Raw genomic sequence first — 57,671 nt, 5'->3', positions numbered from 1 at the left:
AGCCGCCCTCGCCGAGGACCGGCTCGATGATGATCGCGGCGACGTTCTCGGCGCCGATCTGCTTGGTGATCTGGTCGATCGCCTGGGCAGCGGCCTCGGGGCCGCAGTTCTCGGCGCCGGTGGGCCAGCGGTAGCCGTAGGCGACCGGGACGCGGTAGACCTCGGGGGCGAACGGACCGAAGCCCTGCTTGTACGGCATGTTCTTCGCGGTCAGCGCCATCGTCAGGTTCGTACGGCCGTGGTAGCCGTGGTCGAAGACGACGACGGCCTGGCGCTTGGTGTACGAACGGGCGATCTTGACGGCGTTCTCGACGGCCTCGGCGCCGGAGTTGAACAGCGCCGACTTCTTCGCGTGGTCACCCGGGGTCAGCTCGGCGAGGGCCTCGCAGACCTCCACGTAGCCCTCGTACGGGGTGACCATGAAACAGGTGTGGGTGAAGTCCGCGAGCTGCGCGGAGGCGCGGCGCACGACGGCCTCGGCGGAGGCGCCCACCGAGGTCACGGCGATGCCGGAGCCGAAGTCGATCAGGCGGTTGCCGTCGACGTCCTCGATGATGCCGCCGCCCGCGCGGGCCGTGAAGACGGGGAGCACGGAGCCCACGCCACCGGCCACCGTCTGGAGGCGGCGGGCCTGCAGCTCCTGCGACTTGGGGCCGGGGATCGCGGTGACGATGCGGCGCTCCTGCGGGACAGCGGTCATAGAGGGCTCCTGGGGGGTGTTTTCGGACGCACTTGTGTCTTTGTCCGCAGGCTAGGCCCGGGGGAGGGGCTAAGGCATGCTCCGTTCGGGAGTGGTACCCGCGTGTCCTTGTCCGCGACGGCCATAGGAAGGACCGGGCGCATGTCTTCGCGGATCACGGCCGGGTACGGGCCCAAGGCCGTGCCCGGGTACTAGATTGAGCGCCGCAGAGGCATGGCACGGGCAGGGGGCAGGGGTTTCATGGACAGCGACGGCACGCACGGCACCGATGCGAGGCGGATGCCGCGCACCGGGCACGTCCCCCGGCCCGCCGGACCGGCCGGGCCGCCGCCCGGCCCCCCGCCGAAGCCCGCCCACGCGCCCAGCGCCGGCCCCGCCCTCGCCGACTGGCTGCGCACCCCGCGCACCTCGGACGGGCCGGGGGTCTGGTCGTACGGACACGTGCCGCGCGCCGCCGAAAAGCCGGAGGCCACCCCGACCCGCCAGCTGGTCAGCGGGGCCCTCATCGCGCTGCTGGCCGGGCTGCTGCTGTGGTCCCTGCTGTGGAACGGCTACCTCGGCGGCTTCTGGCTCTGGCCGCTGTACATGTTCACCCCCGACTCCTGGGCCGGGACGCTCCCGTCCGTCGTGGCCGCGTACATCTGGTACGCCATCGTCGCCGTCACCCTGGTGATCGGCTTCGGGCGGCTCGGCCGCTGGCCCGAGCTGGCCCGCCGGGTGCTCGGCAGCCGCGCCCTGCGCGCCACGAAGGCGGCCGTCCCGGCTCCCCGGCCGCCCGAGGCGGGCGGCCCCGACGACCCGGCGGCCTGGCCCGGGGTGCGGGGTGCCGGGCTGGTGGAGGTGGCCGAGGCGCTGGCGGCCGAGGTGGGGGCCGGGCGGATGAACGACGTCGACTACGCCCGCATCCGCCGGGCCTGGGAGACCGTGCGCGTCGACCCCTCCCGGGCGCGGGCCTTCGCCGAGGCCGTGCGCGACAAGGGCGCAGGGGCGTGCGTGCACCCGTCCGGCGCCCGTGACCTGCCCGTGCGCGCCGCACGGCACGACCTGCTCGCCCGCCAGGTGCTGCTCGGCACCGTCGACGACGGGGTGCGCAACCCCTACCCCCGCCGGGGCGTGGGCCTCGCGCTCGACCCCGGGGTGCTCGGGACCTCCCTGCTCGCGGTGGGCCCCTCCGGCGCCGGCAAGACCCGCCACCTCGTGCGGCCCGTCGTGGAGTCCCTCGCCCTGCAGGCCCTGGCCGGCCAGGCCGCCGTCGTCGCCGTCGCCTCGGCCGGAGCGCAGCTCGGACCGGACACCGCCTTCGACGTCGTGGTCCGCGTCGGCGACCCCGACTCCGTCTACGACCTCGACCTCTACGGCGGCGCCACCGACCCGGACGAGGCCGCCACCCTGCTCGCCGAAGCCTTCGTCGGCGACATCCAGGGCATCGACGTACGCCGGGCCGCGACGGCCCTCGCCCAGCTCCTCGGCCCGTACCGGACGGCCCACGGCCGTTTCCCCTCCGTGCCCGAGCTGCGCGAACTGCTCGACCAGCTGCCCGGGCCCCTCGCCGCCCTGCGCGGCGCCCTCGAAGCCGCCGGAGCGCACCCGATGCTCCGCGAACTCGACGCGCGCGAGCGCCAGCACGGCGCCCACGGCGACCCCGGACCGGCGCTCGCCGGGCGGGTGGCGCTGCTGGACCGGCCCGCCTTCGCGGGCTTCTTCGACACCACCGGGCAGGGCAGGCCGTTCTCGCTGCGGGCCCTGGAACACCCGCTGCGCGTACGCGTCGACCTGCCCGAGCGCGGGCACGCCGACGCCTCCCGGATGCTCGCGCGGCTGCTGCTCGCACAGTTCAACGCCTCCGCCACCGCCCGCGCCGACCGCTCGCTCTTCGCCTTCCTCGCCTTCGACGACGCCTCGTACACCCTGACCCCCGAGACCGTGCGCGGCGTACAAAGGCTCCGCTCGGCGAACGCCGGGGTGCTGCTCACGCTGCGCACCCTGGACGACGTACCCGAGGCGCTGCGCACGCCGCTGCTCGGCGCGGTCGGCTGCCGGATGGCCTTCTCCGGGGTCACCACCTGGGACGGCAAGCGGTTCGCCGAGGCCTGGGGCACCGAATGGGTGGAGACCCGTACCGTCACCCACCGGACCGTCTTCGCCGACCAGCCGCTGACCCGGGCCATCCACGCCTTCCGCAAGCTCGTCACCGGCAATGCCGTCACCACGGACGCGGTGACCGTGCGGCAGGAGGAGCGCGAGCGCTGGTCCCCCTCCGAGCTGGCGCACGCCGTGCCGCCGGGGCACGCGGTGCTCTCGCTGACCACGGTGCGCGGGGAGCGCGCGGCTCCGCTGCTGGTCCGGCTCGCGGGAACCAGCTGAGCGGACCCGTACGAGGTGGCAGAATCGAAGGGAGCCGTTCGTACGACACGGCGAAATTCCCCCTCCTGCTAAGGCGCGTGCACCCGATGCCGCTCACCCTCGCCTCGCTCGTCCAGCACTCGGCGCTCAAACTCAGCGTCCGGGCGGGAGAGAGCCGACTCGACACCCCCGTGCGCTGGGCCCACGTCAGCGAGCTCGCCGACCCCGTCCCCTACATGGAGGGCGGGGAACTGCTCCTGATCACCGCCATGAAGCTGGACGCGGAGGATCCGCAGGAGATGCGGCGTTACGTACGCCGGCTCGCGGCGGCGGGGGTCGTCGGCATCGGCTTCGCCGTCGGCGTCAACTACGAGGCCGTGCCCGAAGCGCTGGTCGAGGCCGCGCGGGCCGAGGACCTGCCGCTGCTGGAGGTGCCCCGGCGGACCCCCTTCCTGGCGATCAGCAAGGCCGTCTCGGCGGCGCTCGCGGCCGACCAGTACCGGGCCGTGACCGCCGGCTTCGAGGCGCAGCGGGAACTGACCCGGGCCGCGCTGTCCGCCGACGGGCCCGCCGAGCTGCTCGCGAGACTGGCCGCGCACGTGCACGGCTGGGCCGCCCTGTACGACACCTCGGGCGCCGTCGTCGCGGCCGCGCCCGACTGGGCGGCCCGGCGGGCGGCCCGGCTCACGCCCGACGTGGAGCGGCTGCGGGAGCGGCCCGCGCCGGCCAGCGCGGTGGTCGGGGGCTCGGAGGACCGCGTCGAGCTCCAGTCGCTCGGCACCGGGCGGCGGGCGCGGGGCGCGCTCGCGGTGGGCACCGGGGCTCCGCTGGGCACGGCCGAGCGGTACGCCGTGCACTCCGCGGTGGCCCTGCTCACCCTGACGACGGAACGTTCCCGCTCGCTGCACGACGCGGAGTCCCGGCTGGGCGCGGCCGTGCTGCGGATCCTGCTGGCCGGGGAGGCGGAGCAGGCCCGGGCCGTCGCCGGAGACCTGTACGGGGCCCTGCTGGAGGCGCCGTTCCGGCTGGTCGTGGCAGAGCCGGCGCTGGCGGGGACCGCACAGCCGGAGGGCCTGGCGCTGCTCGCCGACGCGGTGGAGTCGGCGGCCGCCCGTACCGGCGAGACGCTGCTGGTCGTGCCCGAACCCGGACGACTGGTGGTCCTGGCGGGCGACGGCAGCTCCGCGGTGCAGGCGTGCGTCGCCCACGCGGAGGCGTCGGAAGCGCGGCGCGGGCCGGACGCGAGCGGGCCGGAGCCGGACGAACTGGTGATCGGGCTGTCGGCGCCCGCGGGGCCGTCGGGCGTGGCGGCCGCCTTCAAGCAGGCCGACCAGGCGCTCGCCGTGGCCCGGCGGCGGGGGCGGCCGATGGTCGAGCACGAGGACCTGGCGGCGGGATCGGTGCTCCCCCTGCTGGCGGACGACGCGGTACGGGCCTTCGCGGACGGCACGCTGCGGGCCCTGCGGGAGCACGACGAGAAGGGCCGCGGCGACCTGGTGGCGTCGCTCCAGGCGTGGCTCTCCCGCCACGGTCAGTGGGACGCGGCGGCGGCCGACCTGGGTGTGCACCGGCACACGCTGCGGTACCGGATGCGGCGGGTGGAGGAGATCCTCGGCCGCTCCCTGGACGACCCGGACGTCCGCATGGAACTGTGGCTCGCCCTGAAGACCACCACCACCACGCCATAGCCGCCGCCCCCGCCCCTGATTCCAGCCTCGCCGGCGTTCGAGGCGCGGGGTCCGGGGCGGAGCCCCAGGGGCCGGGGGGCGCCCCCGGAGGGGGAACGCACGGGGGTGCCGCCCGCGACAGTGACAAAGCGGCGAAGGAATCGCCACCGGCGCTCCATGCCGGACAAACGCCGAATCGCCGACGGAGTCCTACGGTGGAGGGGACAAGACCCCGCACACTCCGAAGGGCCGGGATTCGCATGACTTCCACCCACGCCTTCTGGCTCGCCGGCCGCCAGGCCACCGGCGAGGACAGCTTCGACGTCCACTCCCCGTGGGACGGCCGACTGGTCGCCGCCGTCAGCGTGCCCACCGACGCGCAGGTCGAAGAGGCCGTGGCCGCGGCGCACGCCGTGACGGCGGAGTTCTCCGCGACCCCGGCCCACGTACGTGCCGCCGCCCTGGACCACGTCTCCCGCCGCCTCGCGGAGCGCACCGAGGAGATCGCCCAGCTGATCTCCGCCGAGAACGGCAAGCCCGTCAAGTGGGCCCGCGGCGAGGTCGGCCGTGCGGTGTCCGTGTTCCGCTTCGCGGCCGAAGAGGCCCGCCGCTTCAACGGCGGAGAGGCCCAGCGCCTCGACACCGACGCCGGCGGCGTCGGCCGCCTCGCGCTGACCCGCCGCTTCGTCAAGGGCCCGGTCCTCGGCATCGCGCCGTTCAACTTCCCGCTGAACCTGTGCGCCCACAAGGTGGCCCCGGCCATCGCCGTCGGCGCGCCGATCATCCTGAAGCCGGCCCCGGCCACGCCGCTCTCCGGCCTGATCCTGGGTGAGCTGCTCGCCGAGACCGACCTGCCCGCGGGCTCCTGGTCGGTCCTGCCGGTCGCCAACGACAAGATGCCGGCCCTGGTGAAGGACGAGCGCCTGCCCGTCATCTCCTTCACCGGTTCCGACACCGTCGGTTACGCCATCCAGCAGTCCGTGCCCCACAAGCACTGCACCCTGGAGCTCGGCGGCAACGCCGCGGCCGTCGTCCTGGACGACTGGTCCTCCGAGGCCGACCTCGAGTGGGCCGCGACCCGTATCGCGACCTTCTCGAACTACCAGGCCGGCCAGTCCTGCATCTCCGTGCAGCGCGTCATCGCCGACGCCTCCGTCTACGACCGCCTCGTCGAGAAGGTCGTCGCGAAGGTCCAGGCCCAGGTCACGGGCGACCCGTCCGACTCCGCCACCGACGTCGGCCCCCTCGTCTCCGAGGCCGCCGCCAAGCGTGTCGAGTCCTGGGTGGACGAGGCGGTCTCCGCCGGAGCCAAGCTGCTCAGCGGCGGCAAGCGCGAGGGTGCCTCGTACGAGCCCACCGTCCTCGCCGAGGTCCCGGACGGCGTCAAGCTCGCCACCGAAGAGGTCTTCGGCCCGGTCCTGACGCTGAAGCGGGTCGAGAACACCGACGAGGCCTTCGCCGCCGTCAACGACTCGAAGTTCGGTCTCCAGACCGGCGTCTTCACGCGGAACATCCAGACCGCGTTCCGCGCGCACCGCGAGCTCGAGGTCGGCGGTGTGATCGTCGGCGACGCGCCGTCCTACCGCGCCGACCAGATGCCGTACGGCGGCGTCAAGCAGTCCGGCGTGGGCCGCGAGGGCGTGCGCTACGCGATGGACGACTACACGTACGAGCGGGTCCTGGTCCTCACGGGCCTCGACATCTGACCGACTCGTTCGGCCAAAAAGCCGACGGCCGGAGCCCACTGTGCGGGGGCTCCGGCCGTCCCCCTTTTCCCGGCGCCCCGAAACGGGTACGACTCACAGGTAGCACCGACCAGTAGCCCGGTACGACCGACTCCGGCCGCGAGGTGAGTCCCCGCATGTCCGCAACACAGCCCAAGGTGACCGAGCGCGAGGCACGGCAGGTCGCGGAGGCGGCCCGGGAACAGGACTGGCGCAAGCCCAGCTTCGCCAAGGAACTGTTCCTCGGACGCTTCCGGCTCGACCTGATCCACCCCCACCCGCTGCCCGCCGACGAGGACGTCCGGCGCGGCGAAGCCTTCCTGGCCCGGCTGCGGGCCTTCTGCGAGACCGAACTCGCCGAAGGGCTCCCGGCCCGCATCGAGCGCGAGGCCCGGATCCCCGACGAGACCGTGCGCGGCCTCAAGGAGCTCGGCGCGCTCGGCATGAAGATCGGCACCGAGTACGGGGGCCTCGGCCTCACCCAGGTGTACTACAACAGGGCGCTCGCCCTCGTCGGCTCGGTCAGCCCGGCCATCGGGGCCCTGCTCTCCGCCCACCAGTCGATCGGCCTGCCGCAGCCGCTGAAGATGTTCGGCACGCAGGAGCAGAAGGACGCCTACCTGCCGCGCTGCGCCACCACCGCCATCAGCGCCTTCCTCCTCACCGAGCCGGACGTGGGCTCCGACCCGGCCCGGCTGGCCACCACGGCGGTCCCGGACGGCGAGGACGGGTACGTCCTCGACGGGGTGAAGCTCTGGACCACCAACGGGGTCGTCGCCGACCTGCTCGTGGTGATGGCCCGCGTCCCCAAGAGCGAGAACCACCGGGGCGGGATCACCGCCTTCGTCGTCGAGGCCGACTCGCCCGGCATCACCGTCGAGCACCGCAACGCCTTCATGGGCCTGCGCGGCCTGGAGAACGGCGTCACCCGCTTCCACCAGGTACGGGTCCCCGCCGCCCAGCGCATCGGCGCCGAGGGCGCCGGGCTCAAGATCGCGCTGACCACCCTCAACACCGGCCGGCTGTCACTGCCCGCCATGTGCGTCGGCGCCGGCAAGTGGTGCCTGAAGATCGCCCGCGAGTGGTCCGGCGTACGGGAGCAGTGGGGCCGCCCGGTCGCCCTGCACGAGGCCGTCGGAGCGAAGATCTCCTTCATCGCGGCCACCACCTTCGCCCTCGAAGCCGTCGTGGACCTCGCCTCCCAGATGGCCGACGAGGACCGCAACGACATCCGCATCGAGGCCGCCCTCGCCAAGCTGTACGGCTCCGAGATGGCCTGCCTGATGGCCGACGAGCTGGTCCAGATCCGCGGCGGCCGCGGCTTCGAGACCGCCGAGTCGCTGGCCGCGCGCGGCGAGCGAGCCGTCCCGGCCGAGCAGATGCTGCGCGACCTGCGCATCAACCGGATCTTCGAGGGCTCCACCGAGATCATGCACCTGCTGATCGCCCGCGAGGCCGTGGACGCCCACCTGTCGGTCGCCGGCGACCTCATCGACCCCGAGAAGGACCTCGGCGACAAGGCCAAGGCGGGCGCCCGCGCGGCCGGGTTCTACGCCCGCTGGCTGCCCAAACTCGCCACCGGAGCGGGCCAGGTCCCCGGCACCTACCGCGGCTTCCACCCGGCCGGCCACCCCGACCTCGCCGCCCACCTGCGCTACGTCGAGCGCGGCTCGCGCAAACTCGCCCGCTCGACCTTCTACGCCATGTCGCGCTGGCAGGGCCGGATGGAGACCAAACAGGGCTTCCTCGGCCGCATCGTCGACATCGGCGCCGAGCTCTTCGCGATGAGCGCGGCCTGCGTCCGCGCCGAGCACCTGCGGGAGACCGGCGACCACGGCCGCGAGGCCTACCAGCTCGCCGACGCCTTCTGCCGGCAGTCCCGGCTGCGCGTCGAGGAGCTCTTCGGCCGGCTCTGGGACAACACCGACGAGCTGGACCGCAAGGTCGTCGCCGGAGTCCTGTCCGGCACCTACACCTGGCTGGAGGAGGGCGTCCTCGACCCCTCGGGCGACGGCCCGTGGATCGCCGACGCGGCCCCCGGCCCCTCCACGCACAAAAACGTGCACCGTCCCATCCGCTGACCTGCGATCATCGGCAGTCATAGGACGGATGTACGAGTACGAGTACGGAAGAAGCTGGGCGGACAGGGATGTCGACGGCCGTGGAAGATCGAAACAGCCGGCGGCTGGCCTGGTGCGTGGCGCACGTGCTGCGCCACGCACCGGACCACATCGCCGTCGGCCTGCTCGACCGGCTCGAGTGGCCGGCCCGCAAATACCTGTGCCGCGACGAATGGCTGCCGGCGTCGGCCGTCACCCTCCTGCTGCGCCACGGCGGCGAAGCCGAACGGCGCTACATCGCCCGCAACCCCCGCGTCGTCGGCCGCCCGCTGCCCGGCCTGCCCGGACCCACCCGGTACTCCCGCCGCCGGACCCCGCCCGAGCTGCTGCCCGTGCTCCGCGCGGAGCTGGGCCGCGACCCCGCCGCCGGTCCCCTCACCGGCGAGGAACTGGTCCGGCTGCTGCGCCGGCACGGCACGCACCGGCCGCGCGTCCCGCTCGACATCCTCGCCCTGCCGAACGAAGCCGAACCGGGCCTCCTGCGGTTCGAGCACGCCCTCGAACCGCTGCCGCCCGGCTCCGTCGAGGCCCTGCTGCTCCGCGGCGGCCTGCCGCTCGGCGTCTGCCGGGGACTGCTCGACCTGAGCACGGCCCGGTCGTACGGGCCCTCCTGGTACCGGCCCGCCGTCCGCGCCGTCCGGATGGGCCTGCTCACCCAGGCCGAGCTCGTCACCGACGTCCGCCCCGCCCACCTCGCGCTGTTGCTCGCCGACCTCCCCGCGGCCGACGGCCTGCGCTGGACCCTCCCCGAACTGGCCGGGATGCGCACGGCCCTGCGCCGCGCCCTGGCCCCGCTGGGGCAGGACCCGCGGGTGTGGGCCGAGCTGCTGCGCCACGCCCACACCTTCCGCGGCGGACTCACCGAGCTCGTGGCCCGGGTGGGGTACGCCTCGCTGCCCGAGCCCCCGGACGGGCCGCCCGTGCCCGGGCTGGAGCGGGCCGTCGCGCGCCTGGCCCCCACCGCCGAGGAGCCCTCCGGGGACGTGGAGCGCGAACTCGCCCTGGCCAGCCTCGCCGTACCCATGGAGACCGTCCAGGAGGACGTCCGCTGGGTGCGGGACTGCCTGGACCGCGGCCTGCTGACCGGAGCCGACGTGGTCCGCCACAAGCTGCCCGCCTGCTGGGCCCTCGACGAGGACCACTGGCTCGGTGACATCGACCACCCCGACCGCCACGACCGGCCCGCGGCCGTGCTCTCGGCGCGCGCCGAGGCGGACCGGCTGTTCGCGGTGGCCCTCGGCGACGACCCGGACGCCTGGTGGCGGGTCGCCCGGACGCTCCCGGACTTCGCCGGAACGCTCCCGCACCTGCTGCTGCGCGTCACGGACGGGGGCTCCGTGTCCGAGCGCCCCTGACGTGAGGCAACAATGGGGGCATGAGCGACCGTCCAGCCCCCCTCGCCGACCCGCACCTCCTCTTCGACCCCGCGGCCGGCCGCCGGGACATCGTCATCCTGGGCTCCACCGGATCCATCGGCACCCAGGCCATCGACCTCGCCCTGCGCAACCCGGACCGGTTCCGGGTGACCGCGCTGTCCGCCGCCGGCGGGCGCGTCGGGCTGCTGGCCGAGCAGGCCCGGCAGCTGCGCGTGAACACCGTGGCCGTGGCCCGCGAAGACGTCGTACCGGCCCTGAAAGAGGCGCTGAGCGCCCAGTACGCGGCGTCCGAGCCGCTGCCCGAGATCCTGGCCGGTCCCGACGCGGCCACCGAACTCGCCGCCTCGCAGTGCCACACCGTCCTCAACGGCATCACCGGCTCCATCGGCCTCGCGCCCACGCTCGCCGCGCTGCGGGCCGGCCGGACGCTCGCCCTCGCCAACAAGGAGTCGCTGATCGTCGGCGGCCCGCTGGTGAAGGCCCTCGCGAAGCCGGGCCAGATCATCCCCGTGGACTCCGAGCACGCGGCGCTCTTCCAGGCGCTCGCCGCCGGCAAGCGCGCCGACGTGCGCAAGCTCGTGGTCACCGCCTCCGGCGGCCCCTTCCGCGGCCGCACCCGCGCCGAGCTGGCACACGTCACCGTCAAGGACGCGCTGGCGCACCCCACCTGGGCGATGGGCCCGGTGATCACCATCAATTCGGCGACCCTGGTCAACAAGGGCCTCGAGGTCATCGAGGCGCACCTGCTCTACGACATCCCCTTCGACCGCATCGAGGTCGTGGTCCACCCGCAGTCCTACGTGCACTCGATGGTGGAGTTCACGGACGGCTCCACGCTGGCCCAGGCCACCCCGCCGGACATGCGCGGCCCGATCGCGATCGGCCTCGGCTGGCCCGAGCGGATCCCGGACGCGGCCCCGGCCTTCGACTGGACCAAGGCGTCCACCTGGGAGTTCTTCCCGCTCGACACCGAGGCCTTCCCCTCGGTGGGCCTGGCCCGGCACGTCGGTACCCTGGGCGGCACCGCGCCCGCCGTGTTCAATGCGGCGAACGAGGAGTGCGTGGAAGCTTTCCTGGCCGGTCGGCTGCCGTTCACAGCAATCATGGATACGGTCTCTGCCGTGGTCGATGAGCACGGGACGCCGGACGCGGGAACTTCCCTCACCGTTCGGGACGTCCTTGAAGCGGAGACCTGGGCCAGGGCCCGGGCACGGGAGATGGCGGCGCGAGCCGCAGTGGAGGCGAGCGCATGACGGCACTCATGACGGTGATCGGGATACTGATCTTCGTCTTCGGCCTGCTCGTCTCGATCGCCTGGCACGAGCTCGGCCACCTCTCCACGGCCAAGCTCTTCGGCATCCGCGTGCCGCAGTACATGGTCGGCTTCGGCCCGACCATCTGGTCGCGGAACAAGGGCGAGACCGAGTACGGGATCAAGGCCATCCCCATGGGCGGCTACATCCGGATGATCGGCATGTTCCCGCCCGGCGAGGACGGCAAGGTCACCGCCCGCTCGACCTCGCCCTTCCGCTCGATGATCGAGGACGCGCGCTCGGCGGCGTACGAGGAGCTCAAGCCCGGGGACGAGACGCGGCTCTTCTACACGCGCAAGCCGTGGAAGCGCGTCATCGTGATGTTCGCCGGGCCGTTCATGAACCTGGTGCTGGCGCTGGCGATCTTCTTCGGGGTCTGGATGACCTTCGGGCTGAGCCAGACCACCACCCAGGTCGCCAGCGTCTCGCCGTGCGTCATCCAGCAGAGCGAGAAGCGCGAGATCTGCAAGGACGGCGACCCGGTGGCCCCGGCCAAGGCCGCCGGCCTGCGGCCGGACGACCGGATCGTGGCGTTCAACGGCCTCAAGGTGGCCGATTGGACCGCCCTGCAGAAGCGCATCCGCGACACCGTCGGCCCCGCCACCGTCACCGTCGTGCGCGACGGGCAGCGGGTGGTCCTCCCGGTGAACCTGATCGCGAACAAGGTCGGCAAGACGGACGGCCACGGCGGGTACGTCAAGGGCGAGTACGTGACGGCCGGCTGGCTCGGCTTCAGCCCGAAGAGCGAGATCGCCCCGCTCGGTTTCGGCCAGTCCGTGGAGCACATGGGCGAGGTCGTCGACAACAGCGTGCAGGGGCTGCTCAAGCTCCCGGCCAAGATCCCCGCCCTGTGGAACGCGGCCTTCAGCGGCGCCGAGCGCGAGCAGGACTCCCCGATGGGCATCGTGGGCGCGGCCCGCATCAGCGGCGAGATCGCGACCCTGGACATCCCGGCCGAGCAGCGGCTGGTGTTCTTCCTCCAACTCGTCGGCTTCTTCAACCTCTCGCTGTTCCTCTTCAACATGCTCCCGCTGCTGCCGCTCGACGGCGGGCACATCGCGGGCGCCCTGTGGGAGTCGCTGCGGCGGGCCGTGGCGAAGGTCTTCCGGCGCCCCGACCCCGGCCCGTTCGACGTGGCGAAGCTGATGCCCGCCGCCTATGTGGTGGCCGGAGTCTTCGTCTGCTTCACGGTGCTCGTCCTCGTCGCCGACGTGGTGAACCCGATCAAGATCACCTAGTACGTCCCGTCGTTACACCACGGGTACCGGAGTCGGGCACGCATCGTGCCCGGCTCCCTACGTTCGGGTGGCCGGACCCCCTCGGATGCGCGGGGCGCGCGGGGATTGGCGTAATCTCGAAGGCTGGAGCCCGCCGATCTCGGGACCTTGATCCACACCTTGGGGTTGCACAGCAGATGACTGCCATCTCTCTCGGAATGCCGTCCGTGCCGACGAAGCTTGCCGACCGCCGGGTCAGCCGCAAGATCCAGGTCGGCTCCGTGGCCGTCGGCGGCGACGCACCGATCTCGGTGCAGTCCATGACCACCACCCGGACCTCCGACATCGGTGCCACGCTCCAGCAGATCGCCGAGCTGACCGCCTCCGGCTGCAACATCGTCCGCGTGGCCTGCCCGACGCAGGACGACGCCGACGCGCTCGCGGTCATCGCGAAGAAGTCGCAGATCCCGGTCATCGCCGACATCCACTTCCAGCCGAAGTACGTCTTCGCCGCGATCGACGCGGGCTGCGCGGCCGTCCGGGTGAACCCCGGCAACATCAAGCAGTTCGACGACAAGGTCAAGGAGATCGCGCGGGCCGCCAAGGACGCGGGCACCCCGATCCGGATCGGTGTCAACGCCGGCTCGCTCGACGCGCGCCTGCTGAAGAAGTACGGCAAGGCCACCCCCGAGGCGCTGGTCGAGTCCGCACTGTGGGAGGCCTCCCTCTTCGAGGAGCACGGCTTCAGCGACATCAAGATCTCGGTCAAGCACAACGACCCGGTCGTCATGGTCAACGCCTACCGCCAGCTGGCCGCCCAGTGCGAGTACCCGCTGCACCTCGGCGTCACCGAGGCGGGCCCGGCCTTCCAGGGCACCATCAAGTCCGCCGTCGCCTTCGGCGCGCTGCTCTCCGAGGGCATCGGCGACACCATCCGCGTTTCCCTCTCCGCCCCGCCGGTCGAGGAGATCAAGGTCGGGAACCAGATCCTGGAGTCGCTGAACCTCAAGCCGCGCCGCCTGGAGATCGTCTCCTGCCCGTCCTGCGGCCGCGCCCAGGTGGACGTCTACAAGCTGGCCGAGGAGGTCACGGCGGGCCTGGAGGGCATGGAGGTCCCGCTGCGCGTCGCGGTCATGGGCTGCGTCGTCAACGGCCCCGGGGAGGCCCGCGAGGCCGACCTCGGCGTCGCCTCCGGCAACGGCAAAGGCCAGATCTTCGTGAAGGGCGAGGTCATCAAGACCGTCCCCGAGTCGAAGATCGTCGAGACCCTCATCGAAGAGGCCATGAAGATCGCGGAGCAGATGGAGAAGGACGGCGTGATGTCCGGCGAGCCGACCGTGGCCATCGGCGTCTGATCCGGCGCATCGGCGTCCGATCCGGGAGCCGATCCGGGAGCCGATCCGGCCCGGCCTCCGGCCCCGCTTCGGCGCCAAGCCTTCGCCCCGGCCCCGTTCCCGCAGCTCGCGGGCGGGGCCGGGGTTTTGCCGTACAGGGGAGCGCGGCATCCTCAGGCGGCGCCGGGTACAGTTCGGAGATCAGCAGACTTGCATGGTGAGGCCCCAGTGTTGACGCAGACCACCACCCGGGTCCTTGAGCCCAGTGATCTCGACGCGGCGCTCCGCATCCTCGGACGCGAGCCCGTCGCGAACACCTTCGTCACCTCCCGGGTCCAGATCGCCGGACTCGACCCGTGGCGCCTGGGCGGCGAGATGTGGGGCTGGTACGCGGACGGTGAGCTCCGCTCCCTCTGCTACGCCGGCGCGAACCTGGTGCCCGTCTGCGCCGGCCCCGACGCCGTCCGCGCCTTCGCCGACCGGGCCCGCCGCACCGGCCGCCGCTGCTCCTCCATCGTCGGCCCGGCCGAGGCCACCCGGCTGCTGTGGCAGCTCCTGGAGCCCAGCTGGGGACCGGCCCGCGACGTCCGCTCCCACCAGCCGCTCATGGTCATCGAACAGCCGTCCGCCGTCGTCCGGTCCGACCCGCTGGTCCGCCGGATCCGCAAGGACGAGATGGAGCTGATCATGCCCGCTTGCGTGGCCATGTTCACCGAGGAGGTCGGCATCTCCCCGATGGCCGGCGACGGCGGACTGCTCTACCAGGCCCGCGTCGCCGAGCTCGTCGCCACCGGCCGCTCCTTCGCCCGCGTCGAGGACGGCAAGGTTCTCTTCAAGGCCGAGATCGGCGCCGCGACCTCGCGCGCCTGCCAGATCCAGGGGGTCTGGGTGGCCCCCGAGTTCCGCGGCCGAGGGCACTCCGAGACCGGGATGGCCGCCGTCGTGGAGTACGCGCTGAAGGACGTGGCGCCCGTCGTCAGCCTCTACGTCAACGACTTCAACACCGCCGCGCGGGCCTCCTACCGCCGCGTCGGCTTCCGCGAGGTCGGCGAGTTCATGAGCGTGCTGTTCTAGCTAGGGCCGTGACCGGAAAGGTTCACCGGTCGCTGCGCTCGGTACGGCCACAGCACCAGGACGCCCCCGCCCCCTCCCGGCCGGCCCGGGTGCCTCGCCGCCAGGGCATGTCGGCGGGCCGGGGCCGCCCAGTAAGGTCACCGCATGATGCCAACCCCCGGGGGCGACGACCCCGACCGGCCCGCCGGACTCCGCATCGGTCCCCTCGACCTCGCGCACCGCGTGGACGAGGCCCTGCGCGTACAGGCCGTGGCCTTCGGGCTCAGCGAGGAAGAGATCGGCATCCGGCGCTACATCGTCCAGCGCCACATGACCTGCCACGGCGCCCGCGCGCTCGGCGCCTTCACCGAGGACGAGGCACTGGCCGGATTCGTCTACGGCATGCCGAACGACCGCACCCACTGGTGGTCCACCGTCGTCGAGCCGTACCTGCGGGCCGGCGGCCACGACGGCTGGCTCGACGGCTCCTTCGTGATCACCGAACTGCACGTCCACCCCGGCTTCCAGGGCCACGGCGTCGGACGCGCGCTCATCACCCGGATCACCGACAGCTCCGCCGAACCGCGCTCGATCCTCTCCGCCATCGACACCGACAGCCCCGCCCGAGGGCTCTACCGCGCCCTCGGCTACACGGACCTCGCCCGCCAGGTGCACTTCCCGAGCGCGAGCCTCCCGTACGCCGTCATGGGCGCACCGCTGCCGCTGATCAGGCGCTGAATTCGATTTCGGGGGACCGGCAGCCCCCGGTAGCCTCCCGTCATGTCGACGCAACACGTACAGCGCATGTCCAGCCTCCTGGCCAAGACCCTCCGCGAGGACCCGGCCGACGCCGAGACCCTCAGCCACCGCCTCCTGGTCCGCGCCGGGTACGTCCGGCGCAGCTCGGCCGGGGTGTGGACCTGGCTGCCGCTCGGCAAGCGGGTCCTGGACAACGTCTCGCGCATCGTCCGCGAGGAGATGGACGCGATCGGGGCCCAGGAGGTGCTGCTCCCGGCGCTGCTGCCGAAGGAGCCGTACGAGGTCAGCGGGCGCTGGTCGGAGTACGGCGACCTGCTGTTCCGGCTCAAGGACCGCAAGGGCGCGGACTATCTGCTCGGACCCACGCACGAGGAGATCTTCACCCTGCTGGTGAAGGACCAGTGCACGTCCTACAAGGACCTGCCGGTCATGCTGTACCAGATCCAGACCAAGTACCGGGACGAGGCGCGGCCGCGGTCGGGCGTGCTGCGCGGGCGCGAGTTCCAGATGAAGGACTCGTACTCCTTCGACGTCAGCGACGAGGGCCTGGCCGAGTCCTACCGGCTCCACCGCGAGGCCTACGTACGCATCTTCGAACGGCTGGGCCTGGACCACCGGATCGTGTCGGCGGTGTCCGGCGCGATGGGCGGCTCGGCGTCGGAGGAGTTCCTCGCGCCGGCGGCGGCGGGGGAGGACACCTTCGCGGACTGCCCGTCCTGCGACTACGCGGCGAACACGGAGGCGGTGACCTTCGCGCTGACCCCGGTGGCCGCGGACCACGGACCGCTGGAGGAGATCCCCACCCCCGACACCCCGACGATCGAGACGCTGGCGGCGCACCTGGGCGTACCCGCGTCGGCCACGCTCAAGAACCTCCTGGTGAAGGTGGACGGCGAGATCGTCGCCGTCGGCGTGCCGGGGGACCGCGAGGTGGACCTCGGCAAGCTGGGCGAGCATCTCGCTCCGGCGGTGGTGGAGTTGGTGACGGCGGAGGACTTCGCCGACCGGCCGGATCTGGTACGGGGCTACGTGGGCCCGCAGGGCCTCGACAAGGTCCGCTACCTGGCCGACCCCCGTGTCGCGCCCGGCACTTCATGGGTGACGGGGGCCAACAAGGCCGACACGCACGCCCGGAACGTGGTCTGCGGGCGGGACTTCGAGGTGGACCGGTACCTGGACGTGGTGGTCGTGCAGGAGGGCGACCCGTGCCCCTCCTGCGGTACGGGCCTTCGCCTGGACCGGGCGATCGAGATCGGGCACATCTTCCAGCTGGGGCGCAAGTACGCGGACGCGTTCGGGCTCGACGTGCTGGGGCGGGAGGGCAAGCCGGTCCGCGTCACGATGGGCTCGTACGGGATCGGGGTCTCCCGGGCGGTGGCCGCGCTGGCCGAGCAGACGGCCGACGAGCGGGGGCTGTGCTGGCCGGCCGCGGTGGCCCCGGCGGACGTGCACGTGGTGGCGGCGGGCAAGGCCGTGCCGCTCGCGCTGGCGGAGCAGGCGGCGGCCGCGCTGGCCGCGGCGGGACGGCGGGTCCTGCTGGACGACCGGGCCGGGCTGTCGCCCGGCGTGAAGCTCACGGACGCGGAACTGATCGGTGTCCCGTGGATCCTGGTGGCCGGCCGCCGTTCCGCGGAATCGGTGGTCGAACTCCAGCACCGCGTCACGGGCACGCGCGAGGAACTCCCCCTGGAGGAAGCCCTCGCGCGCCTGACCTGACCGGTCAGGGGCTCGGCTCCTCCGGGTCCGGGTCCGGCAGGGCCAGGGCCGCCTCGTCCGGGGCCGGGGCGTCCGGGGCCGGGACGGCCGGGGGCGGGGCCGCCTCGTCCGGGCCGGGGGTCGCGCGTTCGAGGAAGCGGAGGAGTTCCACCGGGAAGGGGAGGACCAGGGTGGAGTTCTTCTCCGCCGCCACCGCGACCACCGTCTGGAGCAGCCGCAGCTGCAACGCCGCCGGCTGGTCCGACATCACCGCGGCGGCCTCCGCCAGCTTGTGCGAGGCCTGGAGCTCGGCGTCCGCGTTGATCACCCGCGCCCGCCGCTCCCGGTCGGCCTCCGCCTGCCGGGCCATGGACCGCTTCATCGTCTCCGGGAGCGAGACGTCCTTGATCTCGACCCGGTCGATCTGCACGCCCCACCCCACCGCCGGGCTGTCGATCATCAGCTCCAGCCCCTGGTTGAGCATCTCCCGGTTGGACAGGAGGTCGTCCAGGTCCGATTTTCCGATGATCGACCGCAGCGAGGTCTGCGCCATCTGCGACACGGCGAAGCGGTAGTCCTCCACCGCCACGATCGCGTTCGCCGGGTCGACGACCTTGAAGTACACGACCGCGTCCACCCGCACGGTCACGTTGTCCCGGGTGATGCCCTCCTGCGCCGGCACCGGCAGCGTCACGATCTGCATGTTCACTTTGCGCAGGCGGTCCACCCCGGGGACGATCAAGGTGAAACCCGGCCTCCGGATGCTCTCGCGCAGCCGACCGAAGCGGAAGACCAAGCCCCGCTCGTACTGCTTCACCACCCGGGCCGCGGCCACCACGTACACCGTGACGCCCACACCGGCGGCGATTCCCGCTGTCAGCAGTTCTTCGACCATGGTTGCCCCCTGCCGGACATACCTTCTTACCTACGGTATGCCCTACAACCAGCCCGCGAACTCCAGCAGCAGCTCCGCCTCGCGCCGCCGCCCCGCCGCCAGCGCCCGGTTCCCCGATTCGACCGCCCGGAACAGCGTCCAGCCCCGCAGCCGGTCCCGGTCCACCTCCAGGGAGTCGGCCAGTTTGTTCACCCGGCGCCGGGCCCCGGCCGCCCCCGCCGAGGAGGCGACCTGGTCCTCCAGCCGGTCCCGGACCAGCCGCGCCAGGTCGTACGCCCGCTCACCGACCAGCGGGTCCGGCCCCACCGCCAGCCACGGGGCCCGGTCGCCCGCGAGCACCTTGCCCTGCCGGAAGTTCCCGTGCAGCAGCAGTTCCTCACCGGGCACCGCCGTCAGCTCCTCGCGCAGCGCGAGGGCCGCGGCCGCCAGCTCCCCGGCCTCCGGGTCGGGCTTGCGCAGGGCCTCCGCCTGCCAGGAGGTGCGCTCCTCCACCGTTTCCCAGGCGTGGTCCGCAGGCGCGGCGACCCACAGCCTGCGCAGGGTCCCGCTGGCCTCCAGCAGGGCCTTCGCCTCGGGCAGGGACCGTAGCGAGACCTCGGGGTGCAGCCGCTCCAGGAGCAGCCCGCCGTCCTCTTCGTGGTGCCGCGAGTCGAGGACCCGTACGGCTCCGAACCCCGCCCAGTGCGCCAGCGCGGCCAGCTCCCGGTCGGGCCGGGCGGACGGCGGCGCCAGCTTCAGCGCGGCCGGGGTGCCGTCGGCGTAGCGGACGAGCAGGAGGAGGCTGCTGCGTCCGCCCGGGGCCTGCACCCGCTGGACCTGGACCTCGCGCCGGGCCAGCGCGGCCTCGGCCCGTTCGGGCAACTGCCCCAGCCAGTCGGTGTCCTGAGCCGATTCCGGCATCTCGCCGAGCGCCCGTACAAGCCGCTGCGGCGGTTCGAAAGCCATGCGTGCGTGGTCCCTTTCAGCTGTGCCGGGCTCGTTCAGCGCTTTTCCGTGAGCCCAGGGAAGGCTACGCCGACACCGCGCCAGCGCGCGGCTCGCACGGCCGCGGCGCTCAGCGCGTCGGCCGCCTCGCGCCGCAGCGGACCCTCCGCGGCACGCACCAGATCGGAGTACGCGCCCGCCACCCGGTCCTCGATCTCGGCGGCCAGCCGCTCGGCGTCGCCGGGCGCGCGCACCGCGAACGGCAGGGTGTACGCGGCCTCCGCCGGGCGGGGCGAACCACCCATCTCGCGCACCGTGCGGGCCAGCGCGTCACGGCGGGCGAGGTGCTCGCCGTACGCCTCTCGGGCCTCGCCCTGGCGGGCTGCCGCGGCCCGGGCGCCGATCACGCCGTAGCCGTACGCGGCCGCGTGCTCGGCGGCGAGCGCGGACTGCGCGGCCTCGAGGGAGCGGTTCGCGGGGGTGGGCTCGGGGCTCACGGGGTCCCTCCGGGGGTCGAGGCCAGCAGGTAGGCGTGTACGTGGCCACAGGCGGCCACCGAGGCCAGCATCCGGGCCAGCTCCCCGGGCGCGCCGGCCAGCGAGATCGTCCGCGCCTCGGCCAGGCTCCGCTCGGTGTCCGCGAGCCCGGTCAGGGCGTCGGCGGGCGTCGGCGGCACGGGCTCGCCGCTCGGCGCCACGGCCGGGGCGGCGCTGCCGGCCGGCGCCGCGGAGGCCTTCGCGGACGGACCGGCACCGGACCCGGACCCCGAACCCGCCCCCGAGCCCTCCGCGGCCAGGGCGGCGGCGTGCGCGGCGACGGCCGCGCGCAGCGGACCGAGGCGCTGAGCCAGGGCCGGATGCGCGGCGGTGGTGGCGTCGTAACGTTCCAGCAGCCGCTCGCTGTCACGGACAGCCGTCTCGCGCATCCGCCGTTCGAGTGGAATCCCGAAGTCCTCCTCGGCCGGGCTCCCGTCGGAGCAGCCGGTGAGCAGCAGAGCGCCGGCCGCGCCGGCGGCGCCGGCGAGCAGGCTCCTTCGCGAGGGCCGGGGCCGCAAAGGCGTGGTCCAGGGCACGGGGACGTCCTCGGGGTGGTGGCGGGGCAGGGTGTGATCACCGTACCCGGGGCCCTGTCCACAGGGCGGACGGCAACACCCTCCGCGACCGGATACCCTTTGACCTGACACACGATGAAAACCACAACAGCACACGCGGCCGAGGAGTCACCCGGATGAGCACCACCCAGAGCGACAGGCTGCGCGGATTGCTGGAGCCCCTCGTCGCCGCCAAGGGACTGGACCTCGAGGACATCGAGATGTCCAAGGCGGGCAAGCGCCGGATGCTGCGCGTCATCGTGGACTCCGACGAGGGCGTGGAACTGGACGCGTGTGCAGAGCTGAGTCGCGAGGTCTCCGACCGGCTCGACGAAACCGATGTGATGGGTGAGGACGAGTACGTCCTCGAAGTGAGCTCGCCGGGCGCGGACCGCCCGCTGACCGAGCGCCGTCACTACGTACGGGCGATCGGCCGTCTCGTGAAGTTCCAGCTGGAGCCGGGCGGGGAAGTGATCGCCCGCATTCTCGAAGTCGACGACGAGGGCATGGACCTCGAAGTACCGGGCGTGAAGGGCCGCAAGGCGACCGCCCGCCGCATCGCATTCACCGACATCGCCAAGGCGCGTGTCGAGATCGAGTTCAACCGCAAGGACAAGAAGGAAGAGGAGGCGTAGCCGTGGACATCGACATGAGTGCCCTGCGGGGTCTGGTCCGGGAGAAGGAGATCTCCTTCGACCTGCTCGTCGAGGCGATCGAGTCGGCCCTCCTCATCGCGTACCACCGCACCGAGGGAAGCTTCCGGCGCGCACGCGTGGAGCTGGACCGCACCAATGGCCACGTCGTCGTATGGGCGACGGAGGACCCGCGGGACCTGGAAGAGGGCCAGGAGGCCAAGGAGTTCGACGACACACCGTCGGACTTCGGCCGGATCGCCGCGACGACCGCCAAGCAGGTGATCCTGCAGCGTCTGCGCGACGCCGAGGACGACCTGACCTTCGGCGAGTTCGCCGGCCGTGAGGGCGACGTCATCACCGGCGTCGTGCAGCAGGGCAAGGACCCCAAGAACGTCCTCGTCGACATCGGCAAGCTCGAGGCCATCCTGCCGGTGCAGGAGCAGGTCCCCGGCGAGGAGTACACGCACGGCATCCGCATCAAGGCGTACGTCGTGCGGGTGGCGAAGGGTGTCCGCGGTCCGTCCGTGACCCTCTCGCGCACCCACCCCAACCTGGTGAAGAAGCTGTTCGCGCTGGAGGTCCCGGAGATCGCCGACGGCAGCGTCGAGATCTGCGCGATCGCCCGTGAGGCCGGTCACCGCAGCAAGATCGCCGTACGGTCCACCCGCTCGGGCCTCAACCCGAAGGGCGCCTGCATCGGCCCGATGGGCAGCCGCGTGCGCAACGTGATGGCCGAGCTGCATGGTGAGAAGATCGACATCGTCGACTGGTCGGACGACCCGGCGGAGATGGTCGCGAACGCGCTGTCACCCGCCCGGGTGAGCAAGGTCGACGTCGTCGACTGGGACACCCGCTCCGCCCGGGTGACCGTGCCCGACTACCAGCTGTCGCTGGCCATCGGCAAGGAGGGCCAGAACGCCCGCCTCGCCGCCCGCCTCACCGGCTGGCGCATCGACATCCGTCCCGACACCGAGACGGCGCCGGACGAGGACGAGGACGGTGACCGGGACCGGGATCGCGAGAGCGACCGGGACCGTGACCGGGACCGCGGCGGAAAATAAATCCGGTACCGCCCGGGCTGTCCGGGCGGTAGACAGGGACCACAACCGGGTCCTGGCACGGGCGCGGGCACCCGCCGCCGAGGTTTGGGCGGCAGGCCGCGACGTAAAGGATCACGACAACATCCGTTCGATTTTTCACCTGAAGGGGTGAGGTCGCTACGGGGAGGTAGACTTAGGCGTGTCTGGCCGGACGCAAGCCCGCGCATGCCCCGAACGCACCTGTGTGGGGTGTCGGGAGCGAGCGGCCAAGAGCGATCTGCTGCGCATCGTGGCGATCAGTGACGAATGCGTCGCCGATCCTCGCGGTACGCTGCCCGGCCGGGGTGCCTACGTGCACCCTGCCGTGGTCTGCCTCGACCAGGCGGTCCGCCGCCGAGCATTTCCCCGGGCCCTACGGTCCACCGGAGCGCTCGGCACGGCGGAACTGCGCAAAGTCCTGGCCGTTCAGGCCGAGGCGACACCGTAAGACGTAGAACGGCACGGATACCCCGTGCGGTCAGGTACCTCGCGAGTTGGAAGTAGGTCGAGATTGCGATGAGCACTCGATGAGTACGCGATGAGTACGCCCATGAAGTAGCAACGGTCCGGCGTAACCCGGACCTAAAAGGAGCGAAGTGGCTAAGGTCCGGGTATACGAACTCGCCAAGGAGTTCGGAGTTGAGAGCAAGGTCGTCATGGCCAAGCTCCAGGAACTCGGTGAGTTCGTCCGTTCGGCGTCCTCGACGATCGAGGCGCCGGTTGTGCGCAAGTTGACCGACGCACTGCAGGGGCCCGGCGGCAACGCCGGCAAGTCCGCTGCGAAGCCGGGCGCGCCCCGCAAGGCAGCGCCCGCCAAGCCCGGGGCCCCGACCCCGGGTGCTGTTGCACGTCCCGCTGCGCCGAAGCCCGGCGCACCGGCCCCCAAGCCGGTCGTCGCAGAGGCTCCGGCCGCCGCGGCGCCCGCCGCCCCGGTGACGCCCACGGCCGCCTCCGGCCCGCGTCCCGGTCCGAAGGCTCCGGCCGCCCCGAAGCCCGCTCCGGCGGCTCCCGTGGCGACCGAGTTCACCGCGCCTCCGGCGGCTCCGGCCGCCCCGGCGCGCACCGAGCGGCCCGCCGCCGCGGCTCCCGGCCCCCGTCCGGCGCAGCAGCGTCCGGCCCAGGGTCAGGGTGGCCAGGCCGGCGCCCGTCCCGGCGCCCCGCGCCCGGCCGGCAGCGCTCCCCAGGCGCAGCGGCCCGCCGGTGCACCCGGCTCCTCGGCCCCGCGTCCGCAGGGCGCCCGTCCGGCCGGTCCCCGTCCGGGCAACAACCCGTTCACCTCTGGTGGCTCCACCGGCATGGCGCGCCCCCAGGCGCCCCGTCCGGCCGGCGCTCCCCGTCCCGGTGCCCCCGGCGCCGGCGGCGGCCAGGGTGCTCCCCGTCCGCAGGGCGGCCCCGGCGGCGCCCCGCGTCCGCAGGGCCAGGGCGCAGGTCGTCCGACCCCGGGCGGCATGCCCCGTCCGCAGGGTGGTGCCCCGCGTCCCGGTGGTGCTCCCGGTGGTAACCGTCCCAACCCGGGCATGATGCCGCAGCGTCCCGCTGCCGGTGGTCCCGGTCCCCGTCCCGGTGGCGGCCCCGGTGGCCGTGGTCCCGGTGCGGGTGGCGCGCGTCCCGGTGGCGGCGCGGGTCGTCCCGCGGGCGGCGGCTTCGCCGGCCGTCCGGCCGGTCCGGGCTCGCGTCCCGGCGGCGGTGGCGGCTTCGGTGGCCCCCGTCCCGGTGGCGGCGGCTTCGGTGGCGGTCCGGCCGGTGCCGGTGGCGGCGGTCGTCCCGGCTTCGGCGGGCGTCCCGGTGGTCCCGGTGCCCGTGGTGGCACGCAGGGTGCCTTCGGCCGTCCCGGCGGTCCGGCCCGTCGTGGTCGCAAGTCGAAGCGTCAGAGGCGCCAGGAGTACGAGGCCATGCAGGCCCCGTCCGTCGGCGGCGTGATGCTGCCTCGCGGCCAGGGCGAGACCGTTCGCCTGTCGCGCGGTGCGTCCCTCACCGACTTCGCGGAGAAGATCAACGCCAACCCGGCGTCGCTCGTCGCCGTGATGATGAACCTCGGCGAGATGGTCACTGCCACGCAGTCCGTCTCCGACGAGACGCTCGAGATGCTGGCCGGCGAGATGAACTACGTCGTTCAGATCGTCAGCCCGGAGGAAGAGGACCGCGAGCTCCTCGAGGGCTTCGACATCGAGTTCGGCGAGGACGAGGGTGGCGAGGAGTTCCTCGTCGCGCGTCCGCCGGTCGTGACCGTCATGGGTCACGTCGACCACGGTAAGACCCGACTGCTCGACGCCATCCGCAAGACGAATGTCGTCGCGGGCGAGGCCGGTGGCATCACGCAGCACATCGGTGCGTACCAGGTCGGTACCGAGGTCAACGGTGAAGAGCGCAAGATCACCTTCATCGACACCCCGGGTCACGAGGCGTTCACCGCCATGCGTGCCCGTGGTGCGAAGTCGACCGACATCGCGATCCTCGTGGTCGCGGCCAACGACGGCGTCATGCCGCAGACGATCGAGGCGCTCAACCACGCCAAGGCCGCCGGCGTCCCGATCGTCGTCGCGGTCAACAAGATCGACGTCGAAGGTGCCGACCCGGTCAAGGTGCGCGGTCAGCTCACCGAGTTCGGTCTGGTCGCCGAGGAGTACGGCGGCGACACGATGTTCGTCGACATCTCCGCCAAGCAGGGTCTGCACATCGACTCCCTGCTCGAGGCCGTCGTCCTCACCGCCGACGCCTCGCTCGACCTGCGCGCCAACCCGGAGCAGGACGCTCAGGGTATTGCGATCGAGTCCCACCTCGACCGCGGCCGCGGTGCCGTTGCCACCGTCCTCGTCCAGCGCGGTACCCTCCGCGTCGGCGACACGATGGTCGTGGGCGACGCCTACGGCCGAGTGCGCGCCATGCTCGACGACAAGGGCAACAACGTCGAGGAAGCGGGTCCGTCGACCCCCGTCCTGGTCCTGGGTCTCACCAACGTCCCCGGCGCCGGCGACAACTTCCTCGTCGTCGACGAGGACCGTACGGCCCGTCAGATCGCCGAGAAGCGTGCTGCGCGTGAGCGCAACGCCAACTTCGCCAAGCGCGTCCGTCGCGTGTCCCTCGAGGACCTCGACTCCGTGCTCAAGGCCGGTCTGGTCCAGGAACTCAACCTCATCATCAAGGGCGACGCGTCCGGTGCGGTCGAGGCTCTCGAGTCCTCGCTGCTCCAGCTCGACGTCGGTGAAGAGGTCGACATCCGGGTCCTGCACCGCGGTGTGGGTGCGGTCACCGAGTCCGACATCTCGCTGGCGATGGGCTCCGACGCCATCGTCATCGGTTACAACGTCCGTGCGGCCGGCCGTGCCGCGCAGATGGCGGACCGCGAGGGTGTCGACGTTCGCTACTACTCGGTGATCTACCAGGCCATCGAGGAGATCGAGGCGGCCCTGAAGGGTCTCCTCAAGCCGGAGTACGAAGAGGTCGAGCTCGGCACGGCGGAGGTCCGCGAGATCTTCCGCTCGTCCAAGCTGGGCAACATCGCGGGTGTTCTCATCCGCTCCGGCGAGGTCAAGCGCAACACCAAGGCGCGCCTGCTGCGCGATGGCAAGGTCATCGCGGAGAACCTCAACATCTCCGGTCTGCGCCGCTTCAAGGACGACGTCACCGAGATCCGTGAAGGCTTCGAGGGCGGTATCAACCTCGGCAGCTACAACGACATCAAGATCGACGACGTCATCGCGACGTACGAGATGCGCGAGAAGCCCCGCGCGTAAGCGCGAGGCGGTTCGCACCGTGTCGTAACTCGTAGTACCGGGGCCGGTCGGCGGAATATCCGTCGATCGGCCCCGGCCGTTGCGTGTACGGTTCTGGTGACCCTGCCAAGCGTTGGCGTGGCAGGCCACCGAACCCGCACCGGCGGGATATCCGGAACTGCATGTACGTGGGGACTCTGTCCTTCGATCTGCTCCTCGGCGACGTTCACTCGCTGAAGGAGAAACGCTCCGTCGTCCGGCCCATCGTGGCCGAGCTCCAGCGCAAGTTCTCCGTGAGCGCGGCTGAAGTGGGCGACCAGGACCTGCACCGCAGGGCCCGTCTGGGGGTCGCTCTGGTGAGTGGGGACGCGGGGTTCCTCTCGGACGTACTGGACCGCTGCGAGCGGCTGGTCGCGGCACGTCCGGAAGTGGAGCTGCTGTCGGTACGACGGCGGCTCCATGGTGATGAAGACTGACTGCAAGACAAAGAAGGAGACGGACCAGTGGCCGACAATGCGCGGGCGAAGAAGCTGGCGGACCTCATCCGGGAGGTGGTGGCCGAGAAGCTGCAGCGTGGTGTCAAGGACCCCCGCCTCGGTACGCACGTGACCATCACGGACACCCGGGTCACCGGCGACCTGCGGGAGGCCACGGTCTTCTACACGGTTTACGGTGACGACGAGGACCGGGCCAGCGCGGCAGCGGGCCTGGAGAGCGCCAAGGGCGTACTGCGCTCCGCGGTCGGCCGGGCGGCGGGCACCAAGTTCACGCCCACCCTGACCTTCGTGGCGGACGCCCTCCCGGAGAACGCGAAGACCATCGAGGACCTCCTCGACAAGGCGCGCGCCTCCGACGCCCAGGTGCGCGAGGTGTCCTCCGGCGCGAAGTACGCCGGCGACGCCGACCCGTACAAGAAGCCGGGCGACGAGGACGACGACGAGGACGCAGCCGCGGAATGAGCGACAACGCAGGGAAGACTCCGGACGGACTTGTCATCGTCGACAAGCCGTCCGGTTTCACTTCGCACGACGTGGTCGCCAAGATGCGCGGGATCGCCAAGACCCGCCGCGTCGGCCACGCCGGCACGCTCGACCCGATGGCGACGGGTGTCCTGGTGCTGGGTGTCGAGAAGGCCACCAAGCTGCTCGGCCACCTCGCGCTCACGGAGAAGGAGTACCTCGGCACGATCCGGCTGGGCCAGGACACCCTGACGGACGACGCCGAGGGCGAGATCATTTCCTCCACGGACGCCTCCGGGGTCACCCGGGAGGCCGTGGACGAGGGCATCGCCAAGCTGTCCGGCGAGATCATGCAGGTCCCGTCCAAGGTCAGCGCCATCAAGATCAAGGGCGTGCGCTCCTACAAGCGCGCCCGCGACGGCGAGGAGTTCGAGATCCCGGCCCGGCCGGTGACCGTCTCGTCGTTCCAGGTGTACGACATGCGGGAGGCGGAGGCCGAGGACGGCACCAAGGTCGTCGACCTCATCGTCTCCGTCGTCTGCTCCAGCGGTACGTACATCCGCGCCCTCGCCCGTGACCTGGGCGCCGACCTGGGCGTGGGCGGGCACCTGACGGCGCTGCGGCGCACGCGCGTGGGCCCGTACAAGATCGACCGGGCGCGGACGCTCGACCAGCTCCAGGAGGAGCTGACCGTCATGCCGATCGGCGAGGCGGCAGCGGCGGCCTTCCCGCGCTGGGACCTGGACGCCCGGCGGGCGTCACTGCTGGGCAACGGCGTGCGGCTGGAGATGCCGGACTCCTACCCCGCCGGCCGGACCGTGGCGGTCTACGGGCCCGAGGGCGAACTGCTCGGCCTCGTGGAGAGCAAGGGCGGCAAGGCGAAGTCCCTCGCGGTCTTCGTCTGAGGTTCGCCGCCGACGTCTGATTGACGTGGAGCGGTGAGCGCACATCGACTGCTGCTCACCGCTCCACGACCCCCCTCGGGTAGGTCTCTATCCACCCGGACGCCCGTATTCACCCGTCCGAGCAGGCGCTCGGAGTGAATGGAGGGAGCGTAAGGGGGCGCTTTCACCTCGCGTGCTTTTCCCGCTGATCTTCACGTGCCTACCGTCGTGAGCACGGGCGTGGCGGGGGGCGTGGCGAAAGTGGTGCGGGGATGGCGGACGCGGACGGGGCTACCCGGGTCGACGGGCTGAACGGGCTGAATGCGCTGAACGGGCTGGACGGGGTCACCGCGGAGCTGGTCAGGATCTGCGATCCCGCCGGCCGGCCGCGCGGCAGCGGCTTCGTCGCCGACGACTGCGGGACGGTGGTCACCAGCCACGGGGCCGTGGACGGACTGACCGGGGTGGTGCTGCACGGCCCGGGGGAGCGGACCTGGCTCGCGCGGGCCTCGGACGTGACGGCGCTGCCGGAGTACGGGCTGGCGCTGGTACGGACCGACGGGCTCGGGGTGCGGCCGCTGCCGGTGGCGGTACGGGAGACCGTCGCGCCCGGGACGTACGTACGGCTGCCCGCGCGGGGATGGCGACAGGCGCGTGTGCTCGGTCCCGCGGAGGTCACCTACACCGCGACGGGCCGCTTCCACCTGCTGCCGGCGGCGCTGGAGCTGGCCATCGGGACCGACGGGCAGGACGCGCTCCGCCTCGGCGGGGAGGCCTGCGGGGGACCGGTGCTGGACGCCGGGACCGGAGCGGTGCTCGCCGTGCTGGGCACTGCTCTGCAGGCGGAGCACCGCTCCGGCGGCTTCGCCGTACCGCTGGTGGCCGCCTCCGCCGCCGATCCGGACGGGCCCCTCTCCGCGCTGCTCCGCCGCAACGCCGCCATCGTGCCGGTCTACGGCCGGGACCTGAACCTCGCCGGCGCACTCGAACTCACCGGAACCACCCTCGGCGCCGCCTTCGCGTCCCGCCGCCCCGAACCGGTGGACCGGCCGGCCATTGCCGCCGAACTGGACGCCTTCGCCGCGGGCGACCGCCCGGTCCTCGCCCTGGTGGGGAACCCCGGCAGCGGCCGCACCACGGCCCTGTCCGCGCTGGCCCTGCGCCGGGCCGGCGGCGCCCGCCCGGCCCCGACGCTCTGGCTCCGCGGCGCGGACCTGCGCCCCGGGGACACCTCTGTGGCCGACGCGGTGGCCCGGGCGCTGGCAGAGGCGGCCCGCATCGTCGTCTCGGCACCGGATGCGCCTCCGGCTCCCGTACCGGTACCTGCTCCGGCTCCGGCGACGGGGGAGGCCGTGGCGGGGCTGGCCGCCCGGGCCGGGCGGGCCCTGGTCGTGGTGCTCGACGCCCCCGAGGAGATGCCCGCGGAGCTCGGCCACGGGCTCGGGCCCTGGACCGAAGGCACCGTGCGGTGGCTGAGGGAGACCGGCGCCCGGCTGGTCCTCGCGGCCCGGCCCGAGCACTGGGAGCAGGCCGGGGCCCTGTACCCGCCCGAGGCGCTGCACACACCGGCCCGGCCGGCCCGGCGGCTGCCGCCCGCGGTCGCGATCGGCGACTTCACCCCGGCGGAGGCCGAACAGGCCCGGGCCCGCCTCGGCATCCCGGCCGACGCCGTGCGGGAGGCCGACAGCCGGCACCCGCTCACGCTGCACCTGCTCGCCGGCGTCCGCGCCGCCGAGGTCACCGCCGGCCGGCCGGGGCGCGAGGAGGTCTTCGCCGCCCACCTCGACCTGGTGTGCCTGCGGGTCGCCGTCCGCATCGCCGCGGCCGGCGCCCTGCTGCCCAGACCCCGCGAAGCCACCCCCACCGGCCACGCGGGCCCCGGCCCGGTCGCGTACGGCCCCGGCGTGGGGAGGCTCGCCGCGCGCGTCGCGGGGCAGGTGCACGAGGCCGCGCGGCGGTGTCTGGGGCCCGGGCGCGGGGAGTTGGACCGGGCCGCCTTCGAAGAGCTGTTCCCCTGGCGCACCGGCTGGGCCTCCGCCGTGCTCACCGAGGGGCTGCTCGTGCCCGCCGGCCCCGGCTACCGCTTCGCCCACGAGGAGCTGGCCGACTGGCTCCAGGCGGGCCACCTCGACCTGCCGACCGCCCTCGGCGCCCTGGAGGGCCCCGGCCACAGCGTGCCCCGGCACCGCATCGGGCCCGTACTGGAGGCACTGCGACGGCTCCCGCCCCACGAAGCCGGGCCCCACCTGACGCGCCTGGTGTGCGCGCTGAACGCCGAACCCGGTCCCGAACCCGCCTGGTGGGCGGGCCGGCTGCTGCACGAGACCCTGCTGCGCGCCCCCGCCGCCCGGCCGTACCTGCCCGTCCTGCACGCCCTGGCCGAGTACATCGCCCACACCGGCCGCCAGGAGGAGTTCGGCGGCTGGTTCTGGAACCGGCTGCGCCTGCCCGAGTCCGACCGCCTCGACCTGCTGCGCCGGATGCTCCCCAGCGATCACCGCTACCTCGACGCCGCGGGCCGCCGCCTCGCCCGCGACCCCCGGCTCGTACAGCCCCTGCTGTGCGCCTGGTTCACCGACGAGCGGCGGCTGCTCGGCCGCCCCGGGGCCAGCGTCGCCACCGCCGCCCAGGCGCTCCTGCACACCCACCGCCGCTTCGCCGTGGACGACCTCACCGAGGCCCTCGTCACCGCCGCGCACCCCCGCGCCGACGAGCTGCTCACGGTGCTCGCGGAGGACGAGCCCTCCGCGCTGTGCCGGGCCGTCGACCGCTGGGCCCACGACGAGCGCCCCGGGCGGCGCGTCGCGGCCGCCGCCTACGGGCTCGCCACCGCCCCGCACGTCCGCACGCCCGCCGACCGCGAGCTGCTGCGCCACGCCGCCCAGACGCTGCTCTCCCGCCCCGGCGACGCCACCCTGCACGGCAGCGCCCTCGGGATGCTGCTGCGCGACCCGCAGGTGCGCGCACGCTACCTGCCCGACGCCCTCGCCTGCTTCCGCGACCCCGACCGCGGATCGCCGCTGCCCGCCTCGGCGCTGGTGGCCGCGCTGCCCGTACTGCCCGACCCGGACGCGGTGTTCGCCGCCCTGCGGGCCCGGTCCGACGGGGAGGTGGTGCGCGCGCTGGCCGCGCTGACCACGCCGGGGCTGGCGCGCCGCGCGGGCGACCTCGTACGGGAGCACCTCGCGCGGAGCCCGCAGGACGCACCGCACGCCGCCGCGTTCGTGGACCGGCGGCTCGAACAGGGGCTGGCCGCCGCCCCCGTGCTCCGCCCGCTGGTGGTGGACCTGCTGCGCCGCGGCCCGGTGGCGGTCCGGGCGGAGCTGGCGCAGGTGCTGGCCGCGCCCGGCGGGGAGCCCTCGTACACGCTGAGGGGCGAGCTGGCCGACGTACTGCTGCGCGAGGAGACCGACCCGGCGGTGCTCGACGCGTTCCTCGGCGGCGTCGCCGCGGGAGCCGCGGGGCGCGCCGAGGCCCGTACGCGGGAGCTGCTGCGGCGCACCGGGCGGCAGCTGCTGCGGGCGCCGGGCGGGCCCGCGGTGTTCGAGCGGCGGACCGTGGAGCTGGCACGGACGAAACCGGCCTTCGGTGTGCTGGTCGCCCAGTGGCTGACGGAGGCGGGCGCCGAGGCGGCGGCGCTGCTGGGGCCGGGCGCGCGCCGCACCGTGGAGACCCTCGGCCGCGGCGGTCGCGGCTGCGATGCGGTGCGGACACGGGACAAGTCCCAGCCAGACGCCGATGGTGGGCACCGGCCACCGGCATGGCAGTCTTAGACCTGCAATCGGCAATCAGTACAGGGACTACACGGTTCGGGCGAGGAGCGGTCACAGTGCAGCGCTGGCGTGGCTTGGAGGACATCCCCCAGGACTGGGGACGCAGCGTCGTCACCATCGGCTCCTACGACGGTGTGCACCGGGGCCACCAGCTGATCATCGGGCGGGCCGTGGCCAAGGCCCGCGAGCTCGGCGTACCGTCGGTCGTCGTCACCTTCAGCCCGCACCCCAGCGAGGTCGTCCGCCCCGGCAGCCACCCGCCGATCCTCGCCCCGTACGACCGGCGCGCCGAACTGATGGCCGGGCTCGGTGTGGACGCGCTGCTGATCCTGCCGTTCACGGCGGAGTTCTCGCAGCTGTCCCCGGCCGACTTCATCGTGAAGGTGCTCGTCGACAAGCTGCACGCGCGCGCCGTCATCGAGGGCCCCAACTTCCGCTTCGGCCACCGGGCCGCCGGAAACGTCGACTTCCTGCGCGAGCTCGGCACCACCTACGACTACGAGGTCGACGTCGTGGACCTGGTGGAGCGCGGCGAGGCGGGCGGCGGAGTGCCGTTCTCCTCGACGCTGGCGCGCCGCCTCGTCTCCGAGGGCGACATGGAAGGCGCGGCCGAGATCCTGGGACGGCCGCACCGGGTCGAGGGCGTCGTGGTGCGCGGTGCGCAGCGCGGGCGCGAGCTCGGCTACCCCACGGCGAACGTCGAGACGCAGCCGCACACCGCGATCCCGGCGGACGGGGTGTACGCGGGGTGGCTGACGGCGGACGGCGAGCGGATGCCCGCGGCGATCTCGGTGGGGACGAACGTGCAGTTCGACGCCACCGAGCGGACCGTGGAGGCGTACGCGATCGACCGGATCGGGCTGGACCTGTACGGGATGCACGTGGCCGTCGACTTCCTCGCGTACGTGCGGGGGATGGCGAAGTTCGAGTCCTTGGACGGGCTGCTGGAGGCCATCGCGGACGACGTGAAGCGGGCGCGGGTGCTGACGGAGGCGTACGACGGCCTGCGCTGAGGCGCCGCGCTGCGCCACGGAGAACGACGAAAGGGCCCGTACCGATCACGGTACGGGCCCTTCGCGTTGCCGTCAGCCGAGGCGCGGGTCGCGCGGGGGCTGGCCGGGCTGCTGAGGAGGCTGCTGCTGCGGCCAGGGCGCGCCCGGCTGGGGGTAGGGCTGGCCGTACGGCTGCGGGGGCTGCTGGTACGGGGGCTGGCCGCCCTGCGGTTGCTGCGGCGGCTGAGGGTGCCCGTGCTGCGGCGGCTGGGGCTGCTGCGGCTGGCCGGGCTGCGGGTGCTGCTGGGGCTGGCCCCAGTGGCCCTGGGGGGCCTGCTGCGCGCGGATGAAGTCCTCGGCGACCATGGCGGAGAGGTTGAAGTACGCCTCGCGGGTCTTGGGGCGCATCATGTCGAGGTCGACCTCGGCGCCGGCCGCGAGGTGCTCGTCGAAGGGCACGACGACGACGCCGCGGCAGCGGGTCTCGAAGTGCTGCACGATGTCCTCGACCTTGATCATCTTGGCGGTCTCGCGGACCCCGGAGATGACGGTGAGGGAGCGCGAGACGAGGTCGGCGTACCCGTGGGCGGAGAGCCAGTCGAGCGTGGTGCTGGCGCTGCTCGCTCCGTCCACGGACGGGGTCGAGATGATGATCAGCTGATCGGCCAGGTCCAGGACCCCGCGCATGGCGGAGTAGAGGAGGCCGGTGCCCGAGTCGGTGAGGATGATCGGGTACTGGCGTCCGAGCGTCTCTATGACGCGGCGGTAGTCCTCGTCGTTGAAGGTCGTCGAGACGGCCGGGTCCACGTCGTTGGCGATGATCTCCAGGCCCGAGGGGGCCTGGGAGGTGAACCGCCGGATGTCCATGTACGAGTTCAGGTACGGGATCGCCTGGACCAGGTCGCGGATCGTCGCCCCGGTCTCGCGGCGCACGCGGCGGCCGAGGGTGCCGGCGTCGGGGTTCGCGTCGATGGCCAGGATCTTGTCCTGGCGCTCGGTGGCGAGGGTGGCGCCGAGGGCGGTGGTGGTCGTGGTCTTGCCGACGCCGCCCTTGAGGCTGATGACGGCGATGCGGTAGCAGGACATCACCGGGGTGCGGATCAGCTCCAGCTTGCGCTGGCGCTCCGCTTCGGCCGCCTTGCCGCCGAAGCGGAAGATGCCGCCGGCGGCCGGGTTGCCGCCGCTCTTGGCCTTCTGCTTGCCGCGGATCAGGCGGTCCGAGGACAGCTCGACGGCGGCGGTGTACCCGAGCGGCGCCCCGCCGGTGGGATGGCCGGCCGCGTAGCGCGGGTCGGGGCCGGGGCCGGGGCCCTGCGGGTACGGGTGCTGGGGGTGGGCCTGCGGCTGGGGCTGCGGGTACGGCGGCTGCGGCTGCGGCTGTGCCCCGGCGGGCCACTGGGCGCCGGTGCGGGGGTCGACGTACGGGGCCTGCGGCTGCGGCTGCGGCGGCGGCTGGGGCGGCGGGAACCCGTAGCCGTTCGGGGCGTCGGCGGGCTGGGGCTGGGGCGGCGGGAACCCGTACCCGTCAGCGGGCTGCACGGGCTGCACGGGCTGCACGGGCTGCACGGGCTGCACGGGCTGCACGGGCGCCGGGGGTGCGGGCGGGAACCCGTACCCGTCCTGCGGCGCACCCGAGGCCGGGAACGTGGGCGGCAGCGCGGGCAGTTCGGCGGGCCCGGCCGTCGGGGCGGATCCCTCGAACGGGGTCTGCGGCGCCCGCTCCGCGGGAGGTACGGGAGTGCCCTCCGCGGGGGTGGGGGTGCGCACGGGAGCCGCACCGGCGTCGCCCGAGGGCGCACTCGCCTCGGCCGCGGCCTGGAGCGGCGCGGGCGCGGGCGCCGGCGGCACCGGGTCGACCGGGGCCGGGGCGATCGGCGCGGGCGCGGCCTCGGCCGGGGGCTCGCTCCGGTAGATCGGCGCCTGGAACGGCGCGGGCGGGGCCTCGGGTTCCGGGGTGCTAGGGGCCGGCGGCTGGAAGGGCGCGGCCTCGGCCGGGATCTGGTAGATCGGTGCCTGGAAGGGCGCGGGCGGGGCCTCGGGTTCCGGGGTGCTCGGCGCCGGCGGCTGGAAGGGGAAGGGTACGGACGCGGCGTCGGCCGAGTCCGGCTCGGCCGGCCGGTGGGGCTCGAAGCCGCTGCCTTCGGGCAGGCCGGGAACCGGCGTGGTCGGCGCCGCCGGGGCGGAGCCCTGCGTGTACCAGGCCGGTGGGGTGTAGTCGATGGTGAACTCGCCCGTCAGTTCGGGCTCCGCGTCGGACTGATCGTCCGTCGGGACGTCCCACGTCCCGCCGCGCCTCTCGTTCCGATCGCCGCTCACTGGTCGGTCCTCCTGGTCTGTCGAACACTGGTCCGGCGCCCACCACGACGCCGCGCCGACGCTCAGCCTAATCGCGCGCCGTCACCGGTGTCCGCCCCCATCGGCCCGCCCCCGTCGGTCGGACCGCCACGGCCCCGCCTCGCGAGGCGAGGGCCGGTTACATCCTGCCCACAACAACACCCTCCGGGCCAACCGGCCCCCACCCCGCCCGGGCCGCCACCGGCGGCCGCAGGGGTACCGGTCGAGAGCCGCCGGTCAGTCGATCCGTCTCGGCGGGCCCAGCAGGGCCGTCTCCGTGTCCGTCGGCTGGGTCAGCACGAACTGCCGGTCCCGCGTCGTGCACCACAGCGTCACCCCGTCGCCCAGCGTCGGCAGGGAGTCCACCGCCCCCTGCGGCAGCCGCATCAGGCGGCCGATCCGTTCCGCCTCGTCGGGGGAGACCCGCTGGACGCCGGCCAGCGCCGCGCCGCGCAGCAGCCGCGGCGCCGTCGGGCTCAGGTACGGCAGCAGGGTCAGCACCGACTGCCAGGGCCCCGCCACCACGCGCCCGCGCGGCGGCCGCATCCCGCAGTCGCGGACCACCAGGACCGGACTGCCGGCCGACGCGCCCTGCGGCGGCACCCGGCCCACGTCGTGCAGGGTCACGCACGGCTGCCCGCCGCCCGCCGCCCGGGCGAGCGGCGACCACACCGGGCCGCGCCCGGTCTCCACCGCCACCCGCGCACCCGTGGCCGCCGCACGCAGCGCCAGCACCTGCGCCGTCCACAGACCACCGATCAGCGTGATCTCGTACGGGGTGGGCCGGTTGACGCCGAGCACCGACGGCCGCCCCCCGGCGTCCACGCCGATGACGACGCCGTCGTCCCCGACGGGCAGGGCCAGCGCCTCCAGATCGGCCGCCGACAGCACGTGCCGCCCGCGCCGCGGGCCGACCAGCCCGAAGCCGCCCCGCGCACCGCCCCGCGCAGAGCTCCGGGCACCGCCCCTCACCGCGCGCCTCCCAGCGGCAGTGAGGCCAGCAGCCCCGGCACCTGTTCGCGGTCGAGCCGGACCAGGCCGCTCTGCACGCCCCGCGCCGCCCGCTCCAGCGCGCGCCGCGCCGCCAGCAGTTCCTCGTCGCTACGCCCGGTGATCCGGACGTGCCCGGTCAGCGTCACCCCCTGCCGCCCGCCCGGGGACATCGTCAGGCTGAAGTTCGTGGCCAGCGCCGGCAGCGAGGTCAGCAGCGCCACGAACTGCGGCAGGGCCGCCCCGGCGCCGCCCAGCTGCGGCCAGCGGCCTATCCAGTACGTCGTGTGCCGCCGGTCGTCGCAGCGCCAGACCCGCGCGGTCTCCTCCGTACGCCGCCCCGGACCCCGCGTGCCCGCGGGCCGCCCGGCTTGGGTGATCGCCATCGGGTTCGCGCACGAGGACGTGGCCAGCGCGCCCGTCAGCTCCTGCTCGGTCAGCACGGTCGCCCGGAACCCGGCCCCCGCAAGGCGGCTCGCCAGCTGGTCGGCCGCCCGCACCAGGCAGCGCTGTGCCCCCGCCAGGCCGCCACCGCGCGCGGTGACCGCTTCGGGACACAGCTCCGGGTCCAGCTTGAGCGCGATCCACGTCAGCCGCACCGCCGGTGAGCCCGTCAGGGCCTGCAGCGGGGCGTAGTTGCGCGTCGCCGCCGACTGGGCGGGAAGGTGCGGCGCCGGCGCCGGCTGGGTGTGCTGCACCAGCTGCGCGGACTCCAGCCGGATTCCGTCCACCTCCAGGATGTCCCGTACGACGGCCAGCGGCAGCGGCCGCGCCGTCCGCTCGGGCCGCAGTGCGGTGGCGTCCATGTCCACCTGGACGACCGCGGTCAGGAAGGTCCCGTCGCCGACCATCCCGACGGGCCCCCGGTCGCGCCCGCCGAAGGTGAGGGTCCGCAGCGCCGGATCGGCCTCGACCAGCGGGCCCAGCCCCGGCTCGGTACCCGCGGGCAGGGTGAAGGCGGCGGCTCGCCGACGGCGCGCGCGCAGCGCCAGCGCGCTGCCGATCCACTCGGGCAGGGAACGCCGGTGGCGGCGTACGACCGCGAGCGCCACCAGCACGAGGGCGAGCGCGCCCGCGAGCACCCGCAGCAGCGGTTCGACCGCCCAGGGCACCAGCAGCGCGGCCGCGGCGAGCTGGAGCAGTACGAGCTGTTGCAATCGGAACGGCCCGAACCGCCCCGGAGTCGACTTCGGCCGCGGCGTCACCCCGGCGCGCGGGGGCGACGCCGTGCCGCTCTGCGGCTGCGCAGCGCTCACGTCCACTCGCGCACCTCCCCTTCGAGGGCCGGACCCCGTGGACACCGGTCCCGCGCGACGATCGGCCGCACGGCTCCGGATCCGCCCCGATCCGCCCCAACACCCTTGCATTCCCCGGCCGAAACGATCCGCGGCGGCGACCGCACGCCACGCGCCGTCACCAGACGGTCCGTCAAGAGGCATAGTAGGTCCCCGGTCCGACAGTCGAGGCCCGGGAACCGTGGTCACCGACCGGGCCGTGCGGGGAGAAGCAGGCGGTCATGGCGTCACGACGTGATGAGCTCAACGCGTACACCTTTGCGAAGCGGCGCACGGTGGCCGCGTTCCTCCAACCCTCCGCGTCGGGGACCGAGGAGGGCGCCCCGCGTCCGCTGCGCGCGGTCGTCCCCGGCCTGGTCAGCGCCGCGCTGGTGCTCGGCGCCTTCGGGGCCTGGGGCATGTTCAGGCCGGTGGCGCCCAAGAACTGGGACGCCCCCGGCGCCCAGGTGATCGTCGGCAGGCAGTCGACGACCCGGTACGTCGTCCTGACGACCACCGTCAACGGCAAGGAACAGGCCCGTCTGCACCCGGTGATGAACCTCGCCTCGGCCCGACTCCTGCTGGATCCCGCCAAGTCCGGCGTGATCCAGGTCGACGACAAGCTGCTCGACCAGGGGAGGCTGCCGCGCGGCCCCGTCATCGGCATCCCCTACGCCCCCGACCGCCTCCCGGCCCCCGGGGACGCAGGCAGGGCCAAGCGCTGGGCGGTCTGCCAGCGGCCCGGCGGCAACGGCCGGGGCGTGCAGAGCGCCGCCTTCGTCCTCGCCGGCCGGGAGGAGAAGGTGATGGACGGCCCGCGCAGGCTCGGCGACACCCAGGCGCTGTACGTACAGAACTCCGAGGGAGCCAAGGAGCGGTACCTCGTCGACTCGGCGGGTACGAAGTACCGGTTCCCCGAGGGCGCCCCGGACGCGGGCACCATGACCAACGCCGTGGTCGGCACCGGCGCGCCCCCGCAGCAGGTCACCGAGGCCTGGCTGGCCACCCTCGACTCCGGCGACGACCTCGCCTTCCCGGAGCTGCCCGCCGGCGCGGTCGGGACCGGTGCGGGCGTCCAGGGCCTGGCCGGCGACGACGGCCGGGTGGGCACGGTGCTCAAGGCGATGACCGGCTCCGGCGCGCAGCACTACGTCGTCCTGCCCGGGAAGGTGGTACCGGTCTCCGACTTCGTGGCCTGGCTGCTGATCTCCTCGCCCGCGACCGACGGCCTCGACATGCACGGCAAGCCCCGCGAGGTGGACCTCCAGTCCCTGAGCCCGGACCCCGCACCCTTCAAGAGCGGCGCCAAGTGGCCGCAGAAGAAGGTCGAACGGATCAACCGGCCCGCCTCGGCGCCCTCCGCGGACGCCGCCGGTGCCACCGCGGGCGACCGCGACACCGTCTGCAGCGTCCTGCGCTCGGTGGACGGCCAGGGCAAGCCGACCCTGAGCACCTGGGCCGGCGCCGGATTCCCGTTCGACGTCACCGCCGGCGGCGCGAGCGCGTACGTCACACCGGGCTCGGGACTGCTGTACACCCAGCTCCAGGGCCGCCAGGCCACCGCCGGCGGTTCCCTCTTCCTGGTGACCGACACCGGACTGCGGTACGCCCTGCAGGCCAACGGCGACAGCGACGCCCCGAAGGCCAAGGCGCAGGCGCAGCCGACGGGCGACGGCCGCCCCCAGCCCAGCCAGGCGCAGGCCCGGCTCGGCTACGGGGGCGTCGTACCCGCCCTGGTGCCCATCGCCTGGTCGCAGTTCCTCTCCAAGGGGCCCCGGCTGGACACCAACTCCGCACGTCAGCCGCAGGGTTCGTGAGGACGCCGCCCATGCCTGAGTCTGCCCGCGCGGCCGCTCAACCCGTCGGTGCCGCTGCCGTCGCTGCCGCCGTCCTCGTGCTGAGCGCCCTCTGTGGCGCGGCGGCTCCCGCGCCGCAGGCCCCGTACGGCGCAGGGGAGTGCACCTTCCCGATGCGGAAGCAGATCGCGGACCGCCCCTGGGCCCTGCAGCGGCTCCTGCTGGACGAGCTCTGGGCGAAGACCAGGGGCGCGGACGCCCGGGGCAACGGCATCCGCGTCGCGGTCATCGACACCGGCGTCGACCGGGCGAACCCGCAGCTCGCGGGCGCCGTCGACGCCGGCGCCGGCCGGGACCTCCTCGACCCGCAGGGCGACGGTACGCACGACACCGTCGGGCACGGCACCCGGGTCGCCGGACTGATCGCGGCCCGCCCGCAGCCGGGCACCGGCTTCGTGGGCCTGGCCCCGGAGGCGACGATCATCCCCATCCGGCAGAACGACGGGCAGGGCAACGGCGACACCGGGACCCTGAGCCAGGCCATCGACCACGCGGTGGCCAAGGGTGCCCAGGTCATCAACATCTCCCAGGACACCGACGCACCGCTGACCCCCGGCTCCGCCCTCGGCAAGGCGCTGGAGCGGGCCATCGCGGCGAACGCGGTGGTGGTCGCCTCCGCGGGCAACGACGGCCTGAGCGGCGAGAAGCGCGACACCTATCCGGCGGCCTTCCCCGGAGTCCTCGCCGTGGCCGCCTCGGACCGCGACAACGAACGGGCGGCCTTCTCCCAGCCCGGCGCGTTCATCGGGGTCGCGGCGCCCGGCGTCGACATCGTCTCCACCGTCCCCGGCTACGGCCAGTGCGTCGACAGCGGCACCAGCTTCTCCGCGCCCTACGTCGCCGCGGTCGCCGCCCTGGTGCGCGCCGAGCACCCGGACTGGACCCCGCAGCAGGTGGTCTGGCAGATCGAGAACACCGCGGAGCGGGACGTCAACAGCCGTGACGATTACGTCGGATGGGGTGTCGTCGACCCGGTGCGCGCCGTCACCCGGGACCGTGAGACCCCCACGTCACCCGTTCGGGATCCGGGCCCGCCCCCGGCGGCCGCCCCGCACGTGGCCGCGCTGAACACGGCCGAGACCGCGCAGGGGCGGGAGCAGCGGCTGGGGGCGTACGCCCTGGGGACCGGCGCCCTGCTCATCGTGGCCGTCGTCGGCGGGGCGACCGTGATCAGGGACGCCCGGGCCCGCGGTCGCCGTTTGCAGTGAACGGTCACGGCCGTCAACACGGGCCACCCGACGGTATCCGGGCCTGGCCGCCAACTGGCTACAGTGGCCACCGACTTCACGACTGTGATCGGCCCGGCGTAGTGAGAAGTGAGGGGCTTTCGATGAGCAATGATTTCGGACTCGCGGACGATCCGGTCGTCAAGGCGGCCAACAGGATCGCCGATACGGCAAACGGCGTCACCCGGCAGGCCCGCGAGCTGGCGGACATCCTCTCCACCGTGAGCGCCGGCTGGACGGGCGTCGGCGCCTCGGGTTTCGTCTCGGCCCAGACCCTCGTCAACGAGGACCACGACCAGATCCGCAGGCTGCTCGGGATCCTGCACCACGCGGTCTGCGAGACCAGGAACCTGAGCAACGCCCAGGACGACGACGTGCGCGCGGCGTTCAATTCCGTCAAGAACGCCGCCGGCGGCAACGGCTCCGCACTCAACGGCATCTGATCCCCCCGTCGATCCAGCATCCCGAAGGAGAAGATCATGTCCGGTGCCGACGGCCACACCAAGGTCAGGTACGAGAGCGTCCAGGTCATGGCCGACCGGATCCGGGCGATCTCGCAGAAGATCGTCCAGGACCTGCTCGACATGGACCGCGCCCTGAAGGTCGTCACCGACACCTGGGACGGAGAGGCGCACGCCCAGTACGTGCAGCTCCAGGCCAAGTACAAGGGCAAGGCCGAGCACATGCGCGACCAGCTGGCGCTCGTCGCGGACCTCGTCGAGCGCGGCAAGGCCGACTACCGGGCCACCGACGTGAAGGCCTCGCGCCTGTTCACCGAGGCCTACTGAGCCCTGCTGCCGAGGCGTACTGAGCCCGAAACCCGTCCCGGGCCCCGCGCACGCGACAGCGAAGGGGCGCACCCGATACGGGCGCGCCCCCTCACCGTGCACTGCCGCCGACGGGTCTCAGCGCGGGCCCCGGTCGAGGTCGAACTCGCCGTCCCTCGCCCCGAGTACGAACGCCTCCCACTCGGCCGCGGTGTAACGCAGCACGGTGTCCCGGTCCAGCGAGGACCGCATCGCCACCGCGCCCTCGGGCAGCCGGGCGATCTCGACCCGCTCCTTCTCCGGGCTGGTCCCGGGCGGGCCCTCCCACTCGACGCCGCTGATGTCGAGCGCGTACAGCTCGTCCTTCTCCTGCTGGGTGCCCATGTGCGGCCTCTCCCTCGGTGCGCGGTGCCACTGCTGCGTTCGCTGCCGATTATCGGTGCAGACCAGGGGGCCGGGGGAGGCTTTCCCGGATCGGGATGGTCTCCGCCCTCACGCTCCGCCCTCACGCCTCTGGCAGCAGACCGAGCTGGACCAGCGACGTGCCCCGCCTGCGCGTGGTGAAGTACGCCCGGCCCGGGGGCATCGGCCGGGGGCGGACATTGCCGACCAGGTCCCCCTCGGACGGGTCGCCGGACAGCACCACTCCCTGCGCGCCGAGCTCCTTGACCCGCTGCACGAACGGCTCGTACAGCGAACGCGAGGCCCCCGCCGAGTTGCGCGCGATGACGAAACGCACCCCCGTGTCCCGGGCGAACGGCAGGAACTCCACCAGCCGGGCCAGCGGATTGCCCTGGCTCGTGGCCACCAGGTCGTAGTCGTCGATGACGACGAAGACGTCCGGCCCCGTCCACCAACTGCGGTCGCGCAACTGCCGCGGGGTGACGTCCGCGGGCGGCTGGCGCCGCGAGAACACCCCGACCAGGGCCTCCATGTGCGTCTGCAGGGAGCTCACCGTGGGCGCGTACTCCAGCAGGTGCCCCTCCGGCAGCGCCCCCAGCAGGCTCCGCCGGTAGTCGCCGACCACCAGCCGGGCCCGGTCGGGCGGGTAGCGCTCGGCGATCTGCCGGGCGATGAGCCTCAGCAGGTTCGTCTTGCCGGACTCGCTCTCGCCGAAGACGAGGAGGAAGGGGTCGGTATCGAAGTCGACGAACACCGGCTCCAGGTCCGTCTCGTCGACGCCGATCGCCACCCCGCGGGCGGGCTGCTCCCCGCCCTTGGGCAGCCGGTCGGCGGTGAGCAGCCGCGGCAGCAGCCGTACCCCGGGAGCCGCCGAGCCCGCCCAGTTCTCCCTGACCGCCGCCACGAAGGCCGCCGTGGCCTGCGACAGGTCGTCCGCGGCGTGCGAGCCGTCGATGCGCGGCAGGGCGCCCAGGAAGTGCAGCTTCTCCGGCACCTGGCCGCGGCCCGGCATCCCGGCGGGCACGTTCGCCGCGACCCGCCGGTCGAACTCGGAGTCCATGACGTCGCCGAGGCGCAGCTCCAGTCGGCCGAGCACGTGGTCCTTCAGCGCGGCCCGGACCTCCATGTAGCGGGCGGCGGTGACCACCACGTGGATGCCGTATCCCAGACCCCGGGACGCGATGTCCGTGACCACCGGCTCCAGGCCCTCGTACTCGCCCCGGAAACCGCCCCACCCGTCGATGAGCAGGAAGACGTCTCCCCAGGCCTCGCCCGGCAGGTCGCCCGCCGCGCGCCGCCGCCGGTAGGTGCCGATGGAGTCGATGCCCTCGGAGCGGAAGAACTCCTCGCGCCGGTTCAGGATCCCGCCGACCTCCGCGACGGTACGCCGCACCCGCTCCGGGTCCAGCCGCGAGGCGATCCCGCCCACGTGCGGCAGCCCGGCGAGCGAGGACAGGCTGCCGCCGCCGAAGTCCAGCCCGTAGAACTGCACCTCGCGCGGGGTGTGGGTGAGCGCGAAGGAGGAGATCAGGGTGCGCATCAGCGTCGACTTGCCCGACTGCGGACCGCCGACCACCAGCATGTGGCCCGCCGCACCCGAGAAGTCCCGGTACAGCACCTCGCGCCGCTGCTCGTACGGCTTGTCGATCAGGCCGAGCGGTACGACGAGCCCCCCGGACCGCGTGTACCCCTGCGCGTGCAGCCCCCGCTCGGGGCTCGGCGCCGGCGCCGGCAACAGCTGGTCGAGTGGCGGCGCCTGCTCCAGTGGCGGCAGCCACACCTGGTGCGCCGGCACCCCCTGCCCCTCCAGCCGGCCCACGATCACGTCCAGCACCGTGTCCGCCGGCGCGTCGCCGCCCCGCGCGCCCTGCGCCGCCAGGTACGCCGGATCCGGGGCCGCGTACACCACCGGCACCGGCGCCGCCGTGAACAGCGCGGGCCGCCGCTCCACCGGGAACAGCCCGACCGGCAGGTCCGGGCGGCCCGAGCGGTAGGCGCCCGAGACGTACGCCGCCTTGAAGCGGGTCATCTCGTCCGTCCCGAACTTCAGGTAGCCCGAACCGGGCACCGAGGGCAGGTGGTAGGCGTCCGGCACCCCGATCGCGGCCCGCGACTCCGCCGCCGAGAAGGTCCGCAGACCGATCCGGTACGAGAGGTACGTGTCCAGCCCGCGCAGCTTGCCCTCCTCCAGCCGCTGCGAGGCCAGCAGCAGATGCACGCCCAGCGACCGGCCGATGCGGCCGATCTGGATGAACATGTCGATGAAGTCGGGCTTCGCGGTGAGCAGTTCGGAGAACTCGTCGATGACCAGCACCAGCGAGGCCAGCGGCTCCAACGGTGCGCCGGCCCCGCGGGCCTTCTCGTAGTCGTGGATGTTCGCGTAGTTGCCCGCCGAGCGCAGCAGCTCCTGCCGGCGCTGCAGCTCGCCGCGGATGGAGTCGCCCATGCGGTCCACCAGTGTCAGATCGTCCGCCAGATTGGTGATGACCGCCGCGACGTGCGGCATCTGCCCCATCCCGGTGAAGGTGGCACCCCCCTTGAAGTCCGCCAGGACGAAATTCAGCGTCTCCGAGGTGTGCGTCACCGCCAGCCCCAGCACCAGCGTGCGCAGCAGCTCCGACTTGCCCGAACCGGTCGCGCCCACGCACAGGCCGTGCGGCCCCATGCCCTCCTGCGCGGCCTCCTTCAGGTCCAGCATGACCGGGGAGCCGTCCTCGCCCACCCCGATCGGCACCCGCAGCCGCTCGCCGGCCGACCGCGGCCGCCAGGTCCGGGCCACGTCGACCTGGGCCGCGTCACCCAGGTTCAGCAGGTCCGTGAAGTCCAGATTGGCCAGCAGCGGCTCGTCATCGTCCCCGCCACCCGTGCGCAGCGGCGCCAACTGCCGGGCCAGGGCCTCCGCCGCGGGCAGCGACAGCGTGTCCGGGACACCCTCGTACGCGACGCCCCCGCCCGACTCCAGCCGCAGCCGGCCCGGCCGCACCACGACCGACAGCCCGCCCCGCGGCTCGTCCAGTGAGCCCGCCACCACCTCGACGACCGTCACGCCCTGCACACCCTCGGCCGCCGCGAAAACCGAGTCCGGCGGCACCATCCCGCCATCGAGCACGACCACCAGGTGCGGCTGGTCCAGTACCGGGGACACCTCCCGGCTGAACCGCGGCCGCCCCTCCAGACGGGGCGCCAGCAGCGCCTCCAGCTCGGTCAGGTCGTCACCGAACAGCCGCTTGGTGCCCGCCCCGTCGACCTGCCCCGGCACCTGCGTGTGCGGCAGCCACTTCGTCCAGTCCCACGAGGGCACCGCACCCGGCGCCGCCACCACCGCGACCACCAGGTCCTCGGGGGAGTGCAGCGCCGTCAGCTGCGCCACCAGCGCCCGCGCCGCCCCGCGCGCCGACTCCGGCTCCCCGTCCACCGTCACGTGGTAGAACGCCCGGATCGACACCGCCACCGGCAGCCCGTCCAGCGAGGAGTGCACCCGCAGGAACCGCTGCATCGCGCCCGCCGCCAGCGGCTCCAACTCGTCCACCGGCGCCGTCTGCGGAGCCGCCAGCGGGGTCGCCAGACGCTGCGCGCCCAGCCCCAGCCGGACCTGCCCGAAGTCCGCGTCCCCGACCCGCCGCTCCCACAACCGCGAGCCCTCCGCCACCACCGACCACAGCTGGTCCGGAGCCGGGTGCAGGTACAGCTGGGCGTCCCGCTGCGCCCGCGCGGTGCGGCGTACCTGACGACGCGTCTGCGCGAGGTACTTCAGATAGTCCCGGCGCGCATCGGCCATTTGCCCCTGCGTACCGCGACGGTGGCGGACGATCTGCGCGGCGGCCATGCCCGCCGTTGACACGAGCATCAGCACACCCATGACCCGCATGAACGGATGATTGCCCGGCAAGAAGAAGAAGACGACCGAGGAACCCATGCCCAGCATCGGCAGGAGCTGCATCATCATGCCCTCCTGCTGCCCCCGCGCAAGCTCCGGCGGAGCCTGAAGCCTCAGCTCGTCCGAAGGGACTTCCGGCGGCAGCGACCGGGGCGGGCGTTTGACGACGATCTGGCTCACCGGAGCACCAACCCCTCGATGCAGGACGTGACTTCGCAGCCGGCAGCCCCAAGTCCCGGGCACCCAGGGGGTCTCCTTCGCGCGTCGGCGATCCTATGTGCCGACAGCCATGGATACTCCCGGTAGTCTGGCGCGCACGCCATGCGCATCCGCGAATCCACCGCGGACGACCGCAGGTCGATCCCGGACGACCGCGGATCAACCACGGCCGACCACGCACACCGTTTCACCCACCCGGAGGGCCCAAGGTGAATACGGCCGGAGCGACCGGCTTCTGCAGGGTCACCGTCGTGGCCCCCGACAGCCGCATCGACGTGGCCCTCCCCGATGACATCGCCGTCGCCGACGTCTACCCCGAGCTGCTGCGCCTCACCGGCCAGACCCAGCCCGTCGGCGCACCCACCGGCTTCCACCTGGTACGCCGCTCCGGCACCGTCCTCGACGGCGCCCGCACCCTCGCCGCCCAGCAGGTCCTCGACGGCGAGGTGCTGAGCCTGCGCCCCTTCGCCGAGTCCCTGCCGCCCGCCGTCTTCGACGACGCCTGCGACGCCGTCGCCTCCGCCGTCGTCCGCGACCGCCGCCGCTGGAGCGAGGACATGCTGCGCGGCGCGGGCCTGGCAGGCGCCGCGCTCCTCTTCGTCCTGCTCGGCTTCGTCCTCTGGTACGCCGACCCCGCCCTGCACGACGTCAACGGCCTGCCCGGCGTCATCGCCGGCGCCGTCGGCCTCCTGCTCACCGCCGCCGCCGGGGTCCGCGCCCGCGTCTACCGCGACCGCGGCTCCGCCGTCGCCCTGGGACTGGCCGCCGTCCCGCACCTGCTGATCGCCGGCGCCGGCATCATCGCCCCCGCCGCGGGCGAGGGCCCCGGCCGCCTCCAGTTCCTGCTCGGCTGCGTGTGCGTCCTCGTCGCCGCCGTCGCCCTGGTCGCGCTCAGCCCCCACGGCGACGCCCCCTTCGTCGCCGTCACGTTCCTCGGCGCCACCGGGACCCTCGCCACCTTCCTCGCCATCGTCACCGAGGCCTCCGCGACCGCCACCGCCGCCGTCTGCGCACCCGTCGCCATCGGGCTCGTCGCCTTCCTCCCCGGCCTCTCCGCCCGCTTCGCACGCCTCCCGATCGGGTACGCCGCCCCGCAGAGCGCCGTGGAGGAATACGAGACCCCGGAGCGCCACGAGACCGGGCCGTACGGCGAGCACGGCGGCGCCGACCAGTACGACGCGGCGGCCCCACTCGACGCCCAGGCCATCGCCGCCCAGGTCCGCCGCGGCCACGAGATGCTGCTCGGTCTGGTCGGCGGCTGCGCCGCGGTCACGGTCGGCTCCGCCGCCGTCCTCGGCTTCTGCGACAACACCTGGAGCCGCCTGCTGGCCCTCGCCACCGGCCTCGCGATGCTGCTGCGCGCCCGCCTCTTCCGCTACACCTCGCAGGTCACCGTCGCCCTCGTCGCCGGGGTCGCCGCCGTCGGCCTGCTCGTCCTGGGCATGGCCGTGCACCCCCCGGCCGGCCTGCTCACCGAGTACGTCCGCCACCACGACCGCAGCGGCCTGGACCTCCGTACCATCGGGCTCTCGGCGGCCGTGGCCGCCGGCGCGGCCCTCCTCGTCGGTATATCGCTGGTCATTCCCCGCCGCGGTCTGTCACCCTTCTGGGGGCGCCTGCTCGACCTCACCGAGGCGGCAGTGCTGCTCAGCCTGGTCCCGCTGGCCCTCGCCGTGCTCGACGTCTACACCCGGGCCCGCGCGCTCACCAGCTGAGACGGGGACGAGCGGCAGCCTGGTACGCTGTGTTACGGCCGTTTGTGTACGCGCCCCCGGATTCTTCTGGAGGCTGCGCTCAGCGGACCCCGCCTCCCGAGTTACGGAAGATCCCCAGAGAATTCGACCTGGGGCACTCGGTGGCAACGAAGACCTAAACGAGGAGTACGCGTGCCGCTCGACGCCGCTACGAAGAAGCAGATCATCAGCGAGTTCGGTGCCAAGGAGGGCGACACCGGCTCTCCCGAGGTCCAGGTCGCGATGCTGTCCCGCCGCATCTCGGACCTGACCGAGCACCTGAAGGCCCACAAGCACGACCACCACTCCCGTCGTGGTCTGCTGATCCTGGTCGGCCAGCGCCGCCGCCTGCTGCAGTACCTGGCCAAGAAGGACATCCAGCGCTTCCGTACGCTGGTCGAGCGCCTCGGCATCCGCCGCGGTGCGGCCGGCGCCAAGTAAAGACGCTGTGAAGGGAGCGGTTCCCACACTCAGGGGGCCGCTCCCTTTGCTGTACGTGCGGGACGTACCGGACGCTTTGTAGTCTGGACGCACCTGCACCGTGCATGACGCAGTGCATGCACAACTGAAGAGGAGGAGCGCCCTCCCTACGCCGCCGGTCCTCGGTAGTGGCACCCGGAAAGCCCCCACGGGCCCAGAATCCGGATGCTTCGATCGAAGACCGGCCCGCACGCCAGGAGCGCTTCTCCGCAACCGTCCACCACCACACGGGTGGCGGACGGAGACGACGAAAATGGAGAAAACGCTAGTGGAGAACGAGACCCACTACGCCGAGGCCGTCATTGACAACGGTTCCTTCGGCACCCGCACCATCCGCTTCGAGACGGGCCGTCTGGCCCGCCAGGCCGCCGGCTCCGCCGTTGCCTACCTGGACGACGACACGATGGTGCTTTCCGCCACCACCGCGTCGAAGAAGCCCAAGGACCAGCTCGACTTCTTCCCCCTGACGGTCGACGTCGAGGAGCGGATGTACGCGGCCGGCAAGATCCCCGGCTCCTTCTTCCGCCGCGAGGGCCGGCCCTCCGAGGACGCGATCCTCACCTGCCGCCTGATCGACCGCCCGCTGCGCCCGTCCTTCAAGAAGGGCCTGCGCAACGAGATCCAGGTCGTCGCCACGATCATGGCGCTCAACCCGGACCACCTGTACGACGTCGTCGCGATCAACGCCGCGTCCGCGTCCACCCAGCTGGCCGGCCTGCCCTTCTCCGGCCCGATCGGCGGCGTCCGCGTTGCGCTGATCCGCGGCCAGTGGGTGGCCTTCCCGACGCACACCGAGCTCGAAGACGCCGTCTTCGACATGGTCGTCGCGGGCCGCGCCCTGGAGGACGGCGACGTCGCGATCATGATGGTCGAGGCCGAGGCCACCGAGAAGACCATCGCCCTCGTCAAGGGCGGCGCCGAGGCGCCGACCGAGGAGATCGTCGCCGCGGGCCTCGAGGCCGCGAAGCCGTTCATCAAGGCGCTCTGCAAGGCCCAGGCCGACCTGGCCGCCAAGGCCGCCAAGCCCGAGGGCGAGTTCCCGGTCTTCCTGGACTACCAGGACGACGTGTACGAGGCCCTCGCGGCCGCCGTCAAGGGTGACCTCTCCCAGGCGCTGACCATCGCGGGCAAGCAGGACCGCGAGGCCGAGCTGGACCGCGTCAAGGAGATCGCCGCCGAGAAGCTCCTCCCGGCCTTCGAGGGCCGCGAGAAGGAGATCTCCGCCGCCTACCGCAGCCTGACCAAGGCCCTGGTGCGCGAGCGCGTCATCAAGGACAAGGTCCGCATCGACGGCCGCGGCGTCACGGACATCCGTACGCTGGCCGCCGAGGTCGAGGCCATCCCTCGCGTGCACGGCTCGGCGCTGTTCGAGCGTGGCGAGACCCAGATCCTGGGCGTCACCACCCTGAACATGCTCCGCATGGAGCAGCAGCTGGACACCCTCTCCCCGGTGACCCGCAAGCGCTACATGCACAACTACAACTTCCCGCCGTACTCCGTCGGTGAGACCGGCCGCGTGGGCTCGCCCAAGCGCCGCGAGATCGGCCACGGCGCGCTCGCCGAGCGCGCCATCGTGCCGGTCCTCCCGACCCGCGAGGAGTTCCCGTACGCGATCCGTCAGGTGTCCGAGGCCCTCGGCTCCAACGGCTCGACGTCCATGGGCTCGGTCTGCGCCTCCACCATGTCGCTGCTGAACGCCGGTGTGCCCCTCAAGGCCCCCGTCGCCGGCATCGCCATGGGTCTGATCTCGCAGGAGATCGACGGCAAGACCCACTACGTCGCCCTCACCGACATCCTCGGTGCGGAGGACGCCTTCGGCGACATGGACTTCAAGGTCGCCGGCACCAAGGAGTTCGTCACCGCGCTCCAGCTGGACACCAAGCTCGACGGCATCCCGGCCTCGGTTCTGGCCGCCGCCCTCAAGCAGGCCCGCGACGCCCGCCTCCACATCCTCGACGTGATGATGGAAGCGATCGACACGCCGGACGCCATGTCCCAGTACGCCCCGCGGATCATCACCGTCAAGATCCCGGTGGACAAGATCGGTGAGGTCATCGGCCCCAAGGGCAAGATGATCAACCAGATCCAGGAGGACACCGGCGCCGAGATCACGATCGAGGACGACGGCACCATCTACATCGGTGCCTCCGACGGCCCGGCCGCCGAGGCCGCCCGCGCCACGATCAACGCGATCGCCAACCCGACCATGCCGGAGGTCGGCGAGCGCTACCTGGGTACGGTCGTCAAGACCACCACCTTCGGTGCCTTCGTCTCCCTGATGCCCGGCAAGGACGGCCTGCTGCACATCTCGCAGATCCGCAAGCTCGCCGGTGGCAAGCGCGTGGAGAACGTCGAGGACGTGCTCGCGGTCGGCACCAAGGTCCAGGTGGAGATCGCCGAGATCGACTCGCGCGGCAAGCTCTCCCTGATCCCCGTGATCGACGGCGAGGCCGCCGGCGACGACGCTGACAAGGACGACTCCGACAAGTGACGTCGCGTAGTTCCCGTGTGACGGCCCGCCCCTCTTCGGAGGGGCGGGCCGTCGCCCGTACCCAAACCCTGCTCACGGGCCAGAGCGGCATCGGCACCGTCCGGCGCACGGTCCTCCCCGGCGGACTGCGCATCGTCACCGAGACGCTGCCCTCCGTCCGGTCCGCCACCTTCGGCATCTGGGCACACGTCGGCTCGCGCGACGAGACCCCGACGCTCAACGGCGCCACGCACTACCTCGAGCACCTCCTCTTCAAGGGCACCGGCAAGCGCAGCGCCCTCGACATCTCCTCCGCGATCGACGCGGTCGGCGGCGAGATGAACGCCTTCACGGCGAAGGAGTACACCTGCTACTACGCACGGGTGCTCGACACCGACCTGCCGTTGGCCATCGACGTCGTCTGCGACATGCTCACCGGCTCGCTGATCCGTGAGGAGGACGTCGTCGCCGAGCGCGGCGTCATCCTCGAAGAGATCGCCATGACCGAGGACGACCCGGGCGACATGGTCCACGACCTGTTCGCGCAGACCATGTACGGCGACACCCCGCTGGGCCGACCCGTCCTGGGCACCGTCGACACGATCAACGCGCTCGGCGCCGACCGGATCCGCCGCTTCTACAAGAAGCACTACGACCCCACCCACCTGGTCGTGGCCGCCGCGGGCAACGTCGACCACAACAAGGTCGTACGCCAGGTCCGCGCGGCCTTCGAGAAGGCCGGCTCGCTCACCCGGACCGACGCCGAGCCGATCGGCCCGCGCAGCGGCACCAAGCGCATCCGCACCTCCGGCCGCGTCGAGCTGGTGAACCGCAAGACCGAGCAGGCCCACGTGGTCCTCGGCATGCCGGGTCTCGCCCGCACCGACGAGCGCCGCTGGGCCCTGGGCGTCCTGAACACCGCCCTCGGCGGAGGCATGTCCTCGCGCCTCTTCCAGGAGGTCCGGGAGAAGCGCGGCCTGGCCTACAGCGTGTACTCGTACACCTCGGGCTTCGCCGACACCGGCCTCTTCGGCGTCTACGCCGGCTGCCGCCCGAGCCAGGTCCACGACGTCCTGCGGATCTGCCGCGCCGAGCTCGACAAGGTCGCCTCCGACGGACTGACCGACGACGAGATCAAGCGGGCCATCGGCCAGCTCTCCGGCTCCACCGTCCTCGGCCTGGAGGACACCGGCGCGATCATGAACCGCATCGGCAAGAGCGAGCTGTGCTGGGGTGACCAGATGTCGGTCGACGACATGCTGGCCCGGATCGCCGCCGTGACCCCGGACGACGTCCGCTCGGTCGCACAGGATGTACTGGCCCAGCGCCCCTCGCTCGCGGTGATCGGCCCGCTGAAGGAAAAGCAGGCCGCCCGCCTCGACGAGGCCGTCGCCTAGTTCCGTACGTAAGTAAGGAAGCAACTATGAGCAAGCTGCGCGTGGCAGTCCTCGGAGCGCAGGGCCGCATCGGCTCCGAGGCCGTCAAGGCGGTCGAGGCCGCCGCCGACATGGAGCTGGTGGCGGCCCTCGGCCGCGGCGACAAGCTTCAGACGCTGGCCGACGCCGGCGCCCAGGTCGCGGTCGAGCTGACCACCCCGGCCTCGGTGATGGAGAACCTGGACTTCCTCATCGGCCACGGCATCCACGGAGTGGTCGGCACCACCGGCTGGACCGAGGGCCGCCTCGCCCAGCTGAACACCTGGCTCGCCGGCTCACCGGAGACGGGCGTGCTCATCGCCCCGAACTTCTCCATCGGCGCCGTCCTCACCATGAAGTTCGCCGCCCAGGCCGCGCGCTACTTCGAGTCCGTCGAGGTCGTCGAGCTGCACCACCCGAACAAGGTCGACGCCCCCTCCGGCACGGCGACCCGTACGGCCCAGCTCATCGCCGCCGCACGCGCCGAAGCCGGCTGCGCCCCGCAGCCCGACGCCACCGCCACCGCGCTCGACGGCGCGCGCGGCGCGAACGTCGAGGGTGTCCCGGTGCACGCGATCCGGCTGCGCGGCCTGCTGGCCCACCAGGAGGTCCTGCTCGGCGGCGAGGGCGAGACCTTGACGATCCGTCACGACTCCCTGCACCACAGCAGCTTCATGCCGGGCATCCTGCTCGGCGTGCGGCGTGTGACGCAGACCCCGGGCCTCACTTTCGGCCTGGAAAACTTCCTCGACCTCGGCTGATGAGCAGGCAGTAGTCCCCATGCGCGCGAAGATCACCTACTTCCTCACGGCCGCCGTCCTGGTCGTGTACTTCGTCCTGGTCGGCAGCCGGGGCCTGATGCTGATCCAGCACGGCACCTGGATCACCGTCACCTTCGGGGTGGCGGTGCTGATCCTGCCGGTCATCGGCATCTGGTTCCTGTGGAAGAACACGCAGTTCGTCACCAAGGCCAACCAGCTCGCCACCGAGCTCGAAGCCGAGGGCGGACTGCCCGTGGACGAGCTGGAGCGGGACAAGTACGGCCGGATCCTGCGGGACTCCGCCGACGAGGTCTTCGCGCGCCGCAAGGCCGAGACGGAGGACGCCCCGGGGGACTGGCGCAGCTGGTTCCGCCTCGCCGTCGCCTACCGCGACGCCCGCGACACCCCGCGGGCGCGCAAGGCCATGCAGCGGGCGATCTCCCTGCACGACGCGAAGCCCGTACGGGTCTGATCCCCCGTACGGGCTTGCGGCGCGCCCCGCGTCACGTCAGGCGGGCACGGCCCGGTACTCGTGCGCCCAGGCCTCGACCATGTCGGCGGCCCGTTCGAACGCCTCGCGCCGCGACAGGAAGTCGGCGTTGTGGTCGGTCAACAGCACCGGCAGCTCGCCGCCGCCGCGCCCGGCGACCGTCAGGGCCTGCCCCTGTACGGTCCTCGGCAGTCCGAGCCAGCGCACGGGCTGCTGGACCGTACGGACCTCGGCGACCTGGCTCCACGGGATCGAGCGGGTCGTGAAGAAGGACACCCGGCGCAGCCCCTGGGGGCTCACCCAGACGCCCGCGCGCAGCAGCCGCAGCGCCGAGCCGACGACGGCGAGCGAGGCGGCCAGGCTGGCGGCGGCCCCGCCCCAGGTGCCCGCGGCGGCGATGATCATCGTGGCGAGCAGCATGAACGCCGCCAGCAGGAGCAGCACGGCGGCGATGGCGACCCGCCAGGGGCCGGGCCGGTAGGGCCGGCGCCAGCGGTCGGGGTCTTCGTGGGGGAGGGTCTCCTCCCCGTCGTGCGCGTCGAATGCGCCATCGGCCGTCAAGAAGGGCAGGGGCACGGCTGGACCTCACTCACATGCACGTTCGGTTGGGCTGTGCCCGTGAGGTTACCGCCCCTGGGACGCCTCCGACTGCTCCGACTTCTCGGGCGCCTTGCTGGGCTGCAGTGCGGGCATTCCGAAGAGCAGCGAGCCGACGAGCCCCGCCACCACGGTCATCCCGACCAGACTACGGGCGGCGATCTGGGTCTTGCTCAGACTCTCGCGCGGCGGTGGAGTGACGTTACTGCGGAAGCGGTCGGCCTCGGCGACGAAGGCAAACGGGACGGGTTCGCGGCGCCGGCGGAACATGGGGGCGAATCTCCTCACGATCGAAAATGGGCGGCTTCTCCTATGTAGGACGTACAAGCGGGCCGATCGGTGCCGGATTTCGGGACATTCGCCAAATTTCATGGCGGTGCGTCAGCTGATCGGGTGACCCGGTCCACGGACCTCGCCTGCACCGGGAGGCACGGCGGGCGCCGTAGAGTGGGCGCGCCCCAGGTAAGACCGTTCGGAAGGACCCCCGGTGAGCGAGACCGCCGCTTCAGATCTGAAACCCAGCTACCGCAGTGATGTGACGGTGGAGCTGGTGAAGCACTCCGCCGCCGACTCCGACGTGCTGTGGGCCGCCCGTGTCTCCACGGCCGGCGAGCAGTCCCTGGAGGAGCTGCAGAAGGACCCGGAGCGCTCCAAGGGCCTCATCAACTACCTGATGCGCGACCGCCACGGCAGCCCCTTCGAGCACAACTCGATGACCTTCTTCATCAGCGCCCCGATCTTCGTGTTCCGCGAGTTCATGCGTCACCGCGTCGGCTGGTCCTACAACGAGGAATCCGGCCGCTACAGGGAGCTGGAGCCGGTCTTCTACGTCCCGGACGCCGAGCGCAAGCTCGTCCAGCAGGGCCGCCCCGGCAAGTACGTCTTCGTCGAGGGCACCACGGCCCAGCAGGAACTGACGGCCCGGGTCATGGAGGACTCGTACCTTCAGGCGTACGAGGCCTACCAGGAGATGCTGGCTGCGGGCGTGGCCCGCGAGGTTGCCCGTTCGGTCCTGCCGGTCGGTCTTTTCTCCTCGATGTACGCCACCTGCAACGCGCGCTCGCTCATGCACTTCCTCGGACTGCGCACGCAGCACGAGCTCGCGGCAACCCCGTCCTTCCCCCAGCGGGAGATCGAGATGGTCGGCGAGAAGATGGAGCAGCACTGGGCGCGGCTGATGCCGCTGACGTACGCCGCCTTCAACGGCAACGGCCGCGTTGCCCCGTAAGGCCTGTTGGCCCCGGTCTGGAGTTCTACGTACACATGTGCGGAACGAAGTCCGAAGTGTCCGTATTGCGGCGTTTCGTAAAGTTCATCTAGGCTGATCAAACGGACCCGGCACTGCTTGAACCCCCGAGCAGGCAGTGCCGGGCTCCAACGCCCCCAGCCACCGCCGGGGGCGACACCACACACCCCCCGTTGACGTCCCCCGAGGGGACACTGCGAGCGTGGCAGCGAGTAGCGTGTTACCCATGGCTCCGATCTCGACTCCGCAGACCCCCTTCGGGCGGGTCCTCACCGCCATGATCACGCCGTTCACGGCGGATGGCGCACTCGACCTCGACGGCGCGCAGCGGCTCGCCGTCCACCTGGTGGACGCAGGCAACGACGGCCTGATCATCAACGGCACCACCGGTGAGTCGCCGACCACCACCGACGCGGAGAAAAACGACCTCGTACGAGCCGTACTCGAAGCGGTCGGAGACCGCGCCCACGTGGTGGCCGGCATCGGCACCAACGACACCCGCCACACCCTGGAGCTCGCCCGCCAGGCCGAGCGCACCGGCGCCCACGGCCTGCTCGCGGTCACCCCGTACTACAGCAAGCCGCCACAGGAGGGCCTCTACCGGCACTTCACGGCCATCGCCGACGCCACCGAGCTGCCGGTCATGCTCTACGACATCCCCGGCCGCAGTGGTGTCCCGATCAACACCGAAACCCTGGTCCGGCTGGCTGAACACCCCCGTATCGTGGCCAACAAGGACGCCAAGGGCGACCTCGGCCGCGCCAGCTGGGCCATCGCACAGAGCGGCCTGGCCTGGTACTCGGGCGACGACATGCTGAACCTGCCGCTCCTGTCCGTCGGCGCGGTCGGGTTCGTCTCCGTCGTCGGCCACGTGGTCAGCCCCGAGCTGCGCGCCATGCTCGAGGCCCACCTGGGCGGAGACGTCCAGAAGGCCACCGAGATCCACCAGAAGCTGCTCCCCGTCTTCACCGGCATGTTCCGCACCCAGGGCGTGATCACGACCAAGGGCGCGCTGAACCTGCAGGGCCTGCCCGCGGGCCCGCTGCGGCTCCCGCTGATCGAACTGACCGCAGAAGAGACGGCGCAGCTCAAGATCGATCTTGCCGCCGGCGGGGTACAGCTCTGACAACAGACTTCACAACTGAACAAGCAAGACCAAAACCGACAAAGCAAGTGCACGAATGACATCCGCGCCACGTGCCTTCCGAGGTACGTGGCGTGTGTGGTGAGGAGATACTTTTGAGCCATCCGCATCCTGAACTCGGCGCGCCGCCGAAGCTCCCCAAGGGCGGCCTCCGGGTCACCCCCCTGGGTGGCCTCGGTGAGATCGGCCGCAACATGACCGTCTTCGAGTTCGACGGTCGCCTGCTGATCGTCGACTGCGGCGTTCTCTTCCCCGAAGAGGAGCAGCCCGGCATCGACCTGATCCTCCCGGACTTCACGTCCATCCGGGACCGCCTCGACGACATCGACGGCATCGTGCTCACGCACGGCCACGAGGACCACATCGGCGCCGTCCCCTACCTCCTCCGGGAGAAGCCGGACATCCCGCTGATCGGCTCCAAGCTGACGCTGGCCCTCATCGAGGCGAAGCTGCAGGAGCACCGCATCCGCCCCTACACCCTTGAGGTGAAGGAAGGCGAGCGCGAGAACCTCGGTCCCTTCGACTGCGAGTTCATCGCCGTGAACCACTCCATCCCGGACGCGCTGGCCGTGGCCATCCGCACCGGCGCCGGCATGGTCGTCTGTACCGGCGACTTCAAGATGGACCAGCTGCCGCTGGACAACCGCCTCACCGACCTGCACGCCTTCGCGCGTCTGAGCGAAGAGGGCATCGACCTTCTCCTCTCCGACTCGACGAACGCCGAGGTCCCGGGCTTCGTCCCGCCCGAGCGCGAGATCTCCAACGTGCTGCGCACGGTTTTCGCGAACGCCAACAACCGGATCATCGTGGCCAGCTTCGCCAGCCACGTGCACCGCATCCAGCAGATCCTCGACGCCGCCCACGAGTACGGCCGCAGGGTCGCCTTCGTCGGCCGCTCGATGGTCCGCAACATGGGCATCGCCCGTGACCTGGGCTACCTGAAGGTCCCGGCCGGCCTGGTCGTGGACGTCAAGACCCTCGACGACCTGCCGGCCCACGAGGTCGTCCTGGTCTGCACGGGTTCGCAGGGCGAGCCGATGGCGGCCCTGTCCCGCATGGCCAACCGCGACCACCAGATCCGGATCGTCCCGGGCGACACCGTGATCCTGGCGTCGTCCCTGATCCCGGGCAACGAGAACGCGGTCTACCGCGTGATCAACGGCCTGACGCGCTGGGGCGCCAACGTCGTGCACAAGGGCAACGCCAAGGTGCACGTTTCCGGCCACGCCTCCGCGGGCGAGCTGTTGTACTTCTACAACATCTGCAAGCCGCGGAACCTGATGCCGGTCCACGGCGAATGGCGCCACCTGCGCGCCAACGCCGAGCTCGGTGCCCTCACGGGCGTCCCGAAGGACCGCATCGTCATCGCCGAGGACGGCGTCGTCGTCGACCTCATCGACGGCAAGGCCCGGATCTCCGGCAAGGTCCAGGCCGGCTACGTGTACGTGGACGGCCTCTCGGTCGGCGACGTCACCGAGGTCCACCTCAAGGACCGCCGGATCCTCGGCGAAGAGGGCATCATCTCGGTCTACGTCGTGGTGGACAGCACCACGGGCAAGGTCGTCAGCGGGCCGAACATCCAGGCCCGCGGCTCCGGCATCGAGGACTCGTCCTTCGGCCCGGTCATCGCGAAGATCGAGGAAGCCATCGGCCGCGCGGCCGCCGACGGCGTCGCGGAGCCGCACCAGATCCAGCAGCTCATCCGCCGGACCATGGGCAAGTGGGTGTCGGACAGTTACCGCCGCCGCCCGATGATCCTCCCCGTCGTCGTCGAGGTCTGAGCCTCGCCGTAACGACGTCACCGGAGCGGGGCAACCGGATTTGCATCCGGGGGCCCCGCTCCAGTACGTTTACGTCTCCACCTCGCACGACACCCCGGCACACACGTGTGCGCGGACGGGTCGATGCGGGCGGGTGGGAATCCAGACCGGGGAAACCTGATAAAGTCTGGCTCGCCCGAAAGGGAAAGGCTCTCCAATGGCCATCCAATTCAAATCCAATCCGGAAACGGCGCGGAAATGATCTGGTAGAGTTGGAATCGCAGGAAAGGGAAAGCGCGAAAGCGCAGGAACTGGAAAGCGAAACCCGCGTCGACCGGGAATCGGACACGAAAGAGTCTGATAGAGTCGGAAACGCAAGAACGAA

45 protein-coding genes (1 of these 45 running past the window's edge) are annotated in these 57,671 nt (G+C 72.6%); 33 read left to right on the top strand and 12 right to left on the bottom strand.

Annotated elements, in window-relative coordinates; all coding sequences use genetic code 11:
* Positions 1–700 carry the 5' portion of a 4-aminobutyrate--2-oxoglutarate transaminase gene (gabT, locus tag ACFWBF_RS15085; RefSeq protein WP_385600752.1) on the bottom strand. The gene continues 647 nt to the left of window position 1, outside the view, so 700 of the gene's 1,347 nt are visible here — the first part of the coding sequence; its start codon is at positions 698–700; its stop codon lies beyond the left edge, outside the window.
* Between the two features lie 240 nt (positions 701–940).
* On the opposite strand from gabT, the gene ACFWBF_RS15080 reads away from it, so the two are divergent.
* The 11 genes from ACFWBF_RS15080 (at position 941) to ACFWBF_RS15030 (ending at position 17,322) form a co-directional block, all read left to right on the top strand.
* The gene (locus tag ACFWBF_RS15080) at positions 941–3,064 is read left to right on the top strand and encodes an ATP-binding protein (RefSeq protein ID WP_385600749.1); all 2,124 of its coding nucleotides are present in this window, start codon (positions 941–943) and stop codon (positions 3,062–3,064) included.
* 86 nt (positions 3,065–3,150) lie between these two features.
* Positions 3,151–4,731: a PucR family transcriptional regulator gene (locus ACFWBF_RS15075; protein WP_385600747.1), complete on the top strand. Its 1,581-nt coding sequence runs from the start codon at positions 3,151–3,153 to the stop codon at positions 4,729–4,731.
* 239 nt (positions 4,732–4,970) lie between these two features.
* Complete coding sequence (locus ACFWBF_RS15070) at positions 4,971–6,416, top strand: aldehyde dehydrogenase family protein (RefSeq protein ID WP_385600744.1); 1,446 nt, start codon at positions 4,971–4,973, stop codon at positions 6,414–6,416.
* A gap of 155 nt (positions 6,417–6,571) precedes the next feature.
* Positions 6,572–8,515 (top strand): acyl-CoA dehydrogenase family protein, encoded by a 1,944-nt coding sequence (locus tag ACFWBF_RS15065; protein WP_385600741.1) that lies wholly within the window; start codon positions 6,572–6,574, stop codon positions 8,513–8,515.
* A gap of 80 nt (positions 8,516–8,595) precedes the next feature.
* Positions 8,596–9,909, top strand: coding sequence for a hypothetical protein (locus ACFWBF_RS15060; RefSeq protein ID WP_385600739.1), 1,314 nt, complete (start codon positions 8,596–8,598; stop codon positions 9,907–9,909).
* Positions 9,910–9,929: 20 nt separating this feature from the next.
* Positions 9,930–11,183, top strand: a complete 1,254-nt coding sequence (gene dxr, locus ACFWBF_RS15055; protein WP_385600736.1) for a 1-deoxy-D-xylulose-5-phosphate reductoisomerase — start codon at positions 9,930–9,932, stop codon at positions 11,181–11,183.
* The gene (locus ACFWBF_RS15050) at positions 11,180–12,481 is read left to right on the top strand and encodes a M50 family metallopeptidase (protein WP_385600733.1); all 1,302 of its coding nucleotides are present in this window, start codon (positions 11,180–11,182) and stop codon (positions 12,479–12,481) included. The genes dxr and ACFWBF_RS15050 overlap by 4 nt, the downstream gene beginning before the upstream one ends.
* 176 nt (positions 12,482–12,657) lie before the next feature.
* A complete protein-coding gene (gene ispG, locus ACFWBF_RS15045; RefSeq protein WP_385223286.1) occupies positions 12,658–13,815 on the top strand; it encodes a flavodoxin-dependent (E)-4-hydroxy-3-methylbut-2-enyl-diphosphate synthase in 1,158 nt (385 codons plus the stop codon).
* Positions 13,816–14,022: 207 nt separating this feature from the next.
* The gene (locus ACFWBF_RS15040; protein ID WP_385600730.1) at positions 14,023–14,868 is read left to right on the top strand and encodes a GNAT family N-acetyltransferase; all 846 of its coding nucleotides are present in this window, start codon (positions 14,023–14,025) and stop codon (positions 14,866–14,868) included.
* 147 nt (positions 14,869–15,015) lie between these two features.
* On the top strand, positions 15,016–15,585 hold the full coding sequence (locus ACFWBF_RS15035) for a GNAT family N-acetyltransferase (protein ID WP_385600837.1): 570 nt from the start codon (positions 15,016–15,018) through the stop codon (positions 15,583–15,585).
* A gap of 42 nt (positions 15,586–15,627) precedes the next feature.
* Positions 15,628–17,322 (top strand): proline--tRNA ligase, encoded by a 1,695-nt coding sequence (locus ACFWBF_RS15030; RefSeq protein ID WP_385600727.1) that lies wholly within the window; start codon positions 15,628–15,630, stop codon positions 17,320–17,322.
* 4 nt (positions 17,323–17,326) lie between these two features.
* On the opposite strand, the gene ACFWBF_RS15025 is transcribed toward ACFWBF_RS15030, so the two are convergent.
* Genes ACFWBF_RS15025 through ACFWBF_RS15010 form a run of 4 tightly spaced genes read right to left on the bottom strand, consistent with a single transcriptional unit; the run spans position 17,327 to position 20,192 of the window.
* On the bottom strand, positions 17,327–18,196 hold the full coding sequence (locus tag ACFWBF_RS15025; protein WP_385600725.1) for a slipin family protein: 870 nt from the start codon (positions 18,194–18,196) through the stop codon (positions 17,327–17,329).
* A 42-nt stretch (positions 18,197–18,238) separates the two neighbouring features.
* Positions 18,239–19,141 (bottom strand): aminoglycoside phosphotransferase family protein, encoded by a 903-nt coding sequence (locus ACFWBF_RS15020; RefSeq protein WP_385600722.1) that lies wholly within the window; start codon positions 19,139–19,141, stop codon positions 18,239–18,241.
* Positions 19,142–19,176: 35 nt separating this feature from the next.
* A complete protein-coding gene (locus tag ACFWBF_RS15015; protein WP_385600719.1) occupies positions 19,177–19,617 on the bottom strand; it encodes a ferritin-like domain-containing protein in 441 nt (146 codons plus the stop codon).
* The gene (locus ACFWBF_RS15010) at positions 19,614–20,192 is read right to left on the bottom strand and encodes a hypothetical protein (protein WP_385600717.1); all 579 of its coding nucleotides are present in this window, start codon (positions 20,190–20,192) and stop codon (positions 19,614–19,616) included. Before ACFWBF_RS15010 ends, ACFWBF_RS15015 begins: the two co-directional genes overlap by 4 nt.
* 155 nt (positions 20,193–20,347) lie before the next feature.
* Between ACFWBF_RS15010 and rimP the strand changes: the two genes are divergently transcribed.
* From rimP to ACFWBF_RS14965, 9 genes are all read left to right on the top strand, one after another.
* Complete coding sequence (rimP, locus tag ACFWBF_RS15005) at positions 20,348–20,845, top strand: ribosome maturation factor RimP (RefSeq protein WP_385600713.1); 498 nt, start codon at positions 20,348–20,350, stop codon at positions 20,843–20,845.
* 2 nt (positions 20,846–20,847) lie between these two features.
* Positions 20,848–21,906, top strand: coding sequence for a transcription termination factor NusA (gene nusA, locus ACFWBF_RS15000; RefSeq protein WP_385600710.1), 1,059 nt, complete (start codon positions 20,848–20,850; stop codon positions 21,904–21,906).
* 178 nt (positions 21,907–22,084) lie between these two features.
* On the top strand, positions 22,085–22,372 hold the full coding sequence (locus ACFWBF_RS14995; protein ID WP_385600707.1) for a YlxR family protein: 288 nt from the start codon (positions 22,085–22,087) through the stop codon (positions 22,370–22,372).
* 148 nt (positions 22,373–22,520) lie between these two features.
* Positions 22,521–25,658: a translation initiation factor IF-2 gene (infB, locus tag ACFWBF_RS14990; protein WP_385600703.1), complete on the top strand. Its 3,138-nt coding sequence runs from the start codon at positions 22,521–22,523 to the stop codon at positions 25,656–25,658.
* Between the two features lie 161 nt (positions 25,659–25,819).
* Positions 25,820–26,113, top strand: coding sequence for a DUF503 domain-containing protein (locus tag ACFWBF_RS14985; protein WP_030011580.1), 294 nt, complete (start codon positions 25,820–25,822; stop codon positions 26,111–26,113).
* Positions 26,114–26,140: 27 nt separating this feature from the next.
* Positions 26,141–26,596, top strand: coding sequence for a 30S ribosome-binding factor RbfA (rbfA, locus tag ACFWBF_RS14980; RefSeq protein WP_385600700.1), 456 nt, complete (start codon positions 26,141–26,143; stop codon positions 26,594–26,596).
* Positions 26,593–27,501 carry a tRNA pseudouridine(55) synthase TruB gene (gene truB, locus ACFWBF_RS14975; protein ID WP_385600697.1) on the top strand — a complete coding sequence of 303 codons (909 nt, stop codon included), beginning with the start codon at positions 26,593–26,595 and terminating at the stop codon, positions 27,499–27,501. Before rbfA ends, truB begins: the two co-directional genes overlap by 4 nt.
* Before the next feature lie 251 nt (positions 27,502–27,752).
* Positions 27,753–31,253 carry a serine protease gene (locus tag ACFWBF_RS14970; protein ID WP_385600694.1) on the top strand — a complete coding sequence of 1,167 codons (3,501 nt, stop codon included), beginning with the start codon at positions 27,753–27,755 and terminating at the stop codon, positions 31,251–31,253.
* 56 nt (positions 31,254–31,309) lie between these two features.
* Positions 31,310–32,266 (top strand): bifunctional riboflavin kinase/FAD synthetase, encoded by a 957-nt coding sequence (locus ACFWBF_RS14965; RefSeq protein WP_385600691.1) that lies wholly within the window; start codon positions 31,310–31,312, stop codon positions 32,264–32,266.
* Positions 32,267–32,338: 72 nt separating this feature from the next.
* Here ACFWBF_RS14965 and ACFWBF_RS14960 read toward each other — a convergent pair whose 3' ends face one another.
* The 3 genes from ACFWBF_RS14960 to eccE all read right to left on the bottom strand — a co-directional run bounded on the left by ACFWBF_RS14960 (position 32,339) and on the right by eccE (position 36,870).
* Positions 32,339–34,561 carry an SCO5717 family growth-regulating ATPase gene (locus ACFWBF_RS14960; protein ID WP_385600689.1) on the bottom strand — a complete coding sequence of 741 codons (2,223 nt, stop codon included), beginning with the start codon at positions 34,559–34,561 and terminating at the stop codon, positions 32,339–32,341.
* A gap of 255 nt (positions 34,562–34,816) precedes the next feature.
* On the bottom strand, positions 34,817–35,551 hold the full coding sequence (locus ACFWBF_RS14955) for a hypothetical protein (RefSeq protein WP_385600686.1): 735 nt from the start codon (positions 35,549–35,551) through the stop codon (positions 34,817–34,819).
* Positions 35,548–36,870 carry a type VII secretion protein EccE gene (gene eccE, locus ACFWBF_RS14950; RefSeq protein ID WP_385600683.1) on the bottom strand — a complete coding sequence of 441 codons (1,323 nt, stop codon included), beginning with the start codon at positions 36,868–36,870 and terminating at the stop codon, positions 35,548–35,550. Before eccE ends, ACFWBF_RS14955 begins: the two co-directional genes overlap by 4 nt.
* Positions 36,871–37,085: 215 nt before the next feature.
* Here eccE and eccB point away from each other — a divergent pair, with 215 nt between their 5' ends.
* The 4 genes from eccB (at position 37,086) to ACFWBF_RS14930 (ending at position 40,713) form a co-directional block, all read left to right on the top strand.
* Positions 37,086–38,660 (top strand): type VII secretion protein EccB, encoded by a 1,575-nt coding sequence (gene eccB, locus ACFWBF_RS14945; protein ID WP_385600680.1) that lies wholly within the window; start codon positions 37,086–37,088, stop codon positions 38,658–38,660.
* Positions 38,661–38,671: 11 nt separating this feature from the next.
* Positions 38,672–39,907: a type VII secretion-associated serine protease mycosin gene (gene mycP, locus ACFWBF_RS14940; protein WP_385600677.1), complete on the top strand. Its 1,236-nt coding sequence runs from the start codon at positions 38,672–38,674 to the stop codon at positions 39,905–39,907.
* Positions 39,908–40,029: 122 nt separating this feature from the next.
* A complete protein-coding gene (locus ACFWBF_RS14935; RefSeq protein ID WP_385600675.1) occupies positions 40,030–40,368 on the top strand; it encodes a hypothetical protein in 339 nt (112 codons plus the stop codon).
* 36 nt (positions 40,369–40,404) lie between these two features.
* The gene (locus ACFWBF_RS14930; protein WP_385600672.1) at positions 40,405–40,713 is read left to right on the top strand and encodes a WXG100 family type VII secretion target; all 309 of its coding nucleotides are present in this window, start codon (positions 40,405–40,407) and stop codon (positions 40,711–40,713) included.
* A gap of 117 nt (positions 40,714–40,830) precedes the next feature.
* On the opposite strand, the gene ACFWBF_RS14925 is transcribed toward ACFWBF_RS14930, so the two are convergent.
* Together ACFWBF_RS14925 and eccCa are read right to left on the bottom strand one after the other, a co-directional pair.
* On the bottom strand, positions 40,831–41,076 hold the full coding sequence (locus ACFWBF_RS14925) for a DUF397 domain-containing protein (RefSeq protein WP_385600669.1): 246 nt from the start codon (positions 41,074–41,076) through the stop codon (positions 40,831–40,833).
* A gap of 121 nt (positions 41,077–41,197) precedes the next feature.
* Positions 41,198–45,151 (bottom strand): type VII secretion protein EccCa, encoded by a 3,954-nt coding sequence (eccCa, locus tag ACFWBF_RS14920; protein ID WP_385600666.1) that lies wholly within the window; start codon positions 45,149–45,151, stop codon positions 41,198–41,200.
* Between the two features lie 248 nt (positions 45,152–45,399).
* On the opposite strand from eccCa, the gene eccD reads away from it, so the two are divergent.
* From eccD to ACFWBF_RS14890, 6 genes are all read left to right on the top strand, one after another.
* Positions 45,400–46,905, top strand: coding sequence for a type VII secretion integral membrane protein EccD (gene eccD / locus ACFWBF_RS14915; protein ID WP_385600662.1), 1,506 nt, complete (start codon positions 45,400–45,402; stop codon positions 46,903–46,905).
* Positions 46,906–47,076: 171 nt separating this feature from the next.
* Positions 47,077–47,364 (top strand): 30S ribosomal protein S15, encoded by a 288-nt coding sequence (gene rpsO, locus ACFWBF_RS14910; RefSeq protein WP_365917403.1) that lies wholly within the window; start codon positions 47,077–47,079, stop codon positions 47,362–47,364.
* A gap of 307 nt (positions 47,365–47,671) precedes the next feature.
* Complete coding sequence (locus tag ACFWBF_RS14905) at positions 47,672–49,894, top strand: polyribonucleotide nucleotidyltransferase (protein ID WP_385600833.1); 2,223 nt, start codon at positions 47,672–47,674, stop codon at positions 49,892–49,894.
* Positions 49,891–51,270: a M16 family metallopeptidase gene (locus tag ACFWBF_RS14900; RefSeq protein ID WP_385600659.1), complete on the top strand. Its 1,380-nt coding sequence runs from the start codon at positions 49,891–49,893 to the stop codon at positions 51,268–51,270. Before ACFWBF_RS14905 ends, ACFWBF_RS14900 begins: the two co-directional genes overlap by 4 nt.
* A gap of 26 nt (positions 51,271–51,296) precedes the next feature.
* Positions 51,297–52,049, top strand: coding sequence for a 4-hydroxy-tetrahydrodipicolinate reductase (dapB, locus tag ACFWBF_RS14895; protein ID WP_385600656.1), 753 nt, complete (start codon positions 51,297–51,299; stop codon positions 52,047–52,049).
* 19 nt (positions 52,050–52,068) lie between these two features.
* On the top strand, positions 52,069–52,521 hold the full coding sequence (locus ACFWBF_RS14890) for a hypothetical protein (protein ID WP_385600653.1): 453 nt from the start codon (positions 52,069–52,071) through the stop codon (positions 52,519–52,521).
* A gap of 36 nt (positions 52,522–52,557) precedes the next feature.
* Here the strand turns inward: ACFWBF_RS14890 and ACFWBF_RS14885 are convergent, their stop codons facing one another.
* Together ACFWBF_RS14885 and ACFWBF_RS14880 are read right to left on the bottom strand one after the other, a co-directional pair.
* Complete coding sequence (locus ACFWBF_RS14885) at positions 52,558–53,115, bottom strand: PH domain-containing protein (RefSeq protein WP_385600650.1); 558 nt, start codon at positions 53,113–53,115, stop codon at positions 52,558–52,560.
* 48 nt (positions 53,116–53,163) lie between these two features.
* Positions 53,164–53,406: a hypothetical protein gene (locus ACFWBF_RS14880; RefSeq protein WP_385223225.1), complete on the bottom strand. Its 243-nt coding sequence runs from the start codon at positions 53,404–53,406 to the stop codon at positions 53,164–53,166.
* 217 nt (positions 53,407–53,623) lie between these two features.
* Between ACFWBF_RS14880 and thyX the strand changes: the two genes are divergently transcribed.
* From thyX to ACFWBF_RS14865, 3 genes are all read left to right on the top strand, one after another.
* A complete protein-coding gene (thyX, locus tag ACFWBF_RS14875) occupies positions 53,624–54,364 on the top strand; it encodes an FAD-dependent thymidylate synthase (RefSeq protein WP_385600646.1) in 741 nt (246 codons plus the stop codon).
* A gap of 244 nt (positions 54,365–54,608) precedes the next feature.
* The gene (gene dapA, locus ACFWBF_RS14870; protein WP_385600644.1) at positions 54,609–55,508 is read left to right on the top strand and encodes a 4-hydroxy-tetrahydrodipicolinate synthase; all 900 of its coding nucleotides are present in this window, start codon (positions 54,609–54,611) and stop codon (positions 55,506–55,508) included.
* 113 nt (positions 55,509–55,621) lie between these two features.
* A complete protein-coding gene (locus ACFWBF_RS14865; RefSeq protein ID WP_385600641.1) occupies positions 55,622–57,307 on the top strand; it encodes a ribonuclease J in 1,686 nt (561 codons plus the stop codon).
* The last annotated feature ends 364 nt before the right edge of the window (positions 57,308–57,671 follow it).

It is taken from the genome of Streptomyces sp. NPDC060028 (assembly GCF_042736725.1).
Taxonomy (GTDB): domain Bacteria; phylum Actinomycetota; class Actinomycetes; order Streptomycetales; family Streptomycetaceae; genus Streptomyces.
Note: the sequence above shows the minus strand (reverse complement) of the source record. Positions and strands in the feature narration are given on the sequence as shown.

What these genes read in the sequence shown, in the direction of transcription:
- ACFWBF_RS15080 (WP_385600749.1), top strand. Translation starts at nt 941, where the DNA reads ATGGACAGCGACGGCACGCACGGCACCGATGCGAGGCGGATGCCGCGC.
- ACFWBF_RS15075 (WP_385600747.1), top strand. Translation starts at nt 3,151, where the DNA reads ATGCCGCTCACCCTCGCCTCGCTCGTCCAGCACTCGGCGCTCAAACTC.
- ACFWBF_RS15070 (WP_385600744.1), top strand. Translation starts at nt 4,971, where the DNA reads ATGACTTCCACCCACGCCTTCTGGCTCGCCGGCCGCCAGGCCACCGGC.
- ACFWBF_RS15065 (WP_385600741.1), top strand. Translation starts at nt 6,572, where the DNA reads ATGTCCGCAACACAGCCCAAGGTGACCGAGCGCGAGGCACGGCAGGTC.
- dxr (WP_385600736.1), top strand. Translation starts at nt 9,930, where the DNA reads ATGAGCGACCGTCCAGCCCCCCTCGCCGACCCGCACCTCCTCTTCGAC.
- ACFWBF_RS15050 (WP_385600733.1), top strand. Translation starts at nt 11,180, where the DNA reads ATGACGGCACTCATGACGGTGATCGGGATACTGATCTTCGTCTTCGGC.
- ispG (WP_385223286.1), top strand. Translation starts at nt 12,658, where the DNA reads ATGACTGCCATCTCTCTCGGAATGCCGTCCGTGCCGACGAAGCTTGCC.
- ACFWBF_RS15035 (WP_385600837.1), top strand. Translation starts at nt 15,016, where the DNA reads ATGCCAACCCCCGGGGGCGACGACCCCGACCGGCCCGCCGGACTCCGC.
- ACFWBF_RS15030 (WP_385600727.1), top strand. Translation starts at nt 15,628, where the DNA reads ATGTCGACGCAACACGTACAGCGCATGTCCAGCCTCCTGGCCAAGACC.
- ACFWBF_RS15025 (WP_385600725.1), bottom strand. Translation starts at nt 18,196, where the DNA reads ATGGTCGAAGAACTGCTGACAGCGGGAATCGCCGCCGGTGTGGGCGTC.
- ACFWBF_RS15020 (WP_385600722.1), bottom strand. Translation starts at nt 19,141, where the DNA reads ATGGCTTTCGAACCGCCGCAGCGGCTTGTACGGGCGCTCGGCGAGATG.
- rimP (WP_385600713.1), top strand. Translation starts at nt 20,348, where the DNA reads ATGAGCACCACCCAGAGCGACAGGCTGCGCGGATTGCTGGAGCCCCTC.
- ACFWBF_RS14985 (WP_030011580.1), top strand. Translation starts at nt 25,820, where the DNA reads ATGTACGTGGGGACTCTGTCCTTCGATCTGCTCCTCGGCGACGTTCAC.
- truB (WP_385600697.1), top strand. Translation starts at nt 26,593, where the DNA reads ATGAGCGACAACGCAGGGAAGACTCCGGACGGACTTGTCATCGTCGAC.
- ACFWBF_RS14970 (WP_385600694.1), top strand. Translation starts at nt 27,753, where the DNA reads ATGGCGGACGCGGACGGGGCTACCCGGGTCGACGGGCTGAACGGGCTG.
- eccB (WP_385600680.1), top strand. Translation starts at nt 37,086, where the DNA reads ATGGCGTCACGACGTGATGAGCTCAACGCGTACACCTTTGCGAAGCGG.
- mycP (WP_385600677.1), top strand. Translation starts at nt 38,672, where the DNA reads ATGCCTGAGTCTGCCCGCGCGGCCGCTCAACCCGTCGGTGCCGCTGCC.
- ACFWBF_RS14935 (WP_385600675.1), top strand. Translation starts at nt 40,030, where the DNA reads ATGAGCAATGATTTCGGACTCGCGGACGATCCGGTCGTCAAGGCGGCC.
- ACFWBF_RS14930 (WP_385600672.1), top strand. Translation starts at nt 40,405, where the DNA reads ATGTCCGGTGCCGACGGCCACACCAAGGTCAGGTACGAGAGCGTCCAG.
- ACFWBF_RS14925 (WP_385600669.1), bottom strand. Translation starts at nt 41,076, where the DNA reads ATGGGCACCCAGCAGGAGAAGGACGAGCTGTACGCGCTCGACATCAGC.
- dapB (WP_385600656.1), top strand. Translation starts at nt 51,297, where the DNA reads ATGAGCAAGCTGCGCGTGGCAGTCCTCGGAGCGCAGGGCCGCATCGGC.
- ACFWBF_RS14890 (WP_385600653.1), top strand. Translation starts at nt 52,069, where the DNA reads ATGCGCGCGAAGATCACCTACTTCCTCACGGCCGCCGTCCTGGTCGTG.
- ACFWBF_RS14880 (WP_385223225.1), bottom strand. Translation starts at nt 53,406, where the DNA reads ATGTTCCGCCGGCGCCGCGAACCCGTCCCGTTTGCCTTCGTCGCCGAG.
- dapA (WP_385600644.1), top strand. Translation starts at nt 54,609, where the DNA reads ATGGCTCCGATCTCGACTCCGCAGACCCCCTTCGGGCGGGTCCTCACC.